The 57,671-nt window shown below is 69.7% G+C and carries 46 protein-coding genes, 1 tRNA gene and 6 pseudogenes (2 of these 53 running past the window's edge); 33 read left to right on the top strand and 20 right to left on the bottom strand.

Annotated elements, in window-relative coordinates; all coding sequences use genetic code 11:
- Nucleotides 1-355, bottom strand: the 5' end (the start) of a protein-coding gene (locus tag VM636_RS17650) for a UTP--glucose-1-phosphate uridylyltransferase (RefSeq protein WP_053914721.1). It extends 578 nt beyond the left edge of the window; the window shows 355 of its 933 coding nt (coding positions 1-355); its start codon is at nt 353-355; the stop codon falls past the left edge of the window.
- Between the two features lie 484 nt (nt 356-839).
- Here VM636_RS17650 and VM636_RS17645 point away from each other — a divergent pair, with 484 nt between their 5' ends.
- From VM636_RS17645 to VM636_RS17620, 6 genes are all read left to right on the top strand, one after another.
- Nucleotides 840-1,160 (top strand): helix-turn-helix transcriptional regulator, encoded by a 321-nt coding sequence (locus VM636_RS17645; RefSeq protein ID WP_053914722.1) that lies wholly within the window; start codon nt 840-842, stop codon nt 1,158-1,160.
- Nucleotides 1,161-1,246: 86 nt separating this feature from the next.
- On the top strand, nt 1,247-1,540 hold the full coding sequence (locus tag VM636_RS17640) for a hypothetical protein (protein ID WP_053914704.1): 294 nt from the start codon (nt 1,247-1,249) through the stop codon (nt 1,538-1,540).
- Between the two features lie 352 nt (nt 1,541-1,892).
- Complete coding sequence (locus VM636_RS17635) at nt 1,893-2,207, top strand: hypothetical protein (RefSeq protein ID WP_159042150.1); 315 nt, start codon at nt 1,893-1,895, stop codon at nt 2,205-2,207.
- Between the two features lie 102 nt (nt 2,208-2,309).
- Nucleotides 2,310-2,975: a hypothetical protein gene (locus VM636_RS17630; protein ID WP_053914706.1), complete on the top strand. Its 666-nt coding sequence runs from the start codon at nt 2,310-2,312 to the stop codon at nt 2,973-2,975.
- A gap of 76 nt (nt 2,976-3,051) precedes the next feature.
- A complete protein-coding gene (locus VM636_RS17625; RefSeq protein WP_053914707.1) occupies nt 3,052-4,152 on the top strand; it encodes an XRE family transcriptional regulator in 1,101 nt (366 codons plus the stop codon).
- A 306-nt stretch (nt 4,153-4,458) separates the two neighbouring features.
- Entirely contained in the window at nt 4,459-5,244 is a 786-nt protein-coding gene (locus VM636_RS17620; protein WP_078962845.1) for an IS5 family transposase, read from the top strand.
- On the opposite strand, the gene VM636_RS17615 is transcribed toward VM636_RS17620, so the two are convergent.
- Nucleotides 5,207-5,716: a hypothetical protein gene (locus tag VM636_RS17615; RefSeq protein WP_053914708.1), complete on the bottom strand. Its 510-nt coding sequence runs from the start codon at nt 5,714-5,716 to the stop codon at nt 5,207-5,209. The two genes, VM636_RS17620 and VM636_RS17615, sit on opposite strands and share 38 nt — an antisense overlap.
- A 439-nt stretch (nt 5,717-6,155) precedes the next feature.
- Here VM636_RS17615 and VM636_RS17610 point away from each other — a divergent pair, with 439 nt between their 5' ends.
- The 4 genes from VM636_RS17610 to VM636_RS17595 all read left to right on the top strand — a co-directional run bounded on the left by VM636_RS17610 (nt 6,156) and on the right by VM636_RS17595 (nt 13,505).
- Nucleotides 6,156-7,625: an ATP-binding protein gene (locus tag VM636_RS17610; protein WP_053914709.1), complete on the top strand. Its 1,470-nt coding sequence runs from the start codon at nt 6,156-6,158 to the stop codon at nt 7,623-7,625.
- Between the two features lie 69 nt (nt 7,626-7,694).
- A complete protein-coding gene (locus tag VM636_RS17605; RefSeq protein ID WP_053914710.1) occupies nt 7,695-10,496 on the top strand; it encodes a Z1 domain-containing protein in 2,802 nt (933 codons plus the stop codon).
- Nucleotides 10,493-11,500 carry a PD-(D/E)XK motif protein gene (locus VM636_RS17600; RefSeq protein ID WP_053914711.1) on the top strand — a complete coding sequence of 336 codons (1,008 nt, stop codon included), beginning with the start codon at nt 10,493-10,495 and terminating at the stop codon, nt 11,498-11,500. Before VM636_RS17605 ends, VM636_RS17600 begins: the two co-directional genes overlap by 4 nt.
- A complete protein-coding gene (locus VM636_RS17595; RefSeq protein WP_053914712.1) occupies nt 11,493-13,505 on the top strand; it encodes an AIPR family protein in 2,013 nt (670 codons plus the stop codon). The genes VM636_RS17600 and VM636_RS17595 overlap by 8 nt, the downstream gene beginning before the upstream one ends.
- Before the next feature lie 267 nt (nt 13,506-13,772).
- Here the strand turns inward: VM636_RS17595 and VM636_RS17590 are convergent, their stop codons facing one another.
- A complete protein-coding gene (locus tag VM636_RS17590; RefSeq protein ID WP_053914713.1) occupies nt 13,773-14,648 on the bottom strand; it encodes an HNH endonuclease signature motif containing protein in 876 nt (291 codons plus the stop codon).
- 377 nt (nt 14,649-15,025) lie between these two features.
- On the bottom strand, nt 15,026-15,214 hold the full coding sequence (locus tag VM636_RS17585; RefSeq protein ID WP_053914714.1) for an AbrB/MazE/SpoVT family DNA-binding domain-containing protein: 189 nt from the start codon (nt 15,212-15,214) through the stop codon (nt 15,026-15,028).
- Between VM636_RS17585 and VM636_RS17580 the strand changes: the two genes are divergently transcribed.
- On the top strand, nt 15,186-15,716 hold the full coding sequence (locus tag VM636_RS17580) for a very short patch repair endonuclease (RefSeq protein WP_338485112.1): 531 nt from the start codon (nt 15,186-15,188) through the stop codon (nt 15,714-15,716). The two genes, VM636_RS17585 and VM636_RS17580, sit on opposite strands and share 29 nt — an antisense overlap.
- 30 nt (nt 15,717-15,746) lie before the next feature.
- Here VM636_RS17580 and VM636_RS17575 read toward each other — a convergent pair whose 3' ends face one another.
- Nucleotides 15,747-17,693, bottom strand: coding sequence for a DNA cytosine methyltransferase (locus VM636_RS17575; protein ID WP_053914715.1), 1,947 nt, complete (start codon nt 17,691-17,693; stop codon nt 15,747-15,749).
- A 455-nt stretch (nt 17,694-18,148) separates the two neighbouring features.
- Between VM636_RS17575 and VM636_RS17570 the strand changes: the two genes are divergently transcribed.
- Both VM636_RS17570 and VM636_RS17565 read left to right on the top strand, forming a co-directional pair.
- The gene (locus VM636_RS17570; protein WP_234340498.1) at nt 18,149-20,410 is read left to right on the top strand and encodes an ATP-binding protein; all 2,262 of its coding nucleotides are present in this window, start codon (nt 18,149-18,151) and stop codon (nt 20,408-20,410) included.
- Nucleotides 20,407-21,615, top strand: a complete 1,209-nt coding sequence (locus VM636_RS17565; protein WP_338485110.1) for a hypothetical protein — start codon at nt 20,407-20,409, stop codon at nt 21,613-21,615. The genes VM636_RS17570 and VM636_RS17565 overlap by 4 nt, the downstream gene beginning before the upstream one ends.
- A gap of 449 nt (nt 21,616-22,064) precedes the next feature.
- Here the strand turns inward: VM636_RS17565 and VM636_RS17560 are convergent.
- Both VM636_RS17560 and VM636_RS17555 read right to left on the bottom strand, forming a co-directional pair.
- Nucleotides 22,065-22,313, bottom strand: a pseudogene (locus tag VM636_RS17560) (ISKra4 family transposase); the annotation flags it as partial.
- 90 nt (nt 22,314-22,403) lie between these two features.
- Complete coding sequence (locus tag VM636_RS17555; protein WP_338485108.1) at nt 22,404-23,357, bottom strand: IS481 family transposase; 954 nt, start codon at nt 23,355-23,357, stop codon at nt 22,404-22,406.
- A gap of 193 nt (nt 23,358-23,550) precedes the next feature.
- On the opposite strand from VM636_RS17555, the gene VM636_RS17550 reads away from it, so the two are divergent.
- The 4 genes from VM636_RS17550 to VM636_RS17535 all read left to right on the top strand — a co-directional run bounded on the left by VM636_RS17550 (nt 23,551) and on the right by VM636_RS17535 (nt 25,670).
- Entirely contained in the window at nt 23,551-23,961 is a 411-nt protein-coding gene (locus VM636_RS17550) for a hypothetical protein (protein WP_053914060.1), read from the top strand.
- On the top strand, nt 23,954-24,724 hold the full coding sequence (locus VM636_RS17545; RefSeq protein WP_053914059.1) for a hypothetical protein: 771 nt from the start codon (nt 23,954-23,956) through the stop codon (nt 24,722-24,724). Before VM636_RS17550 ends, VM636_RS17545 begins: the two co-directional genes overlap by 8 nt.
- Nucleotides 24,725-24,948: 224 nt before the next feature.
- Nucleotides 24,949-25,383, top strand: coding sequence for a hypothetical protein (locus VM636_RS17540; protein WP_338485105.1), 435 nt, complete (start codon nt 24,949-24,951; stop codon nt 25,381-25,383).
- Between the two features lie 211 nt (nt 25,384-25,594).
- Nucleotides 25,595-25,670: transfer RNA gene (locus VM636_RS17535), tRNA-Arg, on the top strand.
- 44 nt (nt 25,671-25,714) lie between these two features.
- Here VM636_RS17535 and VM636_RS17530 read toward each other — a convergent pair.
- Nucleotides 25,715-27,136 (bottom strand): annotated as a pseudogene (locus VM636_RS17530) (site-specific integrase); the annotation flags it as partial.
- A gap of 106 nt (nt 27,137-27,242) precedes the next feature.
- Between VM636_RS17530 and VM636_RS17525 the strand changes: the two are divergent.
- The 9 genes and pseudogenes from VM636_RS17525 to VM636_RS17485 form a co-directional block, all read left to right on the top strand.
- Nucleotides 27,243-27,497 (top strand): transposase, encoded by a 255-nt coding sequence (locus tag VM636_RS17525; RefSeq protein WP_199825498.1) that lies wholly within the window; start codon nt 27,243-27,245, stop codon nt 27,495-27,497.
- Nucleotides 27,498-27,975: 478 nt separating this feature from the next.
- Nucleotides 27,976-28,662, top strand: a complete 687-nt coding sequence (locus VM636_RS17520; protein ID WP_338485103.1) for a transposase family protein — start codon at nt 27,976-27,978, stop codon at nt 28,660-28,662.
- Between the two features lie 15 nt (nt 28,663-28,677).
- Nucleotides 28,678-28,962: pseudogene (locus tag VM636_RS17515) on the top strand (DDE-type integrase/transposase/recombinase); the annotation flags it as partial.
- Nucleotides 28,963-29,101: 139 nt separating this feature from the next.
- A pseudogene (locus VM636_RS17510) lies at nt 29,102-29,323 on the top strand (IS30 family transposase); the annotation flags it as partial.
- Nucleotides 29,324-29,354: 31 nt separating this feature from the next.
- Entirely contained in the window at nt 29,355-30,770 is a 1,416-nt protein-coding gene (locus VM636_RS17505; protein ID WP_338486390.1) for a glycoside hydrolase domain-containing protein, read from the top strand.
- Nucleotides 30,770-31,162 carry a hypothetical protein gene (locus tag VM636_RS17500; protein ID WP_030419381.1) on the top strand — a complete coding sequence of 131 codons (393 nt, stop codon included), beginning with the start codon at nt 30,770-30,772 and terminating at the stop codon, nt 31,160-31,162. Before VM636_RS17505 ends, VM636_RS17500 begins: the two co-directional genes overlap by 1 nt.
- Nucleotides 31,159-31,821 (top strand): hypothetical protein, encoded by a 663-nt coding sequence (locus tag VM636_RS17495; protein ID WP_030419382.1) that lies wholly within the window; start codon nt 31,159-31,161, stop codon nt 31,819-31,821. Before VM636_RS17500 ends, VM636_RS17495 begins: the two co-directional genes overlap by 4 nt.
- A gap of 37 nt (nt 31,822-31,858) precedes the next feature.
- Nucleotides 31,859-32,419: a hypothetical protein gene (locus VM636_RS17490; protein ID WP_078962725.1), complete on the top strand. Its 561-nt coding sequence runs from the start codon at nt 31,859-31,861 to the stop codon at nt 32,417-32,419.
- 749 nt (nt 32,420-33,168) lie between these two features.
- Nucleotides 33,169-33,297 (top strand): annotated as a pseudogene (locus VM636_RS17485) (restriction endonuclease); the annotation flags it as partial.
- A gap of 12 nt (nt 33,298-33,309) precedes the next feature.
- Here VM636_RS17485 and VM636_RS17480 read toward each other — a convergent pair.
- From VM636_RS17480 to VM636_RS17470, 3 genes and pseudogenes are all read right to left on the bottom strand, one after another.
- Nucleotides 33,310-33,680 (bottom strand): annotated as a pseudogene (locus VM636_RS17480) (transposase); the annotation flags it as partial.
- A 349-nt stretch (nt 33,681-34,029) separates the two neighbouring features.
- On the bottom strand, nt 34,030-34,848 hold the full coding sequence (locus tag VM636_RS17475; protein WP_234340442.1) for a M23 family metallopeptidase: 819 nt from the start codon (nt 34,846-34,848) through the stop codon (nt 34,030-34,032).
- Between the two features lie 100 nt (nt 34,849-34,948).
- Nucleotides 34,949-35,506 carry a flavoprotein gene (locus tag VM636_RS17470; RefSeq protein WP_030419384.1) on the bottom strand — a complete coding sequence of 186 codons (558 nt, stop codon included), beginning with the start codon at nt 35,504-35,506 and terminating at the stop codon, nt 34,949-34,951.
- A 156-nt stretch (nt 35,507-35,662) separates the two neighbouring features.
- Here VM636_RS17470 and VM636_RS17465 point away from each other — a divergent pair, with 156 nt between their 5' ends.
- Nucleotides 35,663-36,076 (top strand): hypothetical protein, encoded by a 414-nt coding sequence (locus VM636_RS17465; RefSeq protein ID WP_234312539.1) that lies wholly within the window; start codon nt 35,663-35,665, stop codon nt 36,074-36,076.
- A 21-nt stretch (nt 36,077-36,097) separates the two neighbouring features.
- Here the strand turns inward: VM636_RS17465 and VM636_RS17460 are convergent, their stop codons facing one another.
- Nucleotides 36,098-37,297, bottom strand: coding sequence for an MFS transporter (locus VM636_RS17460; protein ID WP_030419386.1), 1,200 nt, complete (start codon nt 37,295-37,297; stop codon nt 36,098-36,100).
- 159 nt (nt 37,298-37,456) lie between these two features.
- Here VM636_RS17460 and VM636_RS17455 point away from each other — a divergent pair, with 159 nt between their 5' ends.
- Nucleotides 37,457-38,470, top strand: a complete 1,014-nt coding sequence (locus VM636_RS17455) for a helix-turn-helix domain-containing protein (protein WP_030419387.1) — start codon at nt 37,457-37,459, stop codon at nt 38,468-38,470.
- A gap of 324 nt (nt 38,471-38,794) precedes the next feature.
- Complete coding sequence (locus VM636_RS17450; protein WP_053914056.1) at nt 38,795-39,328, top strand: glutathione peroxidase; 534 nt, start codon at nt 38,795-38,797, stop codon at nt 39,326-39,328.
- Nucleotides 39,329-39,549: 221 nt separating this feature from the next.
- Here the strand turns inward: VM636_RS17450 and VM636_RS17445 are convergent, their stop codons facing one another.
- The 3 genes from VM636_RS17445 to VM636_RS17435 all read right to left on the bottom strand — a co-directional run bounded on the left by VM636_RS17445 (nt 39,550) and on the right by VM636_RS17435 (nt 42,088).
- Nucleotides 39,550-39,741, bottom strand: a complete 192-nt coding sequence (locus VM636_RS17445) for a DUF397 domain-containing protein (RefSeq protein ID WP_030419389.1) — start codon at nt 39,739-39,741, stop codon at nt 39,550-39,552.
- A gap of 238 nt (nt 39,742-39,979) precedes the next feature.
- On the bottom strand, nt 39,980-40,837 hold the full coding sequence (locus VM636_RS17440; RefSeq protein ID WP_030419390.1) for a helix-turn-helix transcriptional regulator: 858 nt from the start codon (nt 40,835-40,837) through the stop codon (nt 39,980-39,982).
- Between the two features lie 498 nt (nt 40,838-41,335).
- The gene (locus VM636_RS17435) at nt 41,336-42,088 is read right to left on the bottom strand and encodes a GPP34 family phosphoprotein (RefSeq protein WP_030419391.1); all 753 of its coding nucleotides are present in this window, start codon (nt 42,086-42,088) and stop codon (nt 41,336-41,338) included.
- Nucleotides 42,089-42,266: 178 nt separating this feature from the next.
- On the opposite strand from VM636_RS17435, the gene VM636_RS17430 reads away from it, so the two are divergent.
- Nucleotides 42,267-44,885 (top strand): D-alanyl-D-alanine carboxypeptidase, encoded by a 2,619-nt coding sequence (locus tag VM636_RS17430; RefSeq protein WP_078962723.1) that lies wholly within the window; start codon nt 42,267-42,269, stop codon nt 44,883-44,885.
- A 239-nt stretch (nt 44,886-45,124) separates the two neighbouring features.
- Complete coding sequence (locus VM636_RS17425) at nt 45,125-47,149, top strand: MFS transporter (RefSeq protein WP_338485095.1); 2,025 nt, start codon at nt 45,125-45,127, stop codon at nt 47,147-47,149.
- A gap of 82 nt (nt 47,150-47,231) precedes the next feature.
- On the opposite strand, the gene VM636_RS17420 is transcribed toward VM636_RS17425, so the two are convergent.
- The 3 genes from VM636_RS17420 to VM636_RS17410 form a co-directional block, all read right to left on the bottom strand.
- On the bottom strand, nt 47,232-48,347 hold the full coding sequence (locus tag VM636_RS17420; RefSeq protein ID WP_338485093.1) for an ADP-ribosylglycohydrolase family protein: 1,116 nt from the start codon (nt 48,345-48,347) through the stop codon (nt 47,232-47,234).
- 118 nt (nt 48,348-48,465) lie between these two features.
- The gene (locus VM636_RS17415; RefSeq protein WP_037857772.1) at nt 48,466-49,035 is read right to left on the bottom strand and encodes a L,D-transpeptidase; all 570 of its coding nucleotides are present in this window, start codon (nt 49,033-49,035) and stop codon (nt 48,466-48,468) included.
- 104 nt (nt 49,036-49,139) lie between these two features.
- Nucleotides 49,140-51,725 (bottom strand): bifunctional FO biosynthesis protein CofGH, encoded by a 2,586-nt coding sequence (locus VM636_RS17410; protein ID WP_030419396.1) that lies wholly within the window; start codon nt 51,723-51,725, stop codon nt 49,140-49,142.
- A 370-nt stretch (nt 51,726-52,095) separates the two neighbouring features.
- On the opposite strand from VM636_RS17410, the gene VM636_RS17405 reads away from it, so the two are divergent.
- Entirely contained in the window at nt 52,096-55,062 is a 2,967-nt protein-coding gene (locus VM636_RS17405; RefSeq protein WP_030419397.1) for a BTAD domain-containing putative transcriptional regulator, read from the top strand.
- Between the two features lie 193 nt (nt 55,063-55,255).
- Nucleotides 55,256-55,477 carry a hypothetical protein gene (locus VM636_RS17400; RefSeq protein ID WP_051821245.1) on the top strand — a complete coding sequence of 74 codons (222 nt, stop codon included), beginning with the start codon at nt 55,256-55,258 and terminating at the stop codon, nt 55,475-55,477.
- 180 nt (nt 55,478-55,657) lie between these two features.
- Here VM636_RS17400 and VM636_RS17395 read toward each other — a convergent pair whose 3' ends face one another.
- Together VM636_RS17395 and VM636_RS17390 are read right to left on the bottom strand one after the other, a co-directional pair.
- The gene (locus VM636_RS17395) at nt 55,658-56,191 is read right to left on the bottom strand and encodes a hypothetical protein (RefSeq protein WP_030419399.1); all 534 of its coding nucleotides are present in this window, start codon (nt 56,189-56,191) and stop codon (nt 55,658-55,660) included.
- Nucleotides 56,192-56,281: 90 nt separating this feature from the next.
- Nucleotides 56,282-57,671, bottom strand: the 3' portion of a protein-coding gene (locus VM636_RS17390; RefSeq protein ID WP_030419400.1) for a PQQ-binding-like beta-propeller repeat protein. 962 nt of this gene lie beyond the right edge of the window; 1,390 of the gene's 2,352 nt are visible here — the last part of the coding sequence; its start codon lies beyond the right edge, outside the window; the stop codon is at nt 56,282-56,284.

The raw sequence follows: 57,671 nt of genomic DNA, 5'->3' as shown, positions 1-57,671 counted from the left end.
GCAGCACAGCGTGACCGAGCCCGCGGGGGTCGCCCTGACGCAGGTAATGGATGTCGGCGGACGCGGCGGACGACTCCATCCGGGAGAGCTTGACGTCGTCGCCCTTTTCACGCAGCACGCTCTCGAGTTCGTAACTGCGGTCGAAATGGTCTTCCAGGGCCGACTTGTTGCGTCCGGTCACCATCAATATCTCGGAGAAGCCGGCCGCGATGGACTCCTCCACGACATACTGAATGGCGGGCCGGTCCACCACCGGCAGCATTTCCTTGGGAACGGCTTTTGTCGCGGGGAGAAAACGGGTACCAAGCCCGGCGGCAGGGATGACTGCCTTGGTTATCCGGCGGGTTGCGGTCATGCGCACAAGCTATCGATGAACGACTTGATCTGCGCAGATTTCGGGCGAAAAAATACCTACTTAGGCAGATCCCGCACAGTAAGTTGTTCACTAAACAGCTTTGGAGCCCCGTGAACTGGTGCTTCGACCCCGCCGGCCGGACGCGGCCCCGCGAACTTGCCAAAAACGCCGCCGCCCGCCCCGAGCAAGGCCACGCGGACCTCCGGAAGCCGAGGCCGCAGAGTTCGACGTGCATCCGCGTGAGCTCGGCCCTCTTCTCCGGGGGTATGTCGAAGGCTGGATTCCTGATGGCCCGATCACGCTCGTCGAGTGATCAAGCGCGTGCACCTCTGGGCCGAGGGATTCGGCTCGCCGGAATGCGAGCAAGACCACACAACCGGCTCTTCCATCCTCTAGTGTGGTGTGTACTTGCACCAGCCGGAGGTGTGCGCGGACTCCTGCGGCAGGAGGGACGGGACCCATGAGGACGTGGGATCATCTCGGCATGCCCCGGAGCAACAACGACCAACTGCCTGCGACATACGTCGCGTCAGGCGACTGGCCGTACGCCCAACTGTCCGGGGATGCTCCAGTCAGTGCGTATTACGGCCAGGCGTTTGCGCGCAACCTGACGCACACCATGGAAGCGTCCGAGATCGGCCTGCGGGCCTTGGGAGACCGAGCGGGTGTCTCCCACGCGACGATCAGTCGGCTGCTGCGCGGGATGGTCTTGCCGGACCTGGGAACCCTCGCCCGCCTTGAGGTCGCGTTGGGAGCTCGCTTGTGGCCTGGCCTGGAGGCGTGGACCGAGCGGGAGCGGCCCTGAGCATGGCGATCCGCGAAGACGTGCATATGTAATTGCCGCAGGTTCCCGCGGACCCGGCCACCGGCCGGAGGGCGACTCTCCGGAGGGTGACGTACGAGCTCGGCACGATCGACGAGAGCCGAACGGCGACTCGCATCTACCCGTGGTCGGCACGGCCCAGCTCGGTCACGTGCTATCTGACGGGCGCGGAATGGGACCTCGAGAAGGTCGACCGCACCGGCACGGTGGACGCCCGGTTCCGCACGAGCGCAGACGGCGATGTGCTCGACCACCTCGACTTGGAGTTCGACTTCATTCCGCTCGTACACGTGCCGAACACCGTGAGCAGCGTCGGCCACTTCGGCCAGTCCAGCCTGCTGGCGCTCGCCCCAGCTCCTTGACGACATCGCCTCCGTCGACACGGACAGCCAGCGGGCCTCCGCCACCACCGGCTCACCGATCATCGGCTTGTCCGGCGCCCGGCCCCCGTTGACCGCCGGACAGGTCAGACGCTACCGGTCCAGGTGGAGCCAGGCATAGTGTGGCCCCTCAGCGACGATGGCCGGCTGAGCACCGTGGACACCTTTACCCAGCTCGCGGAGTTACGGGCTTACGTGAAGACCCTGCGGGAGCAGCCCTCCGTCGTCTCCCGCCTCCCCGTCAGCGTCATCGGCACCGTCAGCCCGGCCGAAGTGCGGTCCGGCTACGCCCTACAGCTCACCTTTCGGGCTGTTGGAGGCGATGGTCAGGTCCATGCGCCTGGCACGGGAGGCCAAGTACCCGCTGCTGTTAAAGATGGTGCAGCGCCTCTACCAACTCGGTGGCGCACTACCCCCGGGCCCCCTCCCCTTCGGTGCCTTCCTCCCCACCGACCGAGCGGGCAATCTCGATCTCGGCACCCGGGGCGTGCAGGCCAAGGTCCTGTCCCTCGAGACCGGGATTCGCCACCTCCTCGAGGCAGGCTTCCCCGTCGAGGACGCCACGGCGGAAGCTGAGCGACTGCGTGGTCAGGTCGACAGCGCCGCCGAACAGAACGACCCCAGGTTTCCAGTCCCCAACCGGGGATAGACGGGGGCGATGTAACGCTCCGCCAGCAGCAGGCGATTATAAGAATGGAACCGCAGATGCGGTATGGTTCCTATAAGATCAGTTCCCCACCCCGGAGGTTGCATGGCAGTCCTTCCCCTCGCCGCGCCCGACAACCACGACTGTCACGCGCGGCTTGCCGCCCTCGGCACCAAGCTGGAGTACCTGTACGAGGCGCTGCGCGCCGGCGAGGAAGCTCGTCGCACCGCGACCCTCAACCACCCGGCCAACACGGCGGGCACTCGGGCGTACGAAGAGCACGTCCGGATCCTTCGCGAGATGCACATCCGGCACGAGGGCTGGAAGCGACTCCGCCACGACTACCTTGAGCTCGTCTGCTCGCCGGACGGAGCCGTCGCCATCGGCGTCATGCCCGGCGACACGGCGACGGGCGACCCTCTTCTACTTCCCCGCAACGCCCGCCGCCGCGGCGGATCGACGGCGCGGGCAGCCGAGGAGAACGCCTTCCAGCAGATGGAGCTCTTCTCCGGTCCCCGCCCTCGCAACGAGATCGTTCTCAGCAAGGATGAGGCCCAGCGCCTGCAGGTGTGGTTCCTCGTCTGGTACCGCCATCAGGTGGGCGACAAGGTGTTCTTTCCCTGCGAGCTGTCCCTGCCTGGGGACGTAACGGACGGGTACGTCACGCGGTGGGAGCAGCGGATCCTTCTCCCGGCGTTTCAGATGGACGGAATCGAACGTCCGGACGATGATGGGGATGGCGAGATCAACATCGCCATCGATTTCCGCTAATCAACCGTCCGGGTGCGGCGCTCTTGGCGGGAGTGCCGCACCCCGCACCACCCAACCCGCGAGGCAGTCGACGACCATGGTGACCCCATCCCGCATCACGCTGGCCCGGAGACGCCGGGGGCTCACCCTCGCCGAGCTTTCCCGAACAACGGGCCTGTCGTTGCAGAGCCTGTCGAACTACGAGACGGGCCGGACCGCTCCTCGCTCCACCACCGTGCGCCGTCTCGCCGAGGCGCTCGGGTTCCCGGAAGGCTTCTTCAGCGGTCGCGAGATCGACGAGTTGCCTGCCGAAGGGATCTCCTGGCGGGCACGCACCAAGACGCCACCCCGCACACTCGACGCCGCCCGAGCGGCCGGCACCCTGGCAGCCCGCCTCTACGACTGGATCGACGAGCAGTTCCGCCTACCTGAACCAGACCTCCCCTCGCTGACGAAGCCTGACGCCGAGACCGCGGCCGAGATGGTCCGTAGCCGATGGGGCCTGGGGAACGCCGCCGCGCCCAACATGGTTCACCTCCTCGAGGCCCACGGCGTCCGCGTCTTCTCCCTTCCCGCGGACTCCCTCGAGGTGGACGCCTTCGCCGTCTGGCGGGGCACCATCCCGTTCGTCTTCCTCAACACCATGAAGTCCGTCGAACGAGGCCGTTTCGACGCCGCCCACGAGCTCGGCCACCTAGTGATGCACGGCAGCGACGACAGACACTGCAGCGGCCCCGACGCCGAGCGCCAGGCCAACAGCTTTGCCAGCGCATTCCTCATGCCCGCCGCCAGCGTCCTCGGCCACATGCCGGCCGGCGCCCGAGTCGACCAGGTCCTCGAGGCGAAGTCGATCTGGAAGGTGTCGGCCATGGCCCTCACCTATCGGCTGCACGACCTCAACCTCCTCACCGACTGGCAGTACCGCTCCGTCTGCGCCGAACTCAGCTCCCGCGGCTACCGCACCGGAGAACCGAACGGTCTGAAGCAACGCGAGACCTCACAGGTCCTCACCAAGGTCTTCCGGGCCCTGCGGACCAAGGGCATCCGGCCCGCCGACGTCGCCGCCGAACTCGACATCACCGTCGAGGAGATGAACTCCATGCTGTTCGGCCTCACCCTCACCACCGTCGAGAGCGGCGGCAGCACGACCAAGACCGAGGAACGGCAGCGGCCGGCACTGCGGCTGGTCACCAGCTGACCGTGGCTTCCGAGGGTGCCGACAGCGCCATGACGCGTTAGTAGCTGTTGTCGTTCCGATCTTGAGGGGTGGCCGTCGAACGGGAGTCTCGATCGGGTGATCGCGGCTGGCTACGGGCATGGGAACAGGGCCTCTTGGTAGCTCGGGGTTGCGAAGCCGACCGAGATCCAGGAGACCCTGTTGCCGCAGTTGTACGTGCTCGCGCCGGTGGAGTTCAACTCGGCTGCTCCGTCGTGTGATTGTGTCGCTCACCGGTTCGGGAATGCGGCCGATCACCCGGAACGTGTTCGGCGGTATCCCTCGGACATGACGGACGCGGAGTGGGAGGTGGTCCGGCCGCTGCTGCCGGTGCCGGGCTGGCTGCGGGGCCGGGGCGGGCAGCCGGAGGCGTACTGCCACCGGGCGATGCTGGACGCGGTGCGCTACCTGGTGGACAACGGGATCAAGTGGCGGGCGATGCCGGCCGGCTTCCCGCCGTGGGACCGGGTCTATGCGTTCTTCCGCCGCTGGCGCGACCACGTGCTGGTCAAGGAGTTCCACGACCGTCTGCGCGGCCGGGTCCGCCAGGAGGCGGGGCGGGATGCGGAGCCGACGGCCGGGGTGATCGACTCGCAGTCGGTCAAGGCGGACGCCGTGGTCGGCGCCGACAGCCGCGGCTTCGATGGCGGGAAGTTGATCAACGGGCGCAAGCGGCACGTCGTGGTCGACACTCTCGGCCTGCTGCTGGGTGTGATGGTCACGAGCGCGGACATCGGTGACCGTGCTGCCGCGAAGGTGCTGCTCGCCCAGGTGGCCGGCGCCCACCACCGGCTGGAGCTCGTCTGGGCCGACGGCGGCTACACCGGCAGCCTCGTCGAGCACTGCCTGGCCGTGCTCGCCCTGGTCCTGGCGATCGTCAGACGCAGCGACGACACGCGCGGCTTCGTGGTGCTGCCCAAGCGGTGGATCGTCGAGCGGCTCTTCGCCCACCTGATGCGAAGCCGCCGCCTGGTGCGCGATTTCGAACGCCGCACCAGCAGCGCCGAGGCGATGGTCTACTGGTCGATGACCATGGTCATGACCCGCCGTCTTGCCCGCTCACGCCCCGCGTGAGCGTGAACCGGCCCGGCGCAGGCTCGGTCAGCCAGCCCCGCGCGACCAGGCGTTTCGCCTTCGACCGCAGTGCCTCCACCTTGGCCGGCACCAGGTCCATACCGAACCCGGAGGCCATCTCCTGGCAGGTCAGCGGGCCCTGACCGAGACGGACCCGATCTGCAAGCGCGGTCAGGATGCGCTGATAGTCCGCCGACAATGCCGTCCAGGCCAACCCCTCGCGCCACACCGGAACCTGCGACTTCGCCTTCGCCGCCACGAGCGGTGATGCCCGCACCTCGACTTCCGCTCCGGCACCGCCCGGCTCAGACAGCACCGCACCGACACGCTCGCGGGCGATCGTCCACTCCAGCCGCTCCTGCTCGGCCGCCGCGAGCTCGGCCTGGATCCGGTCGGCCTCCTCACGCAGCCCATCCACACGACGACGGGCGGCAAGCTCGTGCTGTTCCAGTAGTCCGACAACCGACGGCATCCGCGACCTCCACGGGAGCGACGAAACGACGATCCATCACTCCCACACGGATGCCACTCCTATCCCTGACCAGCGAAAACGCAGTCATCAGACTCGGAAAGACAACAGCCTCTGAGGCCTCGATACATCTGCGGGTCATACCGCTTGCTGAACGCCAGTTGCCGGACCGCGGCACCGCCCATGACGCACCGATCACCCTCTCGAGCACCCATCGACGCCGCATATGCCGTCATAAGGGACCAGAGCCTGAGAGAAGCATAGATCTTCACCCCTCTGCTCCAGTAGCATCACCGTCGGGCGGGGGCTGCACTATCAATCTACTGGACCAGCAGGCGAGCACTCCCGAACCCAGGGTGTACGCCTGCTCGATGCCTCTGGCTCCGGGACAGCCGCGCGCATCTGACGCGTCCGGAGCGGGGAGGCAGGGCTGATACCAGGCATGACCTACGACATCGCGCCGCCTGCGCCGGTCGGAATGGTGGCTTCCCTCAGCGCACTGGGGTACTCGCTCCCGGACGCCTTGGCGGACTTGGTCGACAACAGCGTGTCAGCCAGGGCCAGGAACATCGACATCGAGTTCACGTGGGCCGGTCCGGAGTCCTGGATGGCGGTCGTGGACGACGGATGCGGCATGGCCGAGACGTCCCTCGTCACCGCGATGACAGTCGCAGCGCGTGGTCCTGCGGCCAACAGATCCTCCTCAGACCTCGGGCGTTATGGAGTCGGACTCAAGTCCGCCTCCTTCTCCCAGTGCCGTCTGGTCACGGTGTGCACGGCCACTGACGGTGTCTGGCTCACTCGAACCTGGGACCTCGACGTCGTCGAGAGGACCGGCGAATGGCGACTGTTGCACACGCCGGCTCCTGACACGTCGGAGATCCTCGGCCGGATCACCAAGGGCCAGAGTCACGGCACCGTGGTCTTGTGGCAGAGACTCTCCGGCTACCAAGACGCGACTGCGGGCGACAGGCGGATGCAACAGCAGTTCTACGACGAGACCGAGAAGGTGAAGACCCACCTCGGTCTCGTCTTCGCCCGCTTCCTCACTGGCGCATCCGCCCTCACGCTTCGAGTGTCCGGCTGCCATGTCACTCCCTGGGACCCGTTCCTCTCGTCACACCCGTCAGTACGGCGCCTGCCGCCCGAGCCACTGCCGCTGGAAGGCCGAACAGTCCTGGTGGAGCCGTTCGTGCTGCCAGACCCTCAACGCCTGGCGGAGTCCGCGTACGCGACTGCCGGCGGCCCTCAGGGCTGGCTGAGACACCAGGGCTTCTATGTCTACCGGCGAAACCGCCTCATTCTCTCCGGGAGCTGGCTCGGACTGCGCGGACTCCGCCGTGAAGAGCGCTACAACCTTGCCCGCGTCGCCATCAACATCCCGGCCGAGATGGACGCCGAGTGGCGCGTCGATGTACGGAAAGCCACCGTGGTCGCCCCGGTGGCTCTACGTCGACACCTCACACGGGTCGCTCACATGGTCCGAAGAGAGGCCGCCGAGACGGTACGGCATCGCGGACGGATCGCGGCACGCCAGCACAGCGGACCGCTGTCGTTCCCCTGGAGCGTGCGCAGGGACGGCGGAAAGGTCAGCTGCAAGATCAACCGACGACATCCACTCGTGCAGGCAGTTCTCCAGGACGGCGAATCGGACCCGGCCCGTGTCCGGGCGTTGCTTCGCCTTCTGGAGGAGACGGTGCCCGTTCCCGCGCTGCGAGTCCTGCATGAGACGGACACGGCAGACGATCCCGAGCCTTTCGGCGGCCCGGGTCCCGCCGACCACCACGCGATCGAAGTGGCACAGCAGATGTTCAAGGTCTTCCTGTCTCAGGGAAAATCCGCCGAGGAGGCGAGATACCTGATCAGAACGACCCAGCCGTTCGACCAGCTGGACGGGTTCTGGAACAGCTGACCCCTGGCTGCGCCATCACCCACTCCTCACTCTCGCCACACTGACAGACCAGAAAGCCTGGAGGTCTCCGTGAGTTCCACCGCCGACGAGGCACTCGCCCATGCCGTGACGGCGGCGCTCATGTTCCTGCCTGGCGATCGTCAGGCCACACCCCAGGAGGTCGAGCAGGCAGCGACCATGGCCATGAACGTGGTGAGCCTGAAGGAGATGACCGTCGACCGTGTACGGCTCATCAAGGCTCTCGAGGCCAAAACGAGCGTCTACCAGGAGGAGTCGTCGGCCCTGCACAACTCCGACGGCCACATCCCCTGGCTCGCAGACGCCAAGAACGACCGCACGTGGGCCTTCTGGGAACGCTACTACCGGTACCTGAAGACCGTCCGTGACCTGCCTCCACAGGTGGCACGGGGTATCGACCGCAGCACCGAGGAGATCCTCGGCGAGCTTGAGGACCCGCGTCGTCCCGGCGCGTGGCGACGCACCGGTCTCGTGATCGGTCAGGTGCAGTCAGGCAAGACCGGGCAGTACATCGGGCTCGCGACGAAGGCCGCAGACGCCGGCTACCGGCTGATCGTCGTCTTCGCAGGCATTCACAACGATCTCCGAAGCCAGACGCAGCTCCGCATCGACGAGGGCCTCCTCGGCTTCGACACCCAGTACCAGCTGCGGTCCGACCAGGAAGGCGCCAACTGGAAGATCGGTGTGGGCGCCATGTCCCACGTGGATCAGCTGCCGGTCGCGTCGCTGACCAACAGCGCGGAGAAGGGCGACTTCGACCGCCGCACGGCCGCCAAGGCCAACCTGCCCATCGCCAGCTTCCCCGTCGTCCTCGTGGTGAAGAAGCACCGTCGGATCATCGACTACCTGCGTACCTGGGTGACCGAGGTACATGGCGAGGACGACCCGACGACGGGCCGGAAGACCGTCCGGGACATCCCTCTCTTCGTGATCGACGACGAGGCCGACAACGCGTCCATCAACACCTCGGACCCTGACAACGAGCCTTCGAAGATCAACGAAGCGATCCGCCTGCTGGTAGGGAGCTTCGCCAAAGCTTCGTACGTCGGGTACACGGCGACACCGTTCGCGAACATCTACGTCGATCCCGACGCCGACCACGATACCCTCGGCGGCGACCTCTTCCCCGACAGCTTCATCCGCACGCTGCGCGCCCCGTCCAACTACCTCGGCCCGGAGCGCCTGTTCGGCCTCCGTGTGGACAACGAGGAAGAGGACGACATCGAGCCGCTGCCCCTGATCCGGCACGTGGACGACACCTCCGCGTGGATCCCCGAGAAGCACAAGTCAGGTCACACCCCGGCCGGCGACCTGCCTGCCTCGCTCCAACGGGCGATCCACTCCTTCGTCCTCACCTGCGCTGCTCGCCGTGCACGGGGGCAGGTACACAAGCACAACTCCATGCTGGTGCATGTCACCCGGTTCACGGCGGTCCAGGGACGTGTGCGTGATCAGGTGGACGACTTCGTGCGCCTCCTCACGGACAGTCTCCGCGACCGCTACGGAAGCGCATCAGAAGCCTGCCTGGCTGAGCTCCAGGACGTCTGGGAGAAGGACTTCGTCTCCACTACGGACTACTTCCCGGCAGACGAGGCCGAACGTCTCACCTGGGACGAGGTGGCTGAGGAGATCCTCCCCGCCATCCAGAAGTTCCAGGTCAAGGCCGTGAACGGTGCCGCGAAGGACGTTCTCGACTACTACGAGAACCGCCACAAGGGCCTCTCCGTCATCGCGATCGGTGGCGAGAAGCTCTCCCGAGGTCTCACGCTCGAGGGCCTCTCGGTCAGTTACTACCTGCGCTTCTCGAAGACGTACGACACCCTGCTCCAGATGGGCCGCTGGTTCGGTTACCGGCCTGGCTACGAGGACCTGTGTCGCCTATACACGACACGTGCGCTCAAGTCGGCATACGCGGAGATCACTGCGGCGACCGACGAGCTGCGCCGCGACGTGGAGGAGATGGCGGTTCTGGGCCTCACTCCCCGGGAGTTCGGCCTCAAGGTCCGGACCTCGTCGCTCGGTCTGGCTATCACCGCCGCGAACAAGATGCGTCAGGGGACACGCGTGCGGCTCAGCTACTCCGGCGAACTGGCCGAGACCACCATCTTCAACCTCAGTGACGGCGTGGCCAAGAAGAATCTCGACACGCTCCACACCTTCACCAAGACGTTGACCGAGCTCTCCGCCCCGGTGGTCGACGAGGCCAGTGGCAGCCTCGTCTGGCGGGGGATCCCCCCGGAGACGGTGGCCGCTGCCTTCTTCGACAGGTACCAGACCGCAAAGGAAGCCCACCGGGTCCGTCCCCAGTTCATCGCCGGTTACATCCGCCAGTGCGCGAAGTACGGTGAGCTGAGCGACTGGACGGTGCGTGTCGTGGGCAGGAAGCCCGTCACCAGACCGGTGGATGTCGCCGGGCACTCCTTGGGTATGGTCACCCGGGCCGCCTCTAGGAGGACCTCGGAAAGCCGCTACACGATCAAGCGTGTACTGAGCCCCAAGGACGAGAGCACCGATCTTGACCAGGGACAGTACGACAGGGCCATGGCGGCGACGAAGAGAGCCGCTGAAGGCAAGCTCAAGCGCGACGGCAAGCCCAGGAACCCCACCACCCCCACCGGCACCCCGCTACGCGCTCAGCGTCGTCCCGACCAGCCGCTGCTCCTGATCTACCCGATCGAACCGCCAGCCTCGGACTGCCAGGATCCGTCGGTCCCCTTGATCGGCTTCGCGGTGAGCTTCCCGTTCTCGAAGCATCAGAGCAAGACCGAGTACGTGGTCAACGAGGTCTGGTGGAAGCAGGGTTCGGACATTGACGACTTCGACAGCGAGGACGAAGACGAGGTCGACCAGTGATCGACGAGAGTCTGTGGCGTGAGTTGGAGTCCCCGCAGGCCGGCACCGGGCGCTCCACCAGGCGGCTGTTCCCCGAGTCACCTCACGACATCCACCTCTCGGTATCGCATCCTGGTCATCGAAGGATGCTGCTGCTGCGAGCCGATGCCCGTGCAGCCAACAAGGTACGACACCTCCTTGTGGACCTGCCGCAGACCAACGGGCTGACTCTGTCGTTCAGCTCGGTCTCCCCTCGCGAGTTCGAGCTTCAGGTCTCCCTGACCGCCGACGAGCTGCGCGAGGTGTTCACGCCACTGGTCGAGGACATAGCGAGCGTGGTGAAGGACACCGAAGCAGGCGAGACCGCTCTGGAGGCCGCCGTGCGCCGGTTCCTCCACTGGCAGCAGCTGATGCGGAGCATCGGCAGCGAGGGTCTCCGGGGTGAAGCCAGACGCGGCCTCTTCGGCGAGCTCTACGTCCTGCGGAAGTTCGTGCTGCCCGTGCAGCCGCAGAGCACCGCTCTGTCGTCGTGGACAGGCCCCGAAGGCACGAACCAGGACTTCCAGTTGCCGAACGCGGCGGTCGAGGTCAAGACGACCACAGTCAAGAGCCCTCGCTTCGTACGGATATCGAACGAGCGCCAGCTCGACGACACGGGTGTCGAGACGATCCTGCTCGTCCAACTCGCTGTGGACGAACGTCGAGGTGGATCAGGCGAGAGCCTGAACTCGCTCGTCGAGAGCGTCAGGGACAGCCTCAGCAATCCGTCCGCTCGCGCACGTCTCGAGATCCAACTGGTCCGCGCAGGGTACTTCGCGAATCACCGCCACCTCTACGACGAGCCCAGGTTCACACTTCGTCGTACGGATCTGTGGAAGATCGACGAGAGCTTCCCCCGCATCGTGGAGTCGGCCCTTCCCCGCGGTGTAGGGAACTGCACCTACGACATAAGCGTCTCCGCGCTCGAGCAGCACCGTGTCACGACCGACGAGGTCACCGCCCTGATCAGAGGTACCGATGGCTGAGCTGGCCCTTCACGACTACGCCCGCACGCTGATGAGCGACATACAGTCGCTCGCCGAGAACGAGGCCGCGTCCATCCCGACGACGTTCACCCGGCGGGTTCTGGATCAGCTCGAAGAGGCCGGCGTGGTCTCGAACACCACCGTCGCCTACCACCAGGAGCACGGCCTCGTCATCTATGGGTTCGGGGTGAGCGAGGACCGATCCACTCTCGACCTGTACACCACCGAGTACGATCTCGCCCAAGGTCAACCAGGTGCCGACAAGCTCACCAAGGGCGACTCCTCGAAGGCGTTCCGCAGGCTGCTGGCGTTCCTGCGAAAGTGCGGAACCATCCGCCACAACCACCCTGAGGCGAGCGAGGTCCATCAGCTGTGCGAGGGCGTCGAGAAGGCCATGGCGAACGCGGTGAAGATCCGGTTGTTCCTGTTCACCAACCAGGTGAGCACCGCGGGCGCTCTCCCAGAGCCGACCGAGTTCAACGGCTTGCCTGTCAGTCATGAGCTCTGGGACCTCACCCGCCTGTATCGGCACGAAACCTCGGGCTCGATCAGCGAGCCCATCGTGGTCGAGTTCGACCCGCCCCTCTCCTGCCTGTCGGCCGAGAGCACCGAGCCGAACCACTCAGTGATCCTCGCCGTACTGCCCGGTGAACGGCTCGCCCAGCTATACGACGAACACCGGACGCGTCTGCTGGAGCTGAACGTCCGAGCGTTCCTCCAGGCCCGTACAGCGGTCAACCGCGGGATCCGGGACACCCTGCTGAACCGGCCGGCGCGTTTCCTCGCGTACAACAACGGGATCACGGCCACAGCGTCGGAGGCCGACTTCGTCACGGGCCCGGATGGCCACCCGGTGGCCATCCGCAAGCTGACCGGACTTCAGATCGTCAACGGCGGCCAGACCACGGCCACGCTGCACCACGTCATGAAGCGTGACAAGCAGGACCTCACGCAGGTCCGGGTGCAGATGAAACTGTCCCTGGTCGCCCCAGACCACCTTGAGGAGATCGTCCCCCTGATCTCCCGCTACTCGAACACCCAGAACAAGGTGACGCTGGTCGACTTCAGCTCGAACCACAGATTCCACGTGGACTTCGAGCGGGTCAGCAGGTCCCTCTGGGCTCCCGCAGTGGACGGAGGTGCGCAGAAGGAGACCCGCTGGTTCTACGAACGGGCGCGCGGCCAGTACGCGGAGGAGGAGGCCAAGACGCCCACCGTCACCGCCAGACGGAAGTTCCGAGAGGAGCACCCCACCAAGCAGCGGTTCAACAAGTCCGACCTCGCGAAGTACGTGAACTCCTGGAACCAGCTGCCTCACCACGTGAGCCGCGGTGCCCAGAAGAACTTCAACGAGTTCATGATCATCATGAAGGGCGCCCCACCGGTCGTCAACGTCGCCTACTGTCAGCGAGTCATCGCCATGGGCCTGCTCTTCAAGGCCATTGACGCGGTGGCGAGAGAGCACGAGGCCGGAAGCCACAAGGCGCTCGTGACGACGTACACCATGGCTCGGTTGTCTGCCGCCACAGCCCAGAGGATCGACCTCGACCGTATCTGGCGCCAACAGGGAGTGACTCCAGCCCTGCTGTCCGCAGTGAACGACCTCTGCCCTCTCGTGATGGAGAAGGTCATCACGCAAGGCAAGCACGTCACGGAGTGGGCGAAGAGCAGCACCTGCTGGGAAGACGTCTCCGACCTGGACTGGGAGGTTCCGGATTCACTCGAAGCCGAACTCCTCGAACAGCCAGTCGAGTTCGCGGTGGACACCTCGGAAACAGAGGGGGAGAACCTGGCCGAGGTACGGGGGATCGGCTCGGCCGAGTGGGAGTCACTCGGCGAGTGGGCGCTCCAGACCCGGAATCTGGCACCCTCCGAACGGCAACTGGCAAAGGCCGTCGCCACCAAGCTGCGAACCGAGGGCGAGATATCCCCCGCCCAGGCCAGCCAGGCGCTGCTGGTGCACGAAAAGGCGATCGGCATCGGATTCAGCCCGGCCGTCGTCTAGCCCTCTGACCGCGCAGGTCCGCGATCCAACCGCTGAAGGCGCGGCGGCTGGGCCTGCTCATGTGCGCAGACTTGGCGCTCCAGGAGGGTGGCAGAAACTGCAGATACCCTCACGTCCTCACCGGGTGCAGTCAGCAGATTGCAGAGCAGGTTGATCATTCGCCGGTGAACAGCGTCAGCACGCTGCCAGCCCCTGAGACCACCCGGGGGCTCTGTTCGGCGTGCTGCGCCTGGAAGCTCTGCAGTATGTACAGTAACGGCAGAACTTTCAGTACCAATTCTGATATCGACTGCTCACCAGCTGGAACTTGTCAGATTTCTTGTTGTTGCAGTAAGAGCAGAGCAGTTGGAGGTTGGTGACGTCATTCAAGCCTCCTTGAGCGAGCGGAATCATGTGGTCAAAGTTCTCAGAACTGAACCGGTTCACCAGTCCGGTGAGATCGCGCCCACACTTGGCACACATGCCGCGATCGCGAAAATATACGGCACGCTGCACCCACTTGGGCATTTTTGCCCTCCTGGGCACTCCGGCCCTCTTCAAACATTTCATGTACCCAGAGTCCTGCAACTCATCGACATCGTACGCCAGCCCCCTCACATACAGGGACAAGTACTCATGGAGCGCCTGGAGGGCAACTCGGTTCGTGAACATCAAATAGAAGACCTCGCCAGAAATCCTGGCCAGAAGGTCTTCGTACTCTTGACCCCATCGCAGGTCGAGGAAGTGCTCGTAGCAAGCGTCATACACCTCCGTTGCGACCTCAAATCGCGTCACGTTCCCTTCAGTATGAGCTATGAGCGGGACGTCTGGAATCTCAAAAGAAATTTTGTCCTGCAGGCCATAGGAAACCAGGGCCGCTTCAATGGGTATCGTCCGCTTGGGCTGCATGGGATCTGAGCCGAATAGGACAACTCTGTCCCCAGCGTTGTCCGCTTCCAGAATTTCGTCCGTAACGTAGCGAATGAATTTGTGCAGCGCACTATCCCTCTGCCAGTGCGGCAGGAATTCAAGGATTCCGTCATCCAGCATCAGAGCTTCGAGATAGTGGTAGTCAGGGCTCATTGCGAGCCTTTCCACCTTGCTGGCGATTCGATAGGTACTGTAGTAGTTGTGATCGAACCACTGGTTCTGGCTTCGGTTCATTCGCATCCCTTTTCTTGAGGGTGTCGAAGCTCTTACACCTGGTCCTACCGTGTCTGCAAATGTCACTCTTCAAGCGCGGACCGTCTGGATAGCTACGGCGATTGCTCTGCCCGGATGGGTTCGCCGGGTCGCTCAGGCCGCAGCGGCGCTGCGGGTACGGACGCGTTTCCTCTGTTTCGCGGCCAGGACGTCGCGGTGGCGTGCCCCGGCGTGGCGGTCTGAGCCTCACGAGGCGGCTCGCGCTGCGCTGCGTCGACGGAATCCGTCCCGCGGCCGGCCAAGAGCCGTCAGAAGCGCCCTGGTCCACGAAGCGGCCGAGGACCTCCTCGAACCGGTGCAGCTTCACCACGCGGTCCGGAGCGAGGTTCCTTGCACTGTCACAAAGTTCCGTTCCCCAGAAGGTCACGGGCTGCGTCCTCGGCGCGCCGTAGGACGATGCGGCCGTCACCGTCGCTGAAGGCGAGCAGTTCGGTACCTGGCATCAGGCCCGCCTCCGCGAGAAGACCCATGGGAAGTTCGACCTGACCGTGGTCACCGATGCGGATTTCGGCGGGTTCTCGGAGCATGGAAGGAGTGTGGCACGCTCCCTCCCCAAGTACCTGGAGAACTGGACCACTGATCATGGACCGCAGTGTCGAGAAGCCGGCCAGCGGCTGGGTGCGAACCGGGAAAGGTGATCATCTGCGCGGGCGCCGGTCCCGTGACACCGGCCCGGAGGTGAAGCTGCGGCAAGCAGTTCACCGTCTTGGGCTCCGCTACCGGCTCCAGCGCAGAGTCGCTCCCCGCTGCACTGCGGACTTCGTCCTGCCTCGTCATCGGGTGGCCGTGTTCGTCGACGGATGTTTCTGGCACGGTTGCCCTGTCCACGGTGTAGTCGAATTCCAGGGGCCGAACGCCAAGCGGTGGTCCGACAAGATCGAAGCGAACAGGAGGCGCGACAGACGCAACACCGAGGCATGCGAGGGCGCCGGTTGGACCGTGATTCGCGTCTGGGAGTGCGAGGTACGTTCGGACGCAGAGCAGGCAGCGCTCAGGATCTCCGTGGCGTGCGGCCGTAGGCCCGGGTGATCGACCTCGGCATGTCTCCCCCTGCTTCGACTACTGCTTACTCCTTCCCTTTGCGTTGCCCTTCGATTTGCTGTTGGCCTCCACCGCCGAGACCTCATCGGACTTCCGTGGGCAGTACTTACTCAGCGGGCAGTCAGAGCACAGCGACCGTTGGGTACCGCAGACCGTGTTACCGAGGAGGCGCAGCGCTGCCATACGGAGCGGCGCGCTGTCGTCTCCTGCACCCACGAGTCTCACGAGGTTGACGCGGCCGTCGCTGAGCCTGTTCGTGCGGTCCGCGTCACTGTCGTTCAGGCGCGCGGCAACTCGCAGCGCGCCCTGCCCCACCCAGAGAAGGTCGTCGCCCGCCAGCAGGCGGTAGAGCGAGGACTCGGCCGGCTTCAACGCGAGGCGTTCGGGAATCTCGAGACGCCTGCTCTTGTGCCAGGCCGCTGTGTCATCGACGAGAGGGGCGAGACGTTCCAGCCGGGTTCTGGCCTTCTCCGAGGGAGCCGCTTGCAGGAGGTTCTCGTACGCCTTGGTGGTGAGAGACTTACGCGATCTCACGTCCGCCAAGACCTCGTCCATCTGGGCTGCTGACAGCTTGGTACCGGAGAGGAGCGCGATCACCGCCGCTGAGAGTGGTGACAGCTGCTCTCCTGGGAGATGCCACCAGTCGTCACCGTCTCGCCGGCTCTCTGCCCAGGCCGCCAGTTCCTCCCGGACCTGTCGCCAGTGCGGTTGCAGCCCTCCGAGTGGCGCCTGCACACCCTGCACCGGTGCGAGGGCCTCGGCGGCTGCCTTGCCCAGCAGCGGGGGCACCGCGTTCCCGATCTGCCGGAAGGCGTCACTGCGAGTGCCGGCGAACCGGAACCAGTCAGGGAAGGTCTGCACCCGGGCCGCCTCACGCACAGTGAGCGTGCGCGGCTGGTCCGGGTGGATGTACCAGTAGCCGTCCTTGGCGATGTGCGCTGTGATCGACCGACTGCGCTCGTCCCAGGCAAGCTTCTTGTACTTGTCCGTGAAGTGCTCGGCGCTGTAGCGCTGGAGCCGCTTCGGGATGTCCGAGTACAGGGTCGTGGAGTCCATGTGCTTGGAGAAGATCTCCCAGTCGTCCTCGCGGACCCGCCGCGTCATGTGGTCCCAGATCAGTCCCTCTGGTGCGTCCTTGCGCATCATCTCCACGAACGAGGAAGGAGCCTCCGGAGCGCAGTACGGCAGCTCTCGTTCACCGACGCGCTTTATCGGCTGCGGGTCGAGATCGGGAAGGTCGCCGATCGCATCACGGAGGCTGGTGAATCCCTCCTGCTTCGGCTGCCAGTCGAAGCGCTCGACATCGTTCCTGGCGAGCAGGATGAGTCGTTTCCGGTGTTGGGGGACACCGTAGTGCCACGCGTCTACCAGGCGAACCTGTGTGGCGTACCCGAGATCCTCCAGGCGCTGCTCGATCGTGCGTACGACAAAGAAGTCGTCGCCGAGCCCCATGTCGGGAACGTTCTCCATGAGTACCGCGCGAGGTCGGACTTCCTCGACCACGTGCAGGTAGGAGCGCCACAGCTCCTTACGAAGGTCCTGCGGATCCCGATTGTGGTTGGCCACGAGATCCCGGATCTTGCTGCGTCCGGCACGGCTGAACGGCTGGCAGGGAGGGCCGCCGGCGATCAGGTCGATGTCGGCGCCCTTCAGGAGTCCTATCAGGGTGTCGCGCTCGTCCGAGTTGCCGAGGTCCATGCGGAGGCTCATGCCCGGGAAGTTCGCCGCGTGGGTCTCCAGCGCACGCTCGTCGAAGTCGACAGCGGCTGCGACCGTCCACCCCGCCTGCTTCACGCCGAAGCTCAGGCCGCCGGCCCCGGAGAAGAGGTCGACCGCCAGTCGCTTGCCCTTACCGTAGGTCTTCAGCCATTTCCGGAAGTTCCCTGGAGAGCAGCTCTCCTCATGGGGTTCCAACGGGAGGTAGTCGCTCCGCTCCAGGGGTACGCCGTACTTCCCCTTCTCCACAGCACGCCCTCCGTACACACGACATGAATGAGCACCAGGAGATCACGGACCAACCTGCGGAGGCAATGATTCCGGCACCCCTGGACTGCCGGAACGCTTGACTTTCGCCTGGTCTGACCCGCCTCGCGCCCACATGGTCGGCGTAGCGCGCGGCCGGCGTCCGAGGCGGTCTCCTGGTGCATCCTGAGGTGATCTATGGTACGGGACGCCACCGACACTGCTGTCGGCGGCCCGCACACACAGCCATCTTGTGCCAACCCTGCATACCCGTCCCAACGAGGGCGCGCTCCAGAAGACACATTCGAAACGGTTCGTCTTCGCCAGCACGGCTGATTCGGGTGACTTTCGGCCACTCCGGCGCCGAAGCACCCGGCGTGCCATCCGTAGGCACCATTCGCCGCTCGTGTCGCCTATAGGATTCTGACCCCGGCCTGCTATGCGAACAGGCAGCGCAGATGGTGACCGAAAGCGGGGCTCAGGTGGACTCGGAGGACACGGAGGCGTACCTCCGGCCGCGCGCGCGACTGATGAGCACCTTGGGTGAGGAACTGATCAGCAACGAGCGGGTCGCCCTCACCGAACTGGTGAAGAACGCGTACGACGCCGACGCGAGCCTCGTCGTGATTCGGTTCAACGCACCCCTCGAAGAGGGGGTGGGTTCCATCGAGGTGTGGGATGACGGACACGGCATGTCAGCGGAAACCGTCCGCGGCACCTGGATGGAGATCGCGACTTCCCATCGACACCGGCGCCCCCTCAGTGAAGGGCGCGGGCGTCGAGTGCTCGGGGCCAAGGGCATCGGAAGGTTCTCCGCCGCTCGTCTGGCACGTGTGACCTCGCTGGCGACGTGCCGTGGTGACGGTGAAGAGGTGACTCTGCGACTCGACTGGCGCAGCTTCTCCGTCGAGGACGCCTATCTGGATCAAGTCCCGGTCAACTGGTCGGTTCGGTCTCCGAAGGTCTTCGCCATCGGCGGCGAGGCGGAGCAGTTGTTCGACGACCTGGCCGGAGAGTTCCACACTGGCGTGGCCGCAGAACCGGACCGGAGGCCGCACGGGACGGTCGTGCGCCTCGAAGGTCTTCGCCAGCAGTGGACGGCGGAGTCCATCGAGACTCTGAAACGGTCCCTCTCCCGGTTGCTCCCGCCTCCGCCCCCCACGGAGCTGGCAGTGCCGGACCAGCCAGAATTCTCGATCTACATCGAGACTCCGCCAGGCGAACTGCATCACTACTCGGGTTTCGTGAGCGCAAGCGAGACGCTGGCACATCCTCACTACCGACTCGTCGGCGCTGTGGACGCCAACGGACAGGCACACCTCACCCTCACTGCCATGGGTGTGGAGGAGGAACTCGTCATCCGCGACGACTTCCGGCAGGACGCTACTCTCCCCAGCTGCGGCCCCGTGAAGCTGGACATCCGAACCTGGGATTTGGACAGCGGTTCACTGCGCAGACTTCTCAAGATCGACCTCGGCGCCCGGAACGTCAGCGAGGTAAGACAACTCATCCGGGGCAATACCGGCATCGCCCTGTACCGCGACGGTTTCCGTGTCCAGCCGTTCGGAGAGACCGGATACGACTGGCTGGAGTTCGACCAGCGCCGCGTGAACAACCCCACCATGCGACTCTCGAACAACCAGGTGGCGGGCTTCGTCTACGTCACAGCCGACGGGAACCCCGGACTGCGGGACCGCTCTCACCGCGAAGGGCTGATCGACTCCCCGGAGTACGAGGAACTCAAGAGAATCATGGTCCAAGCCGTGAGCAGGCTGGAGACATGGCGGTACAGACTCCGCAGGCCCGAGCCTCCCCGGTCTCCGGACAGCAAGCCCCTGCTGCCCCCGACAGAGGGCGGCGGCCACGGGGTCTTCCAGAACTTCACCCTTGACCCACTCCGCGATGTGGTCAACCAGCGCTATCCGGACGACGCCGTACTCGGACGCGCTCTGGACGAGGCCACGGAGGCCATCAACGACAGTGTGCAGAAGGTCCAGGAGATCATTTCCCAGTTCTCCCGGCTCGCCACGCTCGGAACCCTGGTGGACGTGGTGCTCCACGACGGCCGGGCCGCCCTGACACGTATCGCCTACGTGCTGCGGAGGCTGAACAGGTTGGCGAAGGGAACGAGCGAGCAGGATCCCGGCCTCTACGAAGCTCTCACCAAGGTCCACACCGACTTCAGCGCTCAGGAGAAAGCCCTCGACCGGTTGTTCACCCGTGTCGAGCCCCTCAGCGGGCGCCAGCGCGGTCGTCCCAAGAACATCTCGCTGCACGAGGCCATCGACGAGGCGGTGTCCGTACACGAGGCGGAGCTCGCCAAGCAGGGCATAACCGTCACTGTCGGCGGAGAAGACGTGACCGTGACGGCAGAGCCGAGCGACATCGCCCAGGTGATCCTCAATCTCGTCGGCAACGCGATCTACTGGCTGTCCACCCTTCCAGAGGGCGCTGACCGCTGCATCCTCATCACGACCGAGCGCACCCCCGACGGTGAGGTCGACATTGATGTCAGCGACAACGGTCCGGGAGTGAGGGAGGAGATCAGGGACCTGATCTTCGACACTTACTTCAGCGACAAGCCCGACGGGATCGGGCTGGGGCTGAGCATCGCCGGCAGCGTGGTCAAGGACTTCTACGACGGCGACCTGTACCTGGTCTCGCCAGGACCACTTGCCGGCGCATGTTTCAGAGCACGTCTTCGAAGGAGAGTTGGGTGACAGAGGGGGGCGCGGTGTTCCGGATACTCGTCGTCGACGACGAGGAGGACATCGCAGGTGAACTCAAGGACATGTTGGAGGAGGAGCTCAGCGACTTGGGCTCCATCTCCATCGAGACGGAACAGGACTTCGGCGAGGCCGAACTGATCCTCGCGAGAGAACAGATCGACTTGGTCGTTCTGGACGTCAGGGACTCGTCTCAGGGGCCGGGCATAGTCCCTGGTCTCGAACGGCGAGGTCGGGACCTGTACGACAGGATCGCGAAGACCCGCTGGGTTCCGGTGATCTTCTGCACCAACGTCCCCGGTCAAGTGCAGGACTTGGAGGCGCCACCGCTCGTCCAGGTCGTGACGAAGCACAGGCTGGACGAGGTTCTGGAGGCCGTGCGCATCGGACTCCAGTCCGGAGTCCCGTCGCTGACCCGTCGGCTCGGTGATCTCGTGGACCGGGAGATCCGGGACTTCCTGCGGGACGTCATTGCGCCGAACTGGCCGGACATGGCCGAGGCCGACCAGCAGCAGATCGCCCCGCTGCTCGTACACCGGCTGGCCGCCTGGCTCAAGGAGAACGCGATCCGAGAGCTGGACGGTGCCCTCGACGGGGCGGACGGCACCGTGGTCGGCCACTCGTCGGCCGCCCGGACCTACCTCAAGCCGCCCGTGACCTTGCACCTCACCTCGGCCGACCTTCTGCGTGATCCAGAGGGATCCTGGTGGCTGGTGCTCACACCCGCCTGTGACCTGTACGAGGACCCTCCAGTGCCCCATCCGAGCCGTCCGCTGCGGAAGGCGAAGGCAGAGTTCGTTCGGGTCGCCAAGGCAGGCCCGCTGTTCGAGTCGACCCTCGTGGCCAAGTGGCGCGAGGAGGGGACGAAAAGGAACCGCGACGCTCTCCTGAGGGTGTTCCGAACGGACGACAACAGGTTCCAGCTCCTGCCTCAGTACCTGGACATCCCGCATCTGTTGCTGGACAGGGAGAACGTGAAGTCCGTTCCCCTGGCAGAGGCCAGAAGCTGGGACCGCGTCGCCACCCTCGACAGCCCGTTCGCCGAAGCCACGCTGACCGCACACAGCCATGCCGTGGGGCGTATCGGAACTCCGGACCTGGTCTTCGAGCAGCTCAAGGTCGAACTGGGCCTTGTGAAGGTCAAGAAGCAGGTGCCACCTGCTCGCACTGCAGGGCGGAACGACGTGCTGCGCGAGTGACGCATGCCGTCGCGTACTGTGCGACGGCATGCGGGCTCCTCGCGTCATCTCGCCGGATTTCGCACCAGCGGCCTGAACCCAACGCACCGGGTTCGACCGTCTGGTCGACCCGCCTTCCTCGATCTGACGCTGGAGAGCCATCACGTTCTTCGTGTTGTTCACGGTGACGATCCCATGGGCCGTCACCATGAGGGGGCAACGAGGCCAGCCATAAGTTCGCGGAGGGCTTCGAGGTCCCCTATTTGTGCTTGAGGTCCGTCGAGTCGCTGGTGGCGCGCTTCGACGTCTCGGTCTGCCGCAGACCGTCGACGCACTCCGCTCTCCGCCGATCTACCTCGGTGCCGTCGAGGACACCTTGAGTGGCTTGGTCGCCAGACACCCCATAGCCGACGAACTCCTCGACCAGCAAACGAAGACGGGTGCGGCTCCTCTGAAGTGAAGGTGGTGGATCAGGCGGTCAGTCTGTATGTGGCCTGTTCAGCGGTGGTGTAGAGCCGCTCGTGTTCGCGGGCGGTGTGGTAGTTGAAGTAGTCGTCGAGGTCGCCGTTGCTGGTGACGGCGCGGAGTTTGAGGACGGCTTCGGCGCCGGCGAGGCCCCAGCGGGCGCCGGTGATGTCGAGGCGGTCGGCGATCAGGTGCCGGCAGGCGCCTTCGATCGCGTCGGTGGCGATGGGCCAGCCCGCGGCGAGTGCGGTGTCGCAGTGGAGTTGGCCGAGGTGGCCGGTGAGATAGCGGTGGCAGGCGATGACCGCTTCGCGCCGTGAGGCCGGGAGGTTTGCCCGGTCGGCCTAGGTGTATTGCCCTGTGAGGTTGGGGACGCGGCTGGCGGGTGGTTGGCCGTTGAGTGCGGTGTGTCCGCGGTGGTGATTGTAGGTGTGCAGCCACTGCGGGAACGCTTCGCGGCGCTCGGCTTCGGACCGGTAGGGGCGGGCGTAGGCCCATTCGTCGAGCAGGGTGCGGTTGAAGCGTTCGACCTTGCCGTTGGTCTGCGGGCGGTAGGGCCGGGTGCGTTTGTGGGTGATCCCGGCCGCGGTGAGCACGTCGCGCCAGTCGCGTGAGCGGTAGCAGGAGCCGTTGTCGGTCAGCACGCGCTCGACGGTGATCCCGCACTCGGTGAAGAAGGCGTGGGCGCGGGTCCAGAAGCCGGTGGCGGTTTCCTTCTTCTCGTCGGTGTGGATCTCGCTGTAGGCGAGGCGGGAGCGGTCGTCGACGGCGGTGTGCAGGTAGCTGTAGCCGACGTTCTTGCGGTTCCTGCGGCCCGCTTGCCGGCCCAGCATCTTGTGGCCACCGCCGTCGGGGATGTTGCCCAGCTTCTTGATGTCCACGTGCACCAGCTCGCCGGGCCGCTCGCGTTCGTAGCGGCGGATGACCCGGCCGGTGGCCCGGTCCAGGTGGGTGAGGCGGGCCAGGCCGAAGCGGGTCAGTACCCGGTGCACGGTCGAGGGCACCAGACGCAGCAGGTGGGCGATGCGGGCCGGTCCCCACCGGCGCAGGAGACGGACCTTGATGATCCGGCGTTCGGTGCGGGTCGGGGTGCGGCGCGGGCTTGCGTGCGGGCGGGAGGAGCGGTCGGACATGCCGGCCTCGCCGAACTGCCGGTAGCGCCCGGCCCAGCGCTGGGCGGTGGTCGGCGAGACCTGGAAGCGCTCGGCGGCCCGGCGCAGGGGCCAGCCGTCCTCGACCACGCAGCAAGCCAGGCGCAGCCGTCCGGTCTCGGTCAGGGGTGCATTACGGTGGGGCACGAGGGCCTTTCGGTCAGGTGTAGACGTCGCAATCCACACCGAACCGGAAGGCCCTCACCTGTTCAAGATCCCACAACCGAGACCTGACTCACCCGTCCACAACCTCCCGGGACAGAACACCGCCCTGTCGGGCGGACACACCGGCGAGATCGGTCACATCCGCATCCGCGACCTCGACCAGAGTGCCGCAGCCGTGTGGATTCACGGCTCCACCCGTACCGACGCACGGTGGTGCCCGCTCGACCCGTGGGCCCTGCGCGTCCTACTTGCCCGAGCCGCCTTCGTCGCCCGCCAGCAGGGCAGTCTCGAAGCCGTACCCGAGGCCCGACTCGCTGTCTCCTCGATCCCCGCGCCGGACGAACAGCTACAGGCCCGGGCCTGCGTCGCCCTGTCCGATCTCATCCGCCGCATTGGTCTGGGCACGGACCCGCGAGTGAAACCAGCATCCCTGACCGCGTACGCCGCCGTACGGATCTTCAGCGGAACCGGAAAGATCGAAGATGTCGCCCGCGGGCTCGGGCTGCGCTCCCTGGATCGAGCCGCTGACCTCGTCGGCTACGACTGGGCCCGCCCCGCGGCCGAAAAGCAGGCCGCCAGTGCCTGAGGACATCTTCGGAGACGCCGTCCCGCCGGCTCAGCGTGCCCCACGCAAGAGGGCCTTCAGCGACAAGGACCGCCGCACCCTTCACGAGCGCCTCACTGACTGCGCCCACAACCCCGACCTCTACGAGCTGGCCGAGATGCTCCCGCCACCAGGCAGGGTCGGAAGACGCCGTGATTATCCTGACATCGCGTTCCTCTTCTTCCTCGCAGCCCGGAGCGCCCTGGCCTCGGCGCGCCGCACCGCCGCGCACCTCGAAGACCCAGAGGTGTGGACCATCCTGAAGGCCGGAGCGCGCGCAGAACTCGGCGCTGCGGAAGCAGCCCGGCTCCCCGAAGCGGGGCCAACGCGTGCACAGTGGCTCCGCGCCCAGCGACGGCTACAGGAGCAATCCCACGATCTCTGGGACGCATACCGCCCTCTCGCCTTGGAGCAGGCGCTCAAGCAAGGGATCTTCCCCGAGCAGGAGGTCCGGTCGTGGAGCAGTCCGCAACGGCACCAGCTGATAGCCGCCGACGGCACGGTACTCAAATCACCGACCCTGGCGCGGGCCAGCCAAAGCGTCGACATGACGACCGGCGCGATCCGCTATCACCGCATCGACCCGGCCTCCGTCTCCCAGACTGAAGGAGGCGGCACCGAGGTTTCGGCCCGAAATACGTCTTCTTCTCCGCCAGAAAAGACGAGAACTACCTGTCCCGGGTTTTCCTCGACTCGCGGTACGTACCCCACCTCCGCCCCGGCGGAGAAGCAGCCGTGGCCGTAGAGGGCGTCATCGACATCATGGCCGCGGCCCCCGGTTGCATGGGAACCCTCTACGACGGCGCCATGCGGGGCGTACACCGGGACGCCATCGCTCGCTACGGTGGCCTCGTCATCAACAAGCAGCACAAAGGGAATGAACCGCAGTTTTATGAATCACTGCGCCGCGGTCGCTGCACCCACGAATTGTGGGCTGCCAGCGGACGTATCGCGGAGAAAGTCCCCCTCGTGGACGCAACAGCTGAACTCGTCCCTGTGCCGATCAAGAGACTGGAACGACGCGGGGTCCGGACGTTCCGCTGGTACCACGTGCTGGCCATCCCGTGCCGCCATGGCGTCCACGAACACCGGGTCGGCGTCGGTACAACCAGCCGCAAGGGCGAGCGGCCACCCGGCGAAAGCGACGAGGAGTGCGGCTTCCACCGCGCTGAGCACCTGCAACAGATCCCGGAATTCACCCGCACCCACCAGCTCGTCTATCCCTACCGCAGCGACGCCGAGTCGGGCCACGCGCAGCTCGACGCCTCCCTGTGGAACGGACGCCTCATCTCCTACGGTGTCGAGGCCCAGCAACTCCTGACCCTCGGGTTCGTCCTCGCACAGAACTCCACCAGCCGTGCACTGCACGAGGAAGGAGCACCAACGCTCAGGCCCACGGCCTGACGCCGGCGATCAACCTTCAGACACCAGAGCCCGCCCGAGCCTCGATCCGGTACCCTGTGGACCGAGCGTTCCGGGCGGGCGCTGCAGCGTGTCACGCGGTCCACCACGTGCCTCGTCACCGCAGCATCATGATCCAGATCACTCAGGGCTTGACCGGGAGACCCCGGCACGGTCTGTTCACGAGTTCCGTGCAAGGTTTCGCACAAGCCCCGCCTTCGTAGCTCAGGGGATAGAGCACCGCTCTCCTAAAGCGGGTGTCGCAGGTTCGAATCCTGCCGGGGGCACCATGCATTACCGCTCTGACCTGGGGTTTATCCCCCAGGGAGGGCTCCTACTCGGCCTCGGACTCCTCGTCCGGGGCCGTTTGCGTGAGCGGTGCGTGAGCGGACGGAGAGTTGATCTCCGAAATTCCTCCCAACGGATCAGCAGCATCCGGCACAGACTCCGGGCCGGGATGCTCCGCGTCGTCGGGCTCCCTCTCCGCTTCGGGGGCGGTGTTTTCGGAGCTGGCGCGGGCGCGCGGTACGAGCCGGGCAGCGGCCTCGGCGATAGCGAGGTCCGCCTCGGGGAGCAGGCTCGTGTACGTGTCGGCCGTGATGGTGATCGAGGAGTGGCCGAGCATCTCCTGGATGTCCTTCAGGTCGGCCCCGGCCGCGTGGGCGAGGGTCGCGGCACCGTGGCGGAGGTCGTAGAGCCGCACCGGTGGGAGGCCGATCTCCTCGTACAGCTCGATGAATCGCCGTGTGACGTTGGCGGGGCGGAGCATCTCGCCGTTCTCCTGGGTGAAGCCGCGTCCCGTCTCCACCCAGGCGCTCTCCCACTCCTTACGGTCCTTGTCCTGCTGGGCGCGGTGCCGCTTGAGGGCCTGGGCCGTGTCGGAGTCCAGCGCGATGGTCCGGGCGCCGGCGTCGGTCTTGGGGTCGTCCTCGTACACCTCCCAGCCGTCCACGACAAGTTGCTTGGCGACGGTGATGAGACCGGCATCGAGGTTGGTGTCGGTCCACCTCTGCCCGCACGCCTCGCCCCGCCGCAGCCCGCGGAACGCGATCAGGTGGAACAGCGCGTACAGGCGGTCCTCCGCAACGTGGTCGAGGAAGAGGCCGGTGTGCTCCGGCGTCCAGACCATCACCGGCGAGGGCTTCTCGCCGGTGCGCTTCCACTGGAGGATGCGCTCGTCCGTCCACACCAACGCCTTGGGCCGCTTGCCCGCCTCCAGCTCGACGTGGGCTGCCGGGTTGAAGGTGATGAGCTGCTGGGCGATCGCAGCGTTCAGCGCGGCCCGCAGGGTGGAGCGGACACGCTGCCGCGTGGCCGGACCGACAATGCGGCGGTAGGGCTCCATCTCGGCGATGGCCGCCTTCATCACCTTGCGGCGAGCAGGGTGCTCACGCCCCGTCCAGGGAATCTGGGCGAGATCCTCGAACGCCTTGCGGCGGGCTGCGTTGCCCTCCGCGATCTCGACGTTGGCTCCGGCGATGGCCTCGAACATCTCCGAGAGGTGGGTGACCCGGAGACGGTCGAGCCGCAGGTGCCCGATCCTGGGTTTGAGGTGCACCCGGATGTTGCTCTCGTCGCGGCTGATGGCGCTCTGCCGCCCCTTCTTGCCCGCCAGCCACATGTCCAGCCACTCGCCGACCGTGAGTCGACTCGTCAGGTCCAGGCCGTGGCTCAGGCGCCTGCGGGTCGCCTCAATGTCCGGCAGCGGGGCCTTCTCGTCGGCCACCTTCTCCAGCAACTCGGCAATCTGGGCCAGGGGGACTGCAGCACGGATAGGTGACACCTGACCTGGCTTGCTGAGAGGCGGCCTGCAAGGATGTTGCAGTGCCCAAGCCGTATCCGAAGGAGTTCCGCGAGGAATCGTGCGGGTCGCGCGCAACCGTAAGCCCGGCGTCACGCTGGAACAGATCGCCGCCGACTTCGGCGTCCACCCGATCACGCTGTCGAAGTGGCTGCGCCGTGCCGACACCGACGATGGCGCCAGGCCCGCGACGGCGTCGGGTGAGTCGGCCGAGCTGCGCGAGGCCCGCAAGCGCATCCGGCTGCTGGAGCAGGACAACGAGGTCCTCAGGAGGGCTGCGGCGTATCTGTCGCAGGCGAACCTGCCAGCAAAATGATGTACCCGCTCGTCCGCGAGCTGGCCGCCGCCGCTGCCCCTCACCGGGTGCCGGTGGCGGTGACGTGCCGGGTGCTCAATCTGGCCCGCCAGCCCTACTACCGGTGACTGGACAGGCCGGTCACCGACGCCGAACTGGCCGAAGCGTATCGGGCCGACGCGCTGTTCGACGCGCACCGCGACGATCCCGAGTTCGGCCACCGCTTCCTGCCCGACGAGGCCCGTGCCGCCGGTGAGGCGATGGCCGAGCGGACCGCCTGGCGGATCTGCCGGGACAACGGCTGGTGGAGCGCCTTCGGCAAGCGAAGAGGCCATGAGCCCTTTCCAACCTGAGTTCGGAGCTTGGCCGTTGGGCTGACAACGTGGTGAAGCCCCTGGTAGATGGGTTTTCGACCAAGAAATCCGTCTCCACCAGAGGCTTCACGTGCTTGTTTACCCGTCGGGCGTCGACGTGTCCAGCTCTGCGGCGGCACCGCCGTGTGATCGGCTCCCGTTGGCGGCGGCTGAGTGCCGGTCGTCAGGCTCTCCTCGCACTCGCCCATCTGCGGGTGGGGCATACCTATGGCCAGCTCGCGGCCGGATTCGGCGTTGGAACCACAACGGCTCACCGGTACGTCACCGAGGCCGTCGACCTTCTGGCTGCCCTCGCACCCAGCCTGGCCGACACCGTCCGCACCGCGTCGACGAAGGCGTATCCGCTCCTGGACGGCACACTCCTGCCGATCGACCGCATCGCCGCTGACCGGCCCTTCTATTCCGGCAAACACAAGAGGCACCGGATGAACGTGCAGGTCCTCGCCGATCCTTTCGGCCGACTGTTGTGGGCCTCGCCGGCCCTGCCCGGCGCCGTCCACGACGTCCGCGCGACCCGCGAACACGGCATCGTCGAATCCCTTGCCGAGGCTACGTCACGTGCTGGGCCGACAAGGGGTACCGGGGTGCCGGCGGCACGGTCCGTACCCCGTGCTGGGAACGCTGGGAGACTCTCTCCACCCGGTCAGCAGGCGGTGAACCGGTCCCACGCAAAGATCCGCGCACTCGTCGAGCAGGCCATGGCCACCCTCAAGTCCTGGCGGCTCCTCCGCAAGCTCCGGTGCTCGACCACCCGCATCACCGCTCTCGTCCAAGCCGTCCTCACGCTGCATCTGACCAGCTCACACCGATGATGGAAAAGGCTCCATGGGAAGAACGCCAAGGCCGGGCCGCCTGTCCACGATGACCGGGTGCGGCGGGACTTCACCGCAGCCGGGCCGAACCGGCTGTGGCTCACGGACATCACCGAGCACGCCACCGGCGAGGGCAAGTTGTATCTGTGCGCGGTCAAGGACATGCACTCCGGCCGCATCGTGGGCTATTCCATCGACGCCCGGATGAAATCCAGTCTCGCGGTGAGAGCCCTTGAATCAGCGGTGGCCCGTCGCGGCCAGGTCGCCGGGTGCATTGTTCATTCCGATCGCGGGTCGCAGGGCGGATTCAACCGGTCGTCGCAACACCTTGATTTCGGAGGTGTTCAAGATCGCTACGGAGGACTGGAGCAGGAAGACCGGCGATGCGCCCGCGGAACTTCGGCGGCAGTGGCGTGCTGACCGGGTGCTGAGGCCGGCGATGCGCTCGCCTGGCCGGCCTGATCCGTCTCGGGTGGTGCAGCGGCAGTTCTGGCGGCTGATCGCCACGGGCGTCACGACGGCTGAGGCATCGCTGGCGGTCGGGGTGTCGGTGCCGGTCGGCTCTCGGTGGTTCCGTCACGCTGGCGGCATGGCGCCGATCTCTCTGGCCGAGCCCACCGGCCGCTACCTGAGCTTCGAGGAGCGCGAGGAGATCGCGATACGCCGATGGCTACCGGTATGTCGGCCGGTACATCAACGAGGCATCGACCGGCGGCGGATCGAAGATGCTGGAGCCGGGTGAGCTCGACAACATTTTCAAGGCCGGGCTGCGCGTCTTCCCGATCTTCCAGGACAATGGCAGGAGCCTGTCGGAGTACTACTGGGGCAATGGCTACAAACACAGCCAGCTTGCCCATGATCAAGCCGTTCATTTCGGCTTCAACCGGGGCACCGTGATCTATTTCGCTGTCGACTACGACGCCACCCAGGAGGACATGCCGCACATCCTGGAGTACTTCCGCGGGGTCACCTCCGGCCTCGCGTCCAGGGGCAAGCGGTACCTCCACGGAGTGTACGGCTCACGGAACGTGTGCGCGGAGGTAACGAAGGAGACTTACGCCGCGTACTCGTTCGTCTCCGGCATGTCCTGGGGATTCTCCGGCAACCTCGGCTTTCCCCTGCCGGCGAACTGGTCGTTCAACCAGATCAAGGAGTACCAGGTCACCAACGGCAGTGACACGTTCTGGCTGGACCGCGACGCGCACCGGGTCGGCTCCGACGACGGCCAGAAGACCGTCAACCGTGCCGTGTCCCCCGCCGCGGACCTTCTCGCGAACATCGACCAGTTGTACAGCCTCGCCAAGAGTTACGGAAAGGGCGATCCGAACCGGCTGATCACGGACTATTACCGACAGAAGCGCTATGCGGGGTTCGAGTGGAAGAGCCTGATCGGAGAAGTCGACTGGTCGTTCATCGACTACGCCAACAGCCGAGGTGCGGAACTGATGTCCGACTTCACTGACCCCTTCACGGGCCAGACCCTGCGCCCACAGCACCTGCTGGCCACCGCGGCGGGACACATGATCAAGCCACCTCTGTCCGATACGCACAAGGCCAACCGGGGTGACGTGGCCGGGTGGGCCGGGGACCTCATGACGTTCTACGGGGAATGGCGTCGCGACAGCGACTCCTACGCCTCCGGCTACACCTACTGCACCGAACGCCTCGGCAAGGTCGGTACGCTCTCCTCGTTCAGCTTCGACGACCTCATCGAGGACGCTGACGGGTTCCTCCTTGCCGAGAAGATGCGGTCCGGCGTGCCCATCACCACGGCCCTGCGCGATCACTACGAGAAGACCGGCGGGGTAACCAGGTTCAGGGACTATCTCGCCAAGCGGTTCGGCACCTCACAGGCCACCGCAGCGGATGCGGCGTTCTACATCCTCACATCGATCGATGATCCGCTCATCAATCTCGGACGTATCTCCCTCGAACAGCAGACGGGAGGAGTCGCCATGGTCCTTTCTCATCTACTTCCGGAGGACAGGCTGAGGAATTACTGCCTTGGCTTCGCGGATACACTGATCGCTCATGCCGGGCTGGAGGCCCGCAGCCAGGCGAAGATGAAGTCCAACCACGCCAGGCTGTTCGCGGACAGTTCAGCCTGATGGATTCCTGGATCCTGGCGGCGCTCTTCGTTGGATTTGGTCTGGCCTTCGTACGCGTCAAAAAGGGCCGACGGCTCCTCGGCCTGATCAAGGCATCCACCACCACTGGAACCCTGTGCTACCTGCTCGGCTGGTTTCAGGTCCACTTCGCCTTCCCCTCGCATGCATGCCCCGACTTCCCCGACATGCGCCCTATCGTCCGCTTCGACCGCTACGAGGACGGCACTTTCCCGCTGCACGCCACCTGCTACTGGGACGACGGTGAGCGGAAGGAACTTGTGAGCGGCTGGGTCAATCCACTCCTGTTCACCTGTATGGCCGTGTTGGTCAGCTGTCTGGTGACGTTGGCGGTCCTTGCCTACCGCCGCTACCGGAAAGGACATACGCGTTGAGCGACACTGCTCACATATTCACCCGCCGTCAGACCCTCGTCATTACCGCGGGCCTCGCTGCGGGAACCCTCCTCGCCAACACTCCCAGCGCCGCAGCCGCCTCTGAGCAGAGTGCGTGGCGCGGCAGACGAACGCAGAACCGCTGGCCCGTCATCGACGACAGCCACACCGACACCTTTCGCATCGAAGGTACCAGCGTCAACGTGCCACTACTGAAGGGCGACGTGGCCACGGTGCTGCTGTATGTGGCCCGCCGGTTCGCGTACGAGATCGATATGCTCCGCCCCGGCGACGTCCAGGGCCACACCGACCACCGCGCCGTGGGGGCCGGCTTCGAGTCGAACTACCTCTCCGGTACCGCGATTGCGATCCGCCCGCTCTTCTACCCGTTGGGAGCGCAGAGGGGCACAGGGGTGTCCGATCTCGAGAAGGTCGTCGTCGCGGACATCCTCGCTGACTGCCAGGGCGTCATCCGCTGGGGCGGACACGCAAAGCCGGTCAAGGAGTCCCACTTCCAGATCGACGTTCGCCCCGGTGATCCCGGACTGGCCAGTCTTGCCCGCCGAATCCGCGGAGAGGAGGCCGACCCCGGGTCCGGCGCTGGATCCATCGACCCATTCCTTCCGAACCGCCGCAAAAGGGCTGCGGCCTACCTCTGAACCAGCGAATCCTCGAAAAAGGGAACACCTGACTCCCATGCACAGACTGATACGTGCCATTGCCCCGGCTGCTGCTCTCGTCTCCATTCTCGCAGTCACCCCTCAGGCTCTGGCCCAAGACCACGCCCCCTCAAGCACCAGCATGCTCGTCCCCGGAACGAGTGTTAAGTTCTCCGAGAACGGAGCGCGTGACGCCCAGACGCGTGCTATCGCGGCGGAGAACCCTGCCGCTGTTAGCGCCACCGCAACACTGTGCGGATCCGGGTACGAACTCGAGTTCGTCGAGCGACTCCCGGACGCGCGCCGATTCGGCACCCTGTACACGTACACGAGATCCACGACCAGCGTGTCGGGGGCTTGTGCAGTGTTCGACAACAACCTCGGCGTGGCAAAGCAGATGAAGTTGAAGCTGTGCCCGAACCGGACTGGAGTGGCTTGCAAGGTAGACGAGGGGACCTTTTCGCAGTACGCAGGCCCGGCCAAAGGCGAGGGAAACCGCGACGCCGGCTGGAACAATTGTTCCCAGGTGACTGCGATCATGTGGTCAGACGGCGTCGCGATCATCGACCGAGTCAGGTCCGTAGCACCGTGCGACTGACCATGTCTAGGCTTCTGCGTACCAGCGTGCCATCTGTCCTGGCCTGCACATTGTCGAGCACTCTCCTACTGACGGGGTGCGGATCCGACCACTCTGCCGCGCAACAGCGCGGGACCGATCAAAGAGAGGTCCAATCGATCGGGGATGGAAGTCCCGTCAGCCCGTCTGCGGCAACCCCCGGCCCTCGTGCCTCATCCGGGACGTCGGAGGAGGGAAGGACAGAGGCAGCTGCAGACGAGGCCGAGCGGCAGCGGCGCGAGGTGGCCCCTCCAGGCGAGGTGATTACCCCTTCGCGCGTCGCAGGAACATCCGAAGAAGACTTCGGGGCTCCTGTAGCGCGCAAGGACGATCTGACGGTGTACACACCGACAGCTCACGGAGACACGCTGACCATCCCAGTCAAGGTCACCAACAGTGGTAGCAAGCGTGCCTTCTACCGTTTCACCATCCGGGTCACGGGTCCCAACGGATTCGACCATACAGCGGGCGCATCAATGGAAGTCGTCGGCCTGTACCCCGGCACCTCCTGGCCGACGGAACTGACAGTGCGAGACGCTGGTCACACACCGCCCAAGCATCCTCACATCACAGTCGAGAGGCTTGAGCGCACGGAACACGGCGACTCCTGAGCCGTAATCCCTGGCCGTGCTGGCCCTGTTCGCTCCCCGGGGGCGCGGGGAGAGGAACTCGCGCCCCCGCCCCCGCCGGTCCCTGCACAGTCCACGCTCAGAGGAGGTCGGCGCACTGGGCTGTGGCTGGCTCAGGCCGCCGGCGGCTGGCTTCACCGGAAGCAGCAGCAAGCCAGGTGGGAGCAAGTCCGCGCGCAGGGCTTGCGGTACGGGCTGGCTCAGCTGGACGCGCTGCATCACGCCCGGTTCTAAGACCGTGTCCTACGTGGTGAGGCGGATGAATCGCTTGTAGCAGCACAGGGCGGCGGCGAGGCCGAGAAAGGCCAGGTAATTGCGGGGATCGCGTTCGTAGCGGGGGCTGAGCCGGCGGTAGCCGGACAGCCAGGGCGTTGGGTCCGCTCGATGACCCAGCGGCGGCGCCCTAATCGTTCGCTGGACTCGATGCCCTTGCGGGCGATGCGCACGCCGATCCGCTTGCCCCGGAGTCATCTGCGCAGATCAGCCCGGTCGTATGCCTTGTCGGCGTGCAGGCGTTGCGGCTTGAAGTACCGGCCGTTGTGGGGGTCGTGTCTCGTTTGGTGACCCTCCACCATCGGCTTCAGTCCTTCGCTGTCGTGGGTGTTACCCGCGGAGGACGCGCTGATGGCGCTCGTCGCGATGGCGGTGGCGGTGGGGCGGTGGGGCGGTGGCGGTCGTCACGAGGCCGGTGAAACGCGGGCGGCGTCCCGGTGCCGGGACCGGGAGGCGTCCTCAGTCCCTCGGCCGTGGACGAGGAACACGGTCAGGGTCGGCCACAGGCCCAGCCCAGGGCCAAGGCCAGGCCCGCGTAGCCGACCCACCGGCTGGTCCTGGCGACGGCCGGCTCGTCGTCGTTCAGCGTCCTCGCCCTCCCGTGGCCGTGCGGAACCGCTCCCCCGCCCGCGGTTGCCGGGTGCCCTCGCGTGGCCGTGCCATGGGAGGCACTGCTCCGGCCGACGGACGTCACGGCGGTGCCGGGGTGAAGTGGACCAGGTCCGCGGGGACGCCCGTGTGTCGCGCGCCGTCGTCGTCCTCGTAGTGCCACGCGAAGGGCAGGCCCTGGGCCGTCTCCGGGTCCGGCCCGTTCATGAGCTGGAAGTGGAGGTGCGGTTCGGAGGAGTTGCCCGAGTTGCCGCATTCCGCCAGCCGCTCGCCGGCCTTGACGGTGTCGCCCACGGCCACGCACGGTGAACCGCGCCTCAGGTGTGCGAAACCGGCGTAGACGCCCTCGTCCAGCTTCAGGACGACGTGGTTGCCCCACAGGTGGCGCGGCCATCCCATGCCGCGCACGAAGCCTTCCACGACGAGGTAGAGCAGTCCCGGCAGCGAGGTGCGCGAGAGGTGGTCCCGGGTGCCGTCGACCACCGCGACGACGGCCCCGTCGGCCGGGGCGAGCACCGGACTGCCGAACGCCGGGTAGTGGTGCGGGCGGACGCCGAAGGGCCGGAGCCAGTGGAACGCCGGAGTGGGCCGCCCGGCGGGGTGGTGGGTCAGGTCGATGGCGTAGGTCTGCGCATGGCTGTGGGTGTGGCTCGGCACCTTGGTCGCGGGGCTGTTGAGCGCCCGCCACCGTCCGGTCACCGGCACCCCGACCCGTACCGGGGTCCGCCCCCGCGGGGGGCGCTGGGTGCGCCACAGGGACCAGCGCAGCAGCATGCTCAGGGCCAGCAGGGCGACCCCCGTGTACCAGAGGGGGCCGAGCCCCTGCCGGTTCAGCAGGACGCAGAGCGCGCCCACGGCCAGGAACAGGCCGTGGCGGGTGCGCAGGGTCGTGGGCCGCACCGGTGTACCTCGTTCTTCGTGGGTTCCGAGGGGAGGCCCGCCGTCGGGTCCTGCCCGCGGGCGGGTGTGCGGGTGGGGGCGGCGGCCAAGGGCGGGGTCCCTACGCGGGGTCCCGTGGTGCCGCCTGCGCCAGCAGGTCCAGGGCCTCCTCCCAGCGGAACGTGTCCGCTCCCCCGCCGGACTTGGCGCGGTGGGGCTCGTGGGAGCCGAAGCGGATGCCCATGCCGCGCAGGCGGGCCAGGCTCTCGCGGTAGGCGGGGTGGGCGGCCTGGGCGGAGTTCAGGCAGGGCAGGACGACGGTCGGGACGCCCATGCCGTACGCCTCGCACAGGATGCCCAGGGCGAGGGTGTCCGAGATGCCCGCCGCCCACTTGTTGAGGGTGTTGAAGGTGGCCGGGGCGACCGCGATGGCGTCCGGCGGCGGCAGGGGCCGCGGTTCGCCCGGCGCGCGCCAGGCGGAGCGGATCGGGTATCCCGTCAGCTCCTCGATCGCCTCGGCGTCGAGGAAGCGGAGCCCCTGCGGCGTGGCGACGACGCCGACGTCCCAGCCGGCCCGCTGGGCCGCCGTGACCAGCGTGCCGGCCTCCCCGGCGACGCCGCTCGCGCAGACGACGACGTACAGGAAGGGTTTCTGGGCCGTCTCGGTCGGTTCGGTCACGCGGCACTCCCCGGGGTGGCGGCTCGGACGTCGTTCCGGCAGCGTACGTCGGCGGCCGGTGGCGGCGTTTCCCGGCCTGCTCGCGGGCTCCCTGGGCGGGTGCGTGCGCTAGCGTCCGTGGGCATGGGGAGAGTCGGGGCGGGGACACGCGGGATCGTGCTGGTTGCCGGGCTCGTGGGCCTGGTGGGGGTGGGGGTGCCCGCGGTGGCGTTCCTCGCGGAGTACGGGTGCGGGGAGCGGGAGGAGCGGCTCGGGGCCGTACTGGCCCGGGAGTCCGTGCTCGGCGCCGCGCCCGAGGGGGCACGGCAGCGGGAGCGTTACCGGGGCTGTGACGACGACGACCGGCGGGTCGTCGCGGGGGCCGCGTACCGGTACGGCGGCTCCGCCGCGCAGGCGCTGCGCCACTACGGCGGGGCGGCCCCGGCGGCGGGCTGGCGCGGCACGGACGTGCCGGGGTGCTTCGTCAAGGAGGTGGACGGCACCACCGCCCACCTCGCCGTCGAGGGCCCAAAGGACGGGGAGTTGCTGGTAGAGATCCTCGCCGACCGCGAGGCGTCCGCCCTGTGCTGAGCCCCGGGGCCGGTCCGGCGCTCAGGCCGCCCGGAGGGGCAGCAGGCCCCCGCCGGGGGTCGTACGGCGGCTGGTCGCGGTCAGCGCGACGGTCACGGTGAGGGAGGCGAGGCCCATCGCCGTCATCGCCGTGGCCGGGGAGGTGAACTGGGCGACGGTGCCCGCGAGCGCCGCGGCGACGCCCTGCATGGTGAGCATCCCGGCGGAGTGCAGACCGAGGGCGTGGCCGGTGAGGTCGTCGGGGGTGAGGCCGACGAGGCGTTCCTGCTGGACCAGGGAGGCGCCGAAGCCGACGGAGGCCAGGGCGACCAGCACGGTCGCCACAGGCAGCGGCGGACGCAGGAAGAACACCAGGTACGGGGCGGCCAGCAGCACCAGGAGCGGGATGCCGAGGTGCGGGCGGAGCCGGGCCGGCAGCAGGCGCCCGACCAGCACGTCGCCGGTGAACATGCCGAGCGCCGCACCCGCGAAGAGGGTTCCGGCGGCGCGGGGTTCGTAGGAGACGTAGAGGGATTCGCAGCCGACGACGAGGCCGTTGGGCAGCCACAGGGCGAGGTAGACGTGGCGGCGGGGCCGGGAGGACCACAGGGCGGCGTTGGCCCGGCGGGTCGCCGCGACGGAGGGGCGGCCGGTGGCGCGGGGCGGGCGCCGGGTGAGCCGGAGGGCGAGCAGCGCCGCGGCGGCGTAGAGCAGGGCGGCGAGCAGCAGGGTGGCGCGCGGGGAGAGGAGGGCCACCAGGAGGCCGCCGGCCGCGAATCCGGCGATCTGGAGGAGGCCGGTCATCATGTTGAAGACGGAACGCCCGGTCAGGTAGCCCTTCTCGGGCAGGATCTCGTTGAGCAGGCCCCAGCGGACGCCGCCGCCGAGGGAGGCGATCAGTCCCTGGACGAGGACGATGGCGAAGACGGCCCAGACCGGCAGGCCGGGCGTGGCGAGGAGCGCCGTGGTGAGGGCGAAGGCCAGGGAGATGCCCGCCAGGGTCGTGCGCGGGGGCAGCCGGTCGGCGCCGGACAGGAGGAACGTCGCGCCCACCACCTGGGCGAGGGACGGGCCGAACATGCTCACGGCGGAGAGCAGCGGTGAGTTCGTCGCCCGGAACACGAGGGTGCCGAGGGCGAGTCCGCTGACCGTCTGGGCGCTGATGGAGGCGGAGGAGGAGATGAAGAGCGGGGTGAACTCGGGGGTGCGGAACAGGTCTCGGTAGCGGATGTCGGCGGCCATGCGGAGAGCATGCGGCGCTCCGGCCGGGGCCGTTACTGTTTCGCCGGTGCGCGAAAGGGCGGGTCCGGTCCGTGCCCGGACCAAGGGGTTCGCGGGAGCGGGGCGAGGGCGGGCGGACGGGGCCGGCGGGCGGAGCGACGGCGTGGGCGGGGGCCGGGCATGGGGTGGTGGCAGGTCAGCGCGGACACGCTCGCGCGGAGCCGGTTCCGTGTCTCGCCGCTGGCCGAGACCTTCGCCTGCCTGAAGCTGCTGCACGCCGGGGAGGCGGCGCACCCGGGCGAACGGCAGTGGCTGGACGCCCATCTGCCCGCCTACCGGGCCCGGCTGGCCGACGATCCGGTGGCCGCGCTGCTGGTGCGAGCCGGGATCGGCCGGGGCTGGATCGCCGACTTCCTCACGCCCGCCCCTCGGGAGGGCGAGACCCTGGCGGCGGGGCTCGCGCGCGTGCGGGCGGCGCCCGGCGAGGTGGCCCGCGCGGATCTCACGGTCTCGCTTGGCGGCCCGTTGCCGAGCGCCCTGGACCGCGACGACCTGGGCGAACGGGCCGCCGCGCTGCTGGAGTTCGTGTGGGAGCACGCCGTACGGCCGTCCTGGGAGCGGCGTCGGCGGGTGCTGGAGGCGGATGTGGTCGCGCGCACGGCGCAGGTCAGCCGGGGTGGCTGGGCGGCGGCGCTGGACGCCCTGCGGCCGGGGAGGACGCGCTGGCTCGGTGGCGACCGGCTCCAGGTCAACCTGCACGCGCATCCGCCCCGGACCCTCACCGGCGGGGAGTTGCTCCTCGTCCCGGTGACGCCGCAGCGGCAGGGGTGGGTGTCGTGGGAGGAGGCGGAGCGGTACGCGGTGGTCTACCCGTGCGCCGGGGTCCTCGCGGACGACCGGGCCCGGCCGGTGCCGGGGGCGCTGGGCGCGTTGCTCGGTCCGTCCCGGGCCGGGGTGCTGGCGCTGCTCGGGACGCCGATGAGCACCAGCCAGCTCGTCGGGGTGACCGGACAGAGCCTCGGCTCGGTGGGACGGCACCTGCGGGTGCTGCTCGACGCGGGTCTGGTGGAGCGGCGGCGGGCGGGGCGCTCGGTGCTGTACTCGCGGACGGCGGCCGGGGAGGTCCTGGTGGAGGCCGGGGGCGGGGCCGGGCGGCGGGTGGACGGGCCGGCGCGGGACAGGACGCGGGGCTGACCGACGGGTCCGCCCGCGGCGGACCGGGCAGGGGCCGGGTGGCACCGACTGCCGAGGCGACGGTGGGCCCGGTGCGGCGGGCCCGGTGCGGCCGGGGCGCGGCCCTCCGGGGCGGGGCTACGGCCCTCCGGGGCGGGGGGCACGGACGGCCGACGTGACAGGCGGGTCCCGAGGCGGCGAGGAGCGGGGCCCGGTGTGGCCGGGGGCATGGTCCTCCAGGGCGGGAGCGGCGCCCGGCGTCTGCGGGGGCCGGGTCCGCCCGGCGTCGTCGGGGGCGGGGGCCGGGTCCGCCCGGCGTGGGAAGGGCACCGTTAGCATCCGGGCATGACGAGCACTGTGAACGGACAGACCGCCGGGGGCGGTACGGCCCCCTCTCCCCTCGATGTGCAGGTCGGCGCCCTCCAGGGCGGGCCGGCGGACCTCGGCCAGTACGCGGGCCGGGTCGTGCTGGTGGTCAATGTGGCCTCGAAGTGCGGGCTGACCCCGCAGTACGAGGGTCTGGAGCGGCTGCACGAGCGGTACGCCGAGCGCGGCTTCACCGTGCTCGGGGTGCCGTGCAACCAGTTCCTCGGGCAGGAGCCGGGCAGCGCCGAGGAGATCGCCGAGTTCTGCTCGGCGACCTACGGTGTCACCTTCCCGATGACGGAGAAGGTCGAGGTCAACGGGCCGGGGAGGCATCCGCTCTACGAGCGGCTGACCGCTTTCGCCGACGCGGAGGGGCACAGCGGGGACGTGCGCTGGAACTTCGAGAAGTTCCTGATCGGGCGGGACGGTGCGGTGGCCGCCCGCTTCTCGCCGCGGACGGAGCCGGAGGCGGCGGAGGTCGTGGCGGCCGTGGAGGAGGCACTGGCCGGCTGATGCCGGACCGGCCCGGCCCACGCGCCGCCCCTGGTCGGCGGGGCGGCACGGGGCCGGGCAGGGCCCTCTCGGCGAGGTCGGCGAACTGGTCGAGAGAGCCCTGCCGGTGGCGTCGACGAGGTCGGCGCCGGGGAGTTGCGGTGTTCCGGTACTCGTGGTGCTTGCCGCGTGGTGCTTGCCGTGGACCGGTGTGCTCGGCGGGGTCGGCGACCGTCGGGTCGTCAGCCCTTGACCGAGGCCACGAAGACGTTCCACGCGTCGGCGGGGAACGCCAGCACCGGGCCCTCGGGGACCTTCGAGTCACGGACGGCGAGCGCCGCCGTGACCGGGGACTTCACTTCGACGCACGCGCCGTTTCCTCCGGAGTAGGAGGACTTGGTCCATGAATCCGTGGCGCCCTGAAGAATTGCCATGTCTGCTCCGATGGCCAGAGTTGCTGAGTCACTGTCGCCGCGCCACGGGCCCGCGGGGCCGCGGCACGGATTACGCCAATGTCCTGTGCTTCGTTGGCGTGATCGACGCTACTCGCTGACCTCCACGTTCGGAGCAGGCATTCACCCGACCGGATGGCATATTCCAAGGGACTCTTCCAGGACGACCCGGCCGGGGTGTAGCATCCCCCGCCTTTCCCGCCTTTCCGGCCTTCGGGGCTCAGCGGGCGTACCCCTTCGCCATGTCCTCGATGAGCTGCCGCGACTGGTCCACGTTCAGGGCCTGCGCCCGCAGGTGCTCGTACATCACCGTGTACTTCTGCACGTCCTGTGCCTTCTCCAGGTACAGGTCGCTCGTGACGCCCTCCAGGTAGACCACGCTCGAATCGGCCGTGTCGGCGAACTCCAGGATCGAGTACTGCCCGTTGATGCCCGGGTGCGCCCCGACGTCGAACGGCAGCACCTGCACGGTGATGTGCGGGAGCTGCGACATCTCCGCCACGTGCTCCAGTTGTTCGCGCATGACCTGGCGACTGCCCACCACCCGGTGCAGGGCGGCCTCGTCGAGGACGACCCACAGCCGCAGCGGGTTCGCGTCGGCGGTGACGCGCTCCTGTCGCCGTATCCGCACCTGGACCCGCTTCTCGATGTCGGCGACCGACGTCTCGGGCAGGGCGCCCTGGATGAGGGCCTCGGCGTACGAACGGGTCTGGAGCAGGCCCGTGATGATCTGGGGCTCGTAGGTCCGCAGCGACTCCGCGTCCGTCTCCAGGCCGATGTAGACGCTGTACGGGATGTCCCCGAACGCGTGCCACCAGCCCTGCTGGCGCGAGTCCTTGGCCATCTGCATCAGCGAGTCGACGATCCGCTGGTCGGCGACCTCGTAGACCCCGCACAGGTCACGGACGTCGCGCTGGCTGATGCTGCGCCGGCCGTTCTCCAGGCGGCTGATCTTCGACTGGGAGACCAGGAGCCGTTCGGCCACCTCCTCCGCGGTCATGCCCTTGAGCTCGCGGAGCCGGCGCAGCTCCTGGCCCAGACGGCGCCGCCTGACGGTGGGATTGACATTGGACGCCACGGGGCGTGCACCTCCGGCTGCTGCGTGACTCATACTTGCCACTTTGCGTATCTGCTGCTGAGCAGATTGCCACCAAGGTGCTTTCTACCGCTGGGAAACGGTCGATATGCGCCGCGTAGGCGCCACTTCGGTGTGTCTGCCCGCACCGTGCGGTAAAAACGGCGGCGCGGGGCGACCGTACCGCGCCGGCGTCCGGTGCTCCGGACGTGCGGTCGCGTTCCGTCGCCCCGCGCCGGCCTGTGGCTCCCGTGACCGGGTCCTGGGGGACGTCCGGTACGGCGGTGCGGGTGTGGTGCGTACGGCGGTCCGCCGCCGGTACGCGTGGTGGTGCTCTGTCGTTCTCGCTTCGGTGCTCCGGTGCTCCGGTGCTCGGTGCTCCGGTGCCCTGGTGCCCTGGTGCTCGGTGTTCCGTGGTGCGGTGTGTGGTGGTGTGGTGCGGTCGTCCGCCCGTGGTGCGGCCCGCGGGGCCTCACCTGCCGGCCCCTTCGGGGCTCCGGGTCAGTGGACCGCCGCGCGCGCCATCGATCCGTGGCGCGGCTGCGCCGGCACACCGCGGGCGGGTTCCGGAGCGGACCGGGCTCCGGGACCTCCGGCCTGCCGGCCGGCCGCGGTCCGGCGTGGTTGCGCCGCCACGCCGTTCTGGACGTCCATCACGGCGTGTGCCACCAGCCCGCCCATGGGGTCGTGCCGGATGAGGTCCCGCAGGCGGGACCGTGAGGAACGTCCTTCGTTGCCCGGGTACAGGTGCTTGCCGAGACCGACCGCGTGGGCCAGCGCGGCGAGCGCCGCGGTCCGCGGGTCCGGCGGTACGCCGGTGCGGATCGCCGAGTCCAGCCGGGCCCTGATCTCCCGGCTGATCGCCGTGTCCGTCGCCTGGTAGCGAGTCGTCGGCAGCACCCCGCACATCTGGCCCGGTACCGCGGCGACCATGCCGCAGCGCTCCAGATGTGAGAGGTAGGTCTGGCGGAGCCCGAGACGCGGCCCGCCGATCCAGTGGACGGCGCGTACCGGAGCGCCGCGCCTGCGCAGCAACTCCAACGCACTGTCCAGGGTTGGGTCTCCAGTCGGCCGTGGCACGACCACGGCGATACGATCCCCGTCTGGGGCTATCCGTCCGGCCAGCGCCAGCTCGACGAGCTGTGCTCCGGCCAGACCGAGATCGAGCGACTGCGGCTGTGCCGTGGTACCCGTGGTCGGGTCCAAAGCCAGCAACAGAAGCTCCTCCGGAAGTGTTCTGCGGCTCCTGCCCATCCATGCCTCCCCGCGTGGATGAATGACAGGGTGACCCCTCTCACATTGGTCTGTCGAGGGTGCGTGACCGGTTCGTAAGGGAACCGGTAGGTATGTCGTACTCGTCTGACGCGTGGGTTCTCCCCGTAACACAGGACACTGGTACATGGTTCGGTAGCGCACACAGGACGTGCGGCGCATGGAGGAGGCATCGGTGGCGGGCGAGTCCCCCGACAGGTCGAAGCAGCGTGAGTCGTCGGAAGACCCGGCGTCGGGAAGCGCGGGTCCGGTCCCCGAGGCCAGGGCGGGGGCGGAGGACACCGAGGCCCGTGACCCCCGGCTCTCGGTGACCCGGGAGTCCGCCGGAGCGCCGGGCACGGCCGCGGAGCCCCGGGGCGGCGTCGACACCGCCACCCGGGTGCTGACGGTGCCCGAGACGGACGGGGACGCGGAGACGACGGACGGGGACACCGGGGCCGGCGGTGCGGGGTCGGAGTCGGGGACCGACGGCGCGTCGCAGGACGCGGACGCCGACGGTGCCGAGGCCGAGGGCGGGGAAGACACGGGCGAGACGGGCGGCGCGGGTCAGGGCGCCGACGGTCCCGCCTCGGACGAGGGGCGCCTGCGGGACGCCGTGGCGGCGTGGATCGTCACCGCCGACCAGCGGGAGGCCGCGAACGCCCGCCGCGAGGACGCCTGCGAACGGGCGGCCGACGACGCGGACGCCGGCGCCGACACGGGCGAGGCGGGCAAGACAGGCAAGACAGGCAAGGCCGACGGGAAGGCCGGAGCCGACGGCAAGGACTCCGCCGAGGACGAGCCCGCCGAGCCCGCCGAGGGCACCGAGAACTCCAAGGACGCCGAGCCGGCCGAGCCCGGCGCGGACGCGGAGCCCGCCGACGAGCCCGCCACCACCGAGCCCGACAAGGCTCCCGGCAAGCCCACGGCCTCCGTCGAGGACACCGGGCCCGGCACCTCCAAGCCCGACGCCGAGCCCGCCGCGGACACCGAGCCCGCCGACACCGCCGACGCCACGGACGCCGCGGACGGCACGGACGCCGCCGCCCCGGACGCCGACGGCGCCACGTCCGGTGAGGACCCCGAGGCCGACGACGGTCCCGACGGCCCTTCGGCCCCCGCCGGGCCCGCCGTCGACCAGCCCACCGCCATCTTCCGTACCCCGGCCTCCGCGAAATCGCCCGTCGACCAGCCGACGACGATGCTGAAGGTCGGCGGCGAGACCGGTCCGGCCGAGGCGAAGACGACGGCCGACGAGGACGGCGCGCCGGCGGAGCCCGCCCGCGGCGCCGGGAAGGGCGGGGCCACCGGCGCCGGGACCGCCGTCCCCGCGCCGCCCCGCCCGGAGACCGAGGCGGAACGGACCAGCAAGTTCGTCGCCCTGCGGCACCTGGACGGCCCGGCGACCCGCAAGCCCCCCGCGCCTCCCGTGGGCGCCGCCCGGCCCCCCGCCGCGGGCCCCGGCACCGCCGTGCCCCCGGCGGTGCCCGAGCGGACGACGCAGCAGCCGCTGCCGCCGAAGCCGCCGCTGGACCTGCTGGCGGAGCTGACGAACACCCCGCCGCCGCCGGAGACGCCGCTGCGCACCGCCGTGCGCCGGGTCAAGATCTGGACGCCGCTGGTCATCCTGCTGGTGATCGTCTTCGGGGTCGTGCAGTCGATGCGCCCGCTGCCCGCGCCGGAGCTGGACCTGACGGCGCGGGACAGCTTCACCTTCGAGGGCGGCAAGGTCGACATCCCGTGGCCGGCCAGCGGTCAGGCCGCCCTGGACGTGCAGGGCATCGGCACGTTCGGCTCGTCCGGCGCGCAGAAGCCGGTGCCGATCGCGAGCGTCGCCAAGGTCATGACGGCGTACGTCATCCTGCGCGAGCACCCGCTCAAGAGCGGCGAGGACGGCCCGAAGATCGACATCGACCAGGCGGCGCAGGACCAGTCGCGGGCCGGTCAGGAGTCGACGGTCGACGTCACCGCGGGCGACACGATCACCCAGCGGGAGGCGCTGGAGAGCATTCTGATCGCTTCCGCGAACAACGTGGCGCGGCTGCTGGCCCGCTGGGACGCGGGGTCGGAGCAGGCGTTCGTGGACAAGATGAACGAGACCGCCAAGGACCTCGGGATGACGAACACGACGTACACCGACCCGTCGGGGCTGAACAACACGACGGTGAGCACGGCCACGGACCAGGTGAAGCTGGGCAGGGCCGCGATGCGGGAGCCGGCGTTCCGCGAGGTCGCCGCGATGATGTCGTACGACGACTACAAGGGCGTCAACCACTCCAACTGGAACCAGCTCGTCGGCAGCAACGACGTGGTCGGCATCAAGACCGGCACCACCACCTCGGCCCTCGGCAACCTGCTCTTCGCCGCGAAGAAGGAGGTCGGCGGGGAGACGCGGACCATCGTCGGCGCGGTCGTGCGCCAGCCGTCGGGCGGTCCGGAGAACACCATCCTCTCCGCCGCGCTGGACAGCAGCGACAAGCTGATCCGGGCCGCGCAGGCCGCGCTGGAGTCGTCGACGATCCTGAAGAAGGGCACGGTCGTCGGGTACGTGGACGACGGTCTCGGCGGCCGGACGCCGGTCGTGGCGACGCAGGACGTCACGGCGGTCGGCTGGCCGGGCCTGACGGTGAAGCTGACGTTCCGCGCGGACGACGTGCCGCACACGGCGCCCGCCGGGACCAAGGTGGGCACGCTCACCGTGGGTGACGGCGACAGCAGCGGCGCGGTGAAGGTGCCGGTGGCGTTGCAGGACGACCTCGTCGAGCCGGGCTTCGGCGCGAAGCTGACACGACTGGGCTGACCGGCGCGGGGCCCGTGCGCGGGGCCCCGCCGGCGACCGTGGCCCGTGGCCGGCACCCCCGGCCGCGGGCCGCCGTCGTGTCCGGGCGGGCGGCGGACGCGGCAGCCGGGCCGGCGGGTGCGTGCTAGCGTCACGAAACGGGGCAGGTCGCCGGTCGCGTGGACGCGCCGGTGAGGGGTACGGACGACGGATGCGGACGCTGCGGGCAGCGGGAGACGGGACACGGGGAGTGCCTTCGAGTGGCCAGTGCGGAGCCGACACATGCCGACGACGCGGAACCGGGCCCGGACGCCGGTGAGCGGCGGCCACGCGTCCCCGCGCCCCGGGGGCGGGACACGATGACCGGGACCGGTGCGGGCCGCACGGGCACACCGGACGATCCCGCCGAGGGCCCCGACGAGTCCGTGGACGCCGCCCCCGGCCGTGCCCCGGTCCCGGGCTCCCCCGGGCCGGCGCCGGCGGCGTCCGCCGCCCGTGCGCTGCCGCCGTCCGTCGCCGCGTTCGTGGCGGGCGCGCGCCGTCGCGTGGACCGGCACCCGGTGCTGTTCGTCACCGCACTGGCCGGTCTGCTCCACGTCGTCTGGTTCTTCACGTTCGCGAACAGCGGGGGCGACCTCGCGGCGCAGGACGCGTGGGCGGAGTTCGTCGGCCGGCATCCGGCCTCGGCGTACAACCTCGCCTGGTACGGGGGCATGCACCCGGTGTCGTACAGCGTGGTCTCGCCGTACCTGATGTCGGTGCTCGGGGTGCGGACCACGATGATGATCGCGGGGACGCTGTCGGCGGGGCTGCTGACGCTGATCCTGATCCGCGGCCGGTCGGTGCGCAATCCGCTGTGGGCCTCGATGGCGGGCCTGTTCGGGCTGATGGGCAACGCGGTCTCGGGGCGGGTGACCTTCGGGCTGGGCACGCTGTTCGCGCTGGGCGCGGTCGCGGTGGTGTTCTGCTGGCCCTACCGCTGGCGCTACCGGCGCTGGGCGAAGGCGCTGTGCGCGGCGCCGCTGGCGGCGCTGGCCACGATGGCCTCGCCGGTGGCGGGGCTCTTCGTCGGCCTGGTGGCGGTGGCCCTCTTCCTCCAGAAGCGGCGGCCGGGCGCCTGGGCGCTGGGGCTGGCGCCGGCCGCGGTGGTGGGGCTGTCGGCGTGGCTGTTCCCGTTCTCCGGCACGCAGCCGATGGGGTTCGGTTCGGCGGCGCTGCCGATCGTGTACGCGGTCGTCGTGTGCCTGGTGGTGCCGTCCTCGTGGACGACGGTGCGGATCACGTCCGCGGTCTACGGGCTGTCCGTGCTGCTGGTCTGGCTGATCAGTTCGCAGATCGGCTCGAACGTCACCCGCCTGTCGATGCTCTTCGCCGGGACGGCGCTGGTGGCGGCGCTGCCGTTCGCGGTGCCGCGCTCGCGCAGGTGGTACGCGATCGTGGTGGCCTTCACCGGTTTCGTGGCGTGGATCGGCTTCAAGTCGGTCGACGACGTCGTGCACACCACGCCGGCCGCGTCCTGGGCGCGGGAGCTGGCGCCGCTGGTCAACGAGTTGCAGCAGGTCGGCGCGGAGCGGGGCCGGGTGGAGGTCGTCCCGGCCCGTTCGCACCGGGAGGCGTCGGCGCTCGCCCCGTACGTGAACCTGGCCCGCGGCTGGAACCGCCAGGCCGACATGGAGCGCAACCCGCTCTTCTACGACGACACCCTCAACTCGGCGAACTACCACGAGTGGCTGCGCCGCTGGGCGGTGCACTTCGTGGTGCTGCCCAAGGACGAGCCGGACGGTGACGGCGGCGAGCGGGAACGGGAGCTGGTGCAGCGCGGGCTGCCGTACCTGCAGCAGATCTGGGGCGACGCCAACTGGCAGCTCTTCCGGGTGACCGACCCGACGCCGCTGGCGGAGCCGGACGCGGTGGTGCAGCGGGCGGAGCAGGGCGAGTGGACCATCGACGTGCGGAGGCCGGGGCGGGTCCTGGTGCGCATCCCGTACTCGCCGTGGCTGAGCCTGGTGGACGAGGAGGGCAGGAAGCTGGAGCCGCCGCAGGAGACGGAGGCGTCCAGGAACCGCGTCGACCAGGGGACGCCGCGGACCTTCGACAACGTCCACGGGTGCCTGGCGGAGACGGAGGAGAACGCCGCGGGCGACACCTGGACGCTGCTGGTGGCGCCGGAGGCGGGCACGTACCGGCTGGCGGCGCCGTACACCGTGCCGCGGGGGACGCCGTGCCCGGACGAGCTGAGGGAACCGGCCCCGGTCGCCGGGGCCGTGACTCCCGCGCAGCCGTGACCGGCCGCTCCCCCGGCCGCCGGGGGCTTTCCGACGGGGCCGGGCGGCCGGGAGGTCTCCGCGAGGGCCGGCCGGCGGGGGGTCAGGCCCTCGGGTAGCGGGTGAGCCAGGCGGGGGACGAGCCGGCCGGGCCGTGCAGGGCGGGGCCCTGGGTCATCTCCATGGCGAAGTCGTCGGCCAGTTCCAGGACGGTCGCCCGGCCCTCCAGTTCGGCGAGCCAGGCGGGCGGGAGGGCCGTCTCGCCGTGCAGGGCGCCGAGCAGGCCGCCGGTGAGGGCGCCGGTGGTGGCGGAGGGGCCGCCGTGGGTGACGGCGAGCCGCAGTCCGTGCCGGACGTCCTCGCCGACGAGGGCGCAGTACACGGCGGCGGCGACCAGGCCGGCCGCCGTGCCGTCGCCGATCAGGTCGGTGATCCGCTCGGGGCCGGGCTGGCCCTGCCGCACCGCGCCGAGCGCCTGGCGCAGCGCCTCGGCGACGGGCTCGTGTCCGGGCCGGGCGCAGAGCAGGGCGAGGGCCCGCTGCACGGACCCGTCCAGCACCTCCCCGCGGGCCAGCCCCTGCACGATCACGGCGTACGCGCCCGCCGCGAGGCAGGCGGTGGGGTGGCCGTGGGTCTGCGTGGCGCACTCCACGGCGAGCTGGGCGACGAGCTGGGGTTCCCAGCCGACCAGCAGCCCGAACGGCGCGGACCGGGCGGCGGCCTCGGGGCCCTGTTCGGCGGGGTTCTTGGGGGCCTGCGGGGTGCCCATGGTGTCGTCGCCGAGGCCGAGCAGCAGGGGGCGGGGCGGGTCGCGGCGGGCGTACAGCCACTCCTGGCGGGCCAGCCAGCCGTCCTCGCCGCGGCGTTCGTCGGGTCCCCAGTCGCGCTGGGTGGTCTCCCAGCGCCGGTAGGCGCGGTGCAGGTCGGTCGGCGGGTGCCAGGCGCCGGTGTCGCGGCGCACCTGGGCGCGGATCAGTCCGTCCACGGAGAAGAGGGTGAGCTGCGTGAGGTGGGTGACGGCGCCGCGACGTCCGTGGGCGACGGTCATCTCGGCGGGGCCGTCCGGTCCGTGCGCGGCGCGGATGCCGTCGAGGCCGGTCCCGTCGACGGGCGTGCCGAGGGCGTCGCCGACGGCCACGCCGAGCAGCGTGCCGCGCACCCGGCTGCGGAAGTCCTGCTGTTCGGTCCGGCCCCAGACGGCACCGCCCGTCGCCCCCATCCGGACCTCCCCACGGCACCACCCGTACGTACGACGCCCAGCACTGTAATCGAACAACATGACCGCCCCGGGCGGGGCGGGGGTGCGGGACCTCGTGCAGGGGCCGGCGTGGCGGGGGTCAGCCGACGACGGTGACCGGGGTGCCCGGGGTGGCGAAGTCCCAGACGGCGGTGCCGTCGGGCTTCTTCAGGCGGATGCCGCCCGTCGTGGTGCCCGCGGCGGGCGGGGGCGGGGAGGAACCGTCGACCGCGTTGGAGAAGGCGACGGAGACGCCGTCCTGGAGGGCGAAGTACACGATGTGCTCGACCTGGACGCCGTCCGAGCCGGTGGTGGCCTCCGTGCGGGTGCCCACCTGGTAGGTGCCGGGGGCGGGGCTCACGGTGCCCGGCCAGACGGTGAAGGTGCGCCGGGCGGCGTCGCTGGCGTCGATCAGCCAGACGCGCTTCTGGCCGAGGGAGTACACGATGCGGCGGCCGGTGCCCGAGCCGTCCGGCACGGCGGCCGGGGGCGGCGCCTTCGGGGTGGGGCTCGGCGAGGCCGACGCCGAGGCCGTGGGGCCGGGTTGCGCGGAGGCGACGGGGTGGGGGCCCTGGGCCGCCTGCGCCGCCAGGACGGTCACCGCCGCGATCGCCCCCACGGTCAGACCGGAGACCCAGGCCCATGAGGGAACTCGGGCAGGCACGGGCACGCATCTCCTCCGCTTGGGAACCCCGACACACCCGGGGTTCCGATCATCGTACTGTGGGCGGCCCGTGCCCCCGTCCCTGCGCCCTGCGCCCTGCCCCGGCAGGCTCAGTCCAGCACCGGCAGCAGCTCCGGAAGGTGGCCGTCCGAGGACTCGGCCGCCCGGCGCCGTTCCTCCGGGACCTCGCCGTACAGCGTGGTCCGGGGCTTCGCCGGGCGGCCCGCCGCCTCCGCGACGGCGACCAGATCGCGCACCGACTTGTACGAGCCGTACGACGAGCCCGCCATCCGCGAGATCGTCTCCTCCATCAGCGTCCCGCCCAGGTCGTTCGCGCCCGAGCGCAGCATCTCGGCGGCGCCCTCCGCGCCGAGCTTGACCCAGCTCGTCTGGATGTTCGGGATGTGCGGGTGCAGCAGCAGGCGGGCCATCGCGGTGACCGCCCGGTTGTCGCGCACCGTCGGGCCGGGGCGGGCGATGCCGGCCAGGTACACCGGTGCGTTGGTGTGGATGAACGGCAGCGTCACGAACTCCGTGAAGCCGCCCGTGCGCCGCTGGATGCCGGCCAGCGTGCGCAGGTGCCCGAGCCAGTGCCGGGGCTGGTCGACGTGGCCGTACATCATCGTGGACGAGGAGCGCAGGCCCAGTTCGTGCGCCGTCTCGACGACCTCGATCCAGGTGGCCGCCGGCAGCTTGCCCTTGGTCAGCACCCAGCGGACCTCGTCGTCGAGGATCTCCGCCGCGGTGCCCGGGATCGAGTCCAGGCCGGCTTCCTTCGCCGCCGTCAGCCACTCGCGCACCGACAGCCCCGTGCGGGCGGCGCCGTTGACGACCTCCATCGGGGAGAAGGCGTGCACGTGCATGCCCGGGACGCGTTCCCTGACCGCCCGCGCGATGTCGAAGTACGCCGTCCCGGGCAGGTCGGGGTGGATGCCGCCCTGCATGCACACCTCCACCGCGCCCACCTCCCACGCCTGCTGGGCGCGGTCGGCGACCTGGTCCAGGGAGAGGGTGTAGGCGTCCGCGTCGGTGCGCCGCTGGGCGAAGGCGCAGAAGCGGCAGCCGGTGTAGCAGACGTTGGTGAAGTTGATGTTCCGCGTGACGATGTACGTCACGTCGTCCCCGACCGCCGAGCGGCGCACGTCGTCCGCGACCCGGCACAGCGCGTCCAGCGCCGGCCCGTCGGCGTGCAGCAGGGCCAGGGCCTCCGCGTCGGTGAGCTTCTCGGGGTCGTCGGCGGCGGTGGCCAGGGCGTCCCGCACGTCGGTGTCGATGCGCTCGGGGGCCATGCCGGGCGCGGCGGCCTCGCGCAGGGCGTCCCAGTCGCCGTACACGGCGTCGAAGTCGTCGCGGCGGTCGCCGGTGCGGCCCTCGGTGTCGATGGTGCGGTGCAGGTCGGTGCGGCCGGAGGCGGTGAACACTTCGTCCGGTTCCTGCCACGGCCTGCCCTCGACGACCGCGTCCGGGCGGGCCAGCCCGGTGTCCGGATCGGCGAGCGCGGCCACGTGCGGGCCGAGGCGCGGGTCGAGCCAGGGCTCCCCGCGGCGGACGAACTCCGGGTAGACGCAGAGGCGTTCGCGCATCTCGAAGCCGGCCGCCCGGGACCGCTCGGCCAGTTCGTCGATCCGGGGCCAGGGGCGTTCGGGGTTGACGTGGTCGATGGTGAGCGGGGAGACGCCGCCCCAGTCGTCGATGCCCGCGGCGATGAGCCGCCCGTACTCGGCGTCCACCAGGTTCGGCGGGGCCTGGAGGTTCGCGGAGGGGCCCATGATGAGCCGGGCGACGGCCACCGTGGCGACCAGTTCGTCCAGTTCGGCGTCGGGCATGCCGCGCATGGCGGTGTCCGGCTTGGCCCGGAAGTTCTGGATGATCAGTTCCTGGAGCCCGTGGTACGACCGCGCGATCCGGCGCAGCGCGAACAGGGACTCGGCGCGTTCCTCGTGGCTCTCGCCGATGCCGATGAGGATGCCGGAGGTGAAGGGGACGGAGGAGCGTCCGGCGTCCTCCAGGACCCGCAGCCGCACGGCCGGTTCCTTGTCCGGGGAGCCGTGGTGGGGGCCGCCGGGCTCGGACCACAGGCGGGTCGCGGTGGTCTCCAGCATCATGCCCATCGAGGCGGCGACCGGCTTGAGCCGCTGGAAGTCGGTCCAGGTCAGCACGCCCGGGTTGAGGTGCGGGAGCAGTCCCGTCTCCTCCAGGACGCGGACGGAGACGGCGCGGACGTAGGCGAGGGTGTCGTCGTAGCCGTGCGCGTCGAGCCACTCGCGCGCCTCGGGCCAGCGCTCCTCGGGCTTGTCGCCGAGGGTGATGAGGGCTTCCTTGCAGCCGAGGGCGGCACCGCGCCGGGCCACCTCCAGCACCTCGTCCGGAGACATGAACATGCCGTGTCCGGCGCGGCGGAGCTTGCCGGGGACGGTGACGAAGGTGCAGTAGTGGCACCTGTCGCGGCAGAGCCGGGTGAGCGGGATGAACACGCTCTTGGAGTACGTGATGACGCCGGGGCGCCCGGCGGCCTCCAGCCCGGCGTCGCGCACCCGCGCGGCGCAGGCGGTGAGGTCGTCGAGGTGCCCGCCGCGCGCCTGGAGCAGCACCGCCGCCTCGGACACGTCGAGCGCGACGCCGTCGCGGGCCCGTTTGAGGGCGCGGCGCAGGGCGTTCTCGGTGGGGCCGGTTCCAAGGGGCACGGAGGTCGTCATCCTTCGAGCATACGAGCGGGGTGATCGACTCGCCGGGCCCCCGGGGGCGGGGCGGGGCGGGGACCGGCGGGGCGTCGGCCCGGCCGGCCAGGCGCGGGGGCGGCGGCGGGCGGGCACCGGGGTCGGCGGACCCCGCGCGGGTGACGGACGACCGGTCGGTGACGGAGGGCGGGGCGGTCGGCGCGGCGCGCTCGGCGTCACCGGGGAGGCGGCGCGCCCCCGCCCCCCGAAAGCGGGGTCCGTGCGAAGAGAGTGTGAGGGCGTTGCGGGGCCGGGGGCGTGGCGCGGTGATCGGCGTCCCCACGGCTGACGGAGCCGCCGTGGGCAAGGCAAACTTGGCCTGGTTGCTCAGGAAGCCTAGGGGGACTCCATGGACGGTGTGGCGCGGACCCCGGAGCAGCGGGGGCCCGGCTCCCCGGTGGGGCCGGGGGAACCGGCCGCCGGGCCGGTACCGCCGCGCTTCGGCGTGCTCGGGCCGGTGCGCGCCTGGCGCGGCGGCGAACCGCTGGCCGCCGGTTCCCCCCAGCAACGCGCCCTGCTCGCCGCCCTCCTGCTGCGCGAGGGCCGTACCGCGACGGCGGACGAGCTGATCGACGCCCTGTGGGGCGAGGCCCCGCCCGCGCGGGCGCTGGCCGCCGTGCGGACGTACGCGTCCCGGTTGCGCAAGCTCTTCGGCGCGGGGGTGCTGGTGAGCGAGTCGGGCGGGTACGCCGTACGCGGCACCCTGGACCTGACGGAGGCCCAGGAGCTGGCCGCCGAGGCGGAGAAGGCCCGTGCCGCCCAGGACCTGTGCACGGCGCGCAAGACGCTGCGCCGGGCGCTGGCGCTGTGGGACGGCGAGGCGCTGGCGGGCGTGCCGGGGCCGTACGCGCAGGCGCAGCGGGTCCGGCTGGAGGAGTGGCGGCTCCAGCTCCTGGAGACCCGGCTGGAGCTGGACCTGGAGCAGGGCCGCCACGCCGAGGCCGTCTCGGAGCTGACCGCGCTCACGGCCGCGCACCCGCTGCGCGAGCGCCCCCGCGAACTGCTGATGCTGGCCCTCTACCGCAGCGGGCGGCAGGCGGAGGCCCTGGCGGTCTACGCGGACACCCGGCGCCTGCTCGCCGACGAACTGGGCGTCGACCCGCGCCCGCAGCTCCGGGAACTGCAGAACCGCGTCCTGCGCGCCGACCCGGCGCTGGCCCAGCCGCAGGCCCCGGCCGCGGAACCGGCCGCCACCCTCGTACGGCCCGCCCAACTGCCCGCCACGGTGCCGGACTTCACCGGGCGCGCGGCCGTCGTCCGGGAGCTGGGCGAGGTGCTGTCCGCCGCCTCCGGTGCAAAGGGCCGGGTCATGGCGCTCTCGGCGCTGGCGGGCATCGGCGGCGTCGGCAAGACGACCCTCGCGGTGCACGTCGCCCACCAGGCGCGGTCCGCCTTCCCGGACGGTCAGCTCTACGTCGACCTCCAGGGCGCCGGCGCGCGGGCCGCCGAACCGGAGACGGTGCTCGGCGCCTTCCTGCGGGCGCTCGGCACCCCCGACTCGGCGGTGCCGGACTCGCCGGCGGAGCGCGCCGCGCTCTACCGCTCCGTGCTGGACGGCCGCCGGGTCCTGGTCCTGCTGGACAACGCCCGGGACGCGGCCCAGGTGCGCCCGCTGCTGCCCGGCACGGCGGGCTGCGCGGCGCTGGTGACCTCCCGGGTGCGGATGGTGGGGCTGGCCGGGGCGCACCTGGTCGACCTGGACGTGATGTCCCCGGAGGAGGCGCTCGCGCTCTTCACCCGGATCGTGGGCGAGGAGCGGGTCGCCGCCGAGCGCAAGGCCGCCCTGGACACCGTCGCCGCCTGCGGGTTCCTGCCGCTGGCGATCCGCATCGCCGCCTCCCGCCTGGCGGCCCGCCGCACCTGGACCGTCTCCGTCCTCGCCGCGAAGCTGGCCGACGAGCGGCGCCGGCTGGACGAGCTGCAGGCCGGGGACCTCGCGGTCGAGGCCACCTTCGAACTCGGCTACGGACAACTGGAGCCCGCCCAGGCGCGGGCGTTCCGGCTGCTGGGGCTGGCCGACGGGCCGGACATCTCCCTGGCCGCCGCGGCGGCGGTGCTGGACCTGCCGCCGCACGAGACGGAGGACCTGCTCGAATCGCTGGTGGACACGTCCCTGCTGGAGTCGGCGGCGCCCGGCCGCTACCGCTTCCACGACCTGGTCCGGCTCTACGCCCGCGCCTGCGCGGAACGCGACGAGCACCCGCCGGGCGAGCGGGCGGCGGCGCTCTCCCGGCTGCTGGACTTCTACCTGGCCACGGCGGCCGGGGTGTACGCCATCGAGCGGCCCGGCGACCGCACGGTGGACCACCTGGCGCCGACGGCGTTCCCCGGCACCGTCTTCACCGACGACGCCGACGCGCTGGACTGGCTGCACGCCGAGGCCGCCTGCATCCTCGCCTGCGTGCGCCAGTCCCTCGGGCCGAGCACGCTGCGCCGCGCCGTCGACCTGCTGCTGGCCGCCAAGGACCTCGCGGAGTCGGGGGCGAGCGCGCTCGGCTACGAGGCGGCGGCGCTCGCCGCCCGGGACGCCACGGCCGCCGCGGGCGACGACCACGCGGAGGGGCGGGCGCGCACCACGCTGGCCCAGGTGCTCAGCCGGGCCGGCCGGTTCGACGAGGCCGGACCGGAGGCCGAGCGCGCCATCGAGCTGGGCGCCCGCACCCAGGACCCGTGGACCCGGGCCAACGCCCACAACGAGCAGGGCATCATCGCCAACTGCAAGAACCTGCGCGCCGCGAGCGAGGCCCATCTGCTGGAGGCCGTGCGGGCGTTCCGCGCCGACGGCAACCGGCCGGGCGAGGCCAGCGCGCTGTGCAACCTCTCCCGCGTGCTGGTCTCGGTCGGCCGCACGTCCTCCGGCATCGACCTGGTCCGCCAGGGCATCGCCATCTACGACGAGCTGGGCCTGACCTTCCGCCTCGCCAACGCCCGCTACGCGCTGGGCATCGCGCTCAGCCACGCCTCCCGGCAGACCGAGGCGCTGCGTGAACTGTCCGCGGCGCTGCAGACGTTCGTGGAGAACCGGCAGCGGCTGTGGGAGGGGGCGACGCACTTCCGCATCGCCCAGGTGCACCTGTCGGCGGGCCGTCCGGCGCAGGCGGCCCGCCACGCGGAGCAGGCGCTGAGCACCGGCAGCATCGGCGGCGACTGGATGCGCGCCAACATCCTGACGCTGCTGGGGCGTTCGCTGAGCCGGCTGGAGCAGACCGACCGGGCGCGGGCCTGCTGGCGTGACGCGCTCGCCATCTACGAGCGGCTGGACGCGCCCGAGGCGGGCGAACTGCGCACGCTGCTGCGGCCGGTGGGCGCGGCCTGAGGACCGTCTCGCGGGGGGCGTTCATCGAACGTTTATGGCCGCCTGTCACTGTCTTGGCAACGGTCCGTCGCGTCGGGGGGCAGACGGGCCGCCGGGGCCCCGCCGGTAGGGTGAGCGGCCCCGGAGCGCCCGTTCGGCGATCCGCGGGGGAGTCGCCGAACGGGCGGACTCCAGCCAACCGCACCGTCACTTCATGGGGGTCCACACGATGAGCAACGCCGTCGGGAACAACGAGGCGCAGAAGAAGGCCGACGAGACGATCACGACGCTCGACAGCCACATGCCGGCACCGCCGAAGGACGGCGTCGCCACTCCGCAGGACAGCCACATGCCGGCGCCGCCCAAGGACGGCACCGTCACCACGCAGGACAGCCACATGCCCGCCCCGCCCGCTCGGGGACGGGACGGCGAGTAGACCTTCCTCCACACGGGGATCGGCCGCGGCGGCGCGGGTAAGGGGGAGCCGCCGCGGCCGAGGCGTCTCCGCGTCCCGGATTCCCTCGCGCCCCGTCTCGCCCGCGCCCCCGTCTCGCCCGCGCCCCGGTCTTCCCGCGCGCCGGTCTTCCCGCGCGCCGCGTACCGCCTCCGCCGCCGGTCAGGTGGCCGGGAGGGCGGTGGGGTCGGTCTGGCAGTGGTCGGGGGTGCGCGGCGCGGCGCCGGTGAGCGCCAGGCGGACGCGGATCGTCTCCCGGGCGGGTACGGAGCTGCTGCGGACGACGTCCTCGATAGTGAGGCCCTCGGCGTCCCGGAAGGAGACGGCGACGTCGAAGGTGCGCCGCCGGTCGTTGGGGTTGGTGACCTCGACGGTGGCGTAGGGCCGCTTCGCGGTCGCGCAGCTCACCAGGCGCACCGTGGCGGGCTGGGTGGTGGGGCTGGGGCTGCTGGTGCCGGTGGAGCCGCGGTGGCCGCCGCCCCGGTAGCCGCCCCCGGAGGTCGAGGTGGACGTGTCGTGGTTCTGGCGGGAGCTGCTGCATCCGCCCCCGCCGCGGCTGCTGCTGCTCTTCCCGCCGGAACCGCTCCTGCTCTTGCTCCCGCCGCCGTGTCCGGTGCCGGTGGAGAATCCGGTCAGGCAGAGGACCACTGCCACCGAGACCGTCGTGAACCTGAGTACTCGCCCCCGTGTCGTCATGGCGGTCAGCGTAGCGACCCGACTGTCACGGCCATGTCACCAGTGCGGTACGGCCGCGTACTCCGGGTGACCGCGGGGGCCGCCGGCGCGTCAGGCCGTGCGGGCCGTCCCGGTGCCCTTCTCCGCGTCGAGCGCGTAGACGCAGCGGTCCTTGCTGCACGCGTACACGATGCCGTCCCGCACCACCGGTGAGCCGGTGATCTCGCCGCCGGTCGCCAGCTTCCAGCGCAGCCGCCCGTCGTCGGCCTTCAGCGTGTAGAGCAGGTGGTCGGTGGAGCCGAAGTGGATACGGCCCTCGGCCACCGCGGGCGCCCCCACGATGTCGCCGCCCGCCTGGAAGCGCCACTTGGGCGTGCCGGTGACGGCGTCCAGGGTGTAGAGGCCCTTGCCGCTGCCCACGTGCACGTGGCCGGCGGCCACCAGCACCGGGTCGGCCGCGGAGCGGGCCTCGGTGGCGATCCGCCAGCGGTCGCGCCCGTCGGTGGCGTCGAGGGCGTAGACCGTGCCCAGGTAGTCGGCGAGGTACACGCCGCCGCCGGTCACCGCCGGGCCCGGGACGAAGGCGGGCGGGGACAGGAAGACCGCGGGGGCCTCGAAGTGCCAGCGCACGTGGCCGCCGGCGACCTCCAGGGCGATGACGCGGGTGCCCGCGGCGACGTAGACGTACCCGTCGGACGCCGGGGTCAGGCGGACCGGCACCCCGCCGCAGGAGGCGGCGTCGCCGATCGGGTACGACCAGCGCTCCTCGCCGGTGCGGGCGTCCAGGGCGCGCAGCCGGGCGTCCTGCCAGACGTAGACCGTGCCCTCGTGGACCACGGGGCCCGCCTCGGCCGACTCGAAGTCGGTCTGGGCGCCGGTGATCTCCCACAGCCGCTGCCCGTTGGCGGCCTCCCACGCCTGGACGCCGCCGCCGCGGGTGGCGGTGACGACGGTGCCGCGGTCGGCCTGGACCGAGTAGACCCAGGCGTCGGTCTGGAGCCGCCACAGGTCGGAGCCCTCGCGGGCGTCCAGGGCGAAGAGGGTGGGCCCGTCGGAGGCGTGGACGCGGCCGTCCGCGACCGCCATCGACCAGGCCACGTCCCGGGTCTTGAAGCGGCGCCGCCCGGTGGCCACGTCCAGGGCGTGCACCTCGAAGGAGGTGACGTAGACCAGGTCCCCGGCGACCGACGGCGTGCCCCACACGTCGTTGGACATGCGGAAGCGCCAGGGGCGCCAGCCCGCCGGCGAGGCGGACTCCGGGGGCGCCGCCGGAACGGGCGGTACGGCGGGGTCGGCGCCGTTGACCCCGGGCCGGGGCCGGGACCAGGAGGCGGCCAGGGCGGCCTCCGGCGGGGGCGCGGCGACGGCGGCGGCCCGCACGTCGGACACGCGGGGGCCGGGCCCGATCGGCACGGCGGCGCCGGGCAGCCGCACGGGGCCGGTGTCGGGGGCGGCGGACAGCGGCGGGACGACGGGGTCGTGCGCGGGCGGCGGGGGCAGC

The organism is Streptomyces sp. SCSIO 75703, assembly GCF_036607905.1.
Classification (GTDB): domain Bacteria; phylum Actinomycetota; class Actinomycetes; order Streptomycetales; family Streptomycetaceae; genus Streptomyces.
This window is presented reverse-complemented; position numbering and strand designations above follow the sequence as displayed.

Bases quoted from the DNA above. Each gene is read 5' to 3' on its own strand.
- VM636_RS17645 (WP_053914722.1), top strand. From the start codon at position 840: ATGCCCCGGAGCAACAACGACCAACTGCCTGCGACATACGTCGCGTCA.
- VM636_RS17635 (WP_159042150.1), top strand. From the start codon at position 1,893: ATGCGCCTGGCACGGGAGGCCAAGTACCCGCTGCTGTTAAAGATGGTG.
- VM636_RS17630 (WP_053914706.1), top strand. From the start codon at position 2,310: ATGGCAGTCCTTCCCCTCGCCGCGCCCGACAACCACGACTGTCACGCG.
- VM636_RS17625 (WP_053914707.1), top strand. From the start codon at position 3,052: ATGGTGACCCCATCCCGCATCACGCTGGCCCGGAGACGCCGGGGGCTC.
- VM636_RS17620 (WP_078962845.1), top strand. From the start codon at position 4,459: ATGACGGACGCGGAGTGGGAGGTGGTCCGGCCGCTGCTGCCGGTGCCG.
- VM636_RS17615 (WP_053914708.1), bottom strand. From the start codon at position 5,716: ATGCCGTCGGTTGTCGGACTACTGGAACAGCACGAGCTTGCCGCCCGT.
- VM636_RS17610 (WP_053914709.1), top strand. From the start codon at position 6,156: ATGACCTACGACATCGCGCCGCCTGCGCCGGTCGGAATGGTGGCTTCC.
- VM636_RS17595 (WP_053914712.1), top strand. From the start codon at position 11,493: ATGGCTGAGCTGGCCCTTCACGACTACGCCCGCACGCTGATGAGCGAC.
- VM636_RS17590 (WP_053914713.1), bottom strand. From the start codon at position 14,648: ATGAACCGAAGCCAGAACCAGTGGTTCGATCACAACTACTACAGTACC.
- VM636_RS17580 (WP_338485112.1), top strand. From the start codon at position 15,186: ATGCGGATTTCGGCGGGTTCTCGGAGCATGGAAGGAGTGTGGCACGCT.
- VM636_RS17585 (WP_053914714.1), bottom strand. From the start codon at position 15,214: ATGCTCCGAGAACCCGCCGAAATCCGCATCGGTGACCACGGTCAGGTC.
- VM636_RS17570 (WP_234340498.1), top strand. From the start codon at position 18,149: ATGGTGACCGAAAGCGGGGCTCAGGTGGACTCGGAGGACACGGAGGCG.
- VM636_RS17500 (WP_030419381.1), top strand. From the start codon at position 30,770: ATGGATTCCTGGATCCTGGCGGCGCTCTTCGTTGGATTTGGTCTGGCC.
- VM636_RS17490 (WP_078962725.1), top strand. From the start codon at position 31,859: ATGCACAGACTGATACGTGCCATTGCCCCGGCTGCTGCTCTCGTCTCC.
- VM636_RS17460 (WP_030419386.1), bottom strand. From the start codon at position 37,297: ATGGCCGCCGACATCCGCTACCGAGACCTGTTCCGCACCCCCGAGTTC.
- VM636_RS17455 (WP_030419387.1), top strand. From the start codon at position 37,457: ATGGGGTGGTGGCAGGTCAGCGCGGACACGCTCGCGCGGAGCCGGTTC.
- VM636_RS17450 (WP_053914056.1), top strand. From the start codon at position 38,795: ATGACGAGCACTGTGAACGGACAGACCGCCGGGGGCGGTACGGCCCCC.
- VM636_RS17445 (WP_030419389.1), bottom strand. From the start codon at position 39,741: ATGGCAATTCTTCAGGGCGCCACGGATTCATGGACCAAGTCCTCCTAC.
- VM636_RS17435 (WP_030419391.1), bottom strand. From the start codon at position 42,088: ATGGGCAGGAGCCGCAGAACACTTCCGGAGGAGCTTCTGTTGCTGGCT.
- VM636_RS17430 (WP_078962723.1), top strand. From the start codon at position 42,267: ATGGAGGAGGCATCGGTGGCGGGCGAGTCCCCCGACAGGTCGAAGCAG.
- VM636_RS17420 (WP_338485093.1), bottom strand. From the start codon at position 48,347: ATGGGGGCGACGGGCGGTGCCGTCTGGGGCCGGACCGAACAGCAGGAC.
- VM636_RS17410 (WP_030419396.1), bottom strand. From the start codon at position 51,725: ATGACGACCTCCGTGCCCCTTGGAACCGGCCCCACCGAGAACGCCCTG.
- VM636_RS17405 (WP_030419397.1), top strand. From the start codon at position 52,096: ATGGACGGTGTGGCGCGGACCCCGGAGCAGCGGGGGCCCGGCTCCCCG.
- VM636_RS17400 (WP_051821245.1), top strand. From the start codon at position 55,256: ATGGGGGTCCACACGATGAGCAACGCCGTCGGGAACAACGAGGCGCAG.
- VM636_RS17395 (WP_030419399.1), bottom strand. From the start codon at position 56,191: ATGACGACACGGGGGCGAGTACTCAGGTTCACGACGGTCTCGGTGGCA.